Raw genomic sequence first — 57,252 nt, 5'->3', positions numbered from 1 at the left:
CGCCTGGAGCTCCGGTACCGGGGCCTGCGGTCGCCGCACAAGTTCAAGGTGGGCGTCTCCGGCTGCGCCCGCGAGTGCGCCGAGGCGCGCGGCAAGGACGTCGGCGTCATCGCGACCGAGAAGGGCTGGAACGTCTACGTCGGCGGCAACGGCGGGTTCACGCCGCGGCACGCCGACCTGCTGGCCGAGGACCTGGACGACGACCGGCTGGTCCAGGTGGTCGACCGGTTCCTGGCCCTCTACGTCCGGAGCGCGGACCGGCTGCAGCGCACGGCGCCGTGGGTCGCGGCCTACCCGGGCGGGCTCGAGGAGCTGCGCCGCGTGGTGGTCGAGGACTCGCTCGGCATCGGCGCGGAGCTCGACGCGGAGGTCGAGCGGCACGTGTCGGGCTACGTCGACGAGTGGCGCGCGACCCTCGACGACCCGGAGAAGCTGCGCCGGTTCACCCCGTACCTGAACGACCCCGACGCCGCCGACCCCGACCTGGCCTACGTGCCGCAGCGGGGCCAGGCGCGCCCGGCCCGACCCGGCGAGCACGGCCACCACGACCTGCGCGTCGCCCGCACCCTCGAGGAGGCCCCGCTGTGACCAGCGACGTCGTGGCGGACGAGGTCCGCGTCTGCCGGCTGAACGACCTGCTGCCCGAGCGCGGCTCCGGCGCGTTGGTCGGCGAGCACCGGATCGCGGTGTTCCGGCTCGCCGACGACCGGGTGCTGGCCGTGCAGCAGCGCGACCCGTACTCCGGGGCCAATGTGCTCAGCCGCGGCATCGTCGGCGACGTCGGCGGCGCGCCCACGGTCACGTCGCCGATGTTCAAGCAGGTCTGGGACCTGGCGACGGGCGCCTGCCTGGACCCGGTCGGCAAGGAGCCGGTGGACCTGCGCACCTACCCGGTGCGGCTGGTCGGCGACGAGGTGCGCGTGGCGGTGACCCCGTGAGCCTGCTGCTGGGCCTGGACCTGACCGACCGCGCGGTGCTCGTGGCCGGCGGCGGGCCGGTGGCGGCGCGCCGGGCCCGGGCCGCGGTCGACGCCGGCGCCGAGGTGCGGGTCGTCGCGCCCGACGTGGTGGACGACCTGGTGGCGCTCGCGGTCCAGGGCGCCGCGACCGTGCACCGGCGGCCCGTGGCCGAGGCCGACGTCGCGGGGGTGTGGCTGGTGCACGCGTGCACGGGCGACGCCGTCGTGGACGGCGCGCTCGCCCGGTGGGCCGAGGAGCGGCGCGTGTTCTGCGTCGTCGCGTCGGACGCCGACCGCGGCACCGCGCGCACCCCGGCGACGGTCACGGCGGCCGGCGTGCACGTGGGGGTGCTGTCGGCGGGGCGGCCCGACCCGGCGCGGGCGGCGGCGGTCCGGGACCACGTGGCGGCCGAGCTGCTGCGCGGCCGCGCGGACCTGCGCCCGTCCCGGCCGACGTCCGGCGGGCCGGACCTGCTGCTGCCGGGCGAGGTCGCCCTGGTCGGCGGCGGCACCGGCGACCCGGCGCTGATGACGGTCCGGTCCCGGACGCTGCTGGCGCAGGCCGACGTGGTGGTCACCGACCGGCTCGGCCCGACGGCCGTGCTCGCCGACCTGCGGGACGACGTCGAGGTGATCGCGGTGGGCAAGGCGCCCGGCGTGCACCAGGTCGCGCAGGACGAGATCAACGCGGTGCTCGTGGCGCAGGCCCGCCTCGGCCGCCGGGTCGTCCGGCTCAAGGGCGGGGACCCGTTCCTGTTCGGCCGCGGCGGCGAGGAGGTGCTGGCGTGCCGCGCCGCGGGCGTGCCGGTGCGGGTGGTGCCCGGGGTGACCTCGGCGGTCGCGGCGGCGGAGGCGGCCGGGATCCCCGTGACCCACCGCGGCACGGCGGACCGGGTGCACGTCGTGAACGGGCACGGCGCGCTCACGGAGGTCGACCTCGCAGCGCTGCGGGCGCCGGGCGTCACCGCGGTGGTGCTGATGGGGATGGCGGGCCTGGGCCGGTTGACGGCGCAGGCGCTGGACGCCGGGGTCGACCCGGAGACGCCGGTGGCCGTGGTGCACGCCGCGACGCTCCCCGGCGAGCGGGTGGTGCGCGGACCGCTCTGGGAGGTGGCGGCCCGGTGCGCCGAGCAGGGGGTCGGTTCCCCCGCGGTGGTCGTCGTCGGCGAGGTGGCGCGGGAGGGGTTCCTCGAGCCGGGCCACCCCGGGGTCGCGCGGGCGGTGCCGGGACGGCGGCCGTCCGCGGCGACCGCGCCGGCCGCGCCCGGGCTGGTGCCGGCGTGAGCGCGGCGCCGGTGCTGGTCGCCTGCGCGCACGGGACGCGGAGCGCCGCGGGGCGCGCGGTGGTGCGGGCGCTAGTCGAGGACGTGCGCCGGCTGCGGCCGGGGCTGGACGTGCGCGAGGCGTTCGTCGACGTGCAGGAGCCCGCGGTGGGGGACGTGGTGGGCGAGGCGGCGGGGGCCGCCGGGACGCCGGCCGGGCAGGACGGCGTGCCCGCAGCCGTCGTCACGCCGCTGCTGCTGTCCACCGGCGTGCACGTCCGGCACGACATCGGTGCGGCGGTCGCGGACCGGCCCGCGGTGGCCGCCGAGCCGCTCGGGCCGGACGACCGGCTGGCGGGGGTCCTGGTCGACCGTCTGGTCGAGGCGGGCGCGACGGTGGACGACGCCGTGGTGCTCGCGGCCGCGGGCTCGAGCGACCCGGCGGCGGTGGTCGCCGTCGGGGCGGTGCTGGACGCGCTGCGGGCCCGGTGGCCCGGGCCGGTGACGGTGGGCTACGGCGCCGCGGCGCGGCCGGACGTCGCCACGGCGGTCGCGGACGCCCGGGCCACGGGCGCCCGGCGCGTGGTGGTCGCGGCGTACCTGCTGGCGCCCGGGCACTTCCACGGCGCGCTCGCGGCGGCGGGCGCGGACGTCGTGACGGCGCCGCTCGCGCCGCACCCGGACCTGGCCCGGATCGTGCTCGACCGGTACGACGCGGCGCTGCGCTGACGGCCGTGGCGATCGCGGGGGCCCGCGGGGCGGCAGGAGGGGAGCAGGATGGCCGGGTGACCGTCGACGCCGCGACCCGGCACCGGGCCCTGTCCTCCCCGAGCCGCACGGCGATCCTCGCCGTGCTCCGGGCCGAGGGTGCGGCCCTGGCGGTCGAGCGGGTCGCCGAGCGGGTCGGGCTGCACGTGAACACCACCCGGGAGCACCTGGAGGTCCTGGTCGCCGCGGGCCTGGCGTCCCGGACCGCCGAGGCGCGCGCGACCCGGGGCCGGCCGCGGACCCTGTACGCCGCGCGCGGACCGGCGGCGCCGGACGGGGAGCCGTGGCTGCGCGACCAGCTGAGCCGGGTGCTGCTGTCCGGGTACGGGCGGCCGATCGCCGAGCCCGGCGCGGAGGCCGAGCGGACGGCGGAGGGGCTGGCGGCCGAGCTGGTCGCCCTCGGGCCGACCCCGCACGCCGACCGCGGAGCGGCCACCGACCCCGCCGACCCCGCCTCGCCCGTCGTCGTCGCCCCGCCGGCCGAGCCCGCCTCGCCCGCCCCGCCCGCCGACCCCGTCGGGCCGACCGACCCCGCGGACGCGCGCGACCGGCAGCTCGCCGCGCTGCACGAGCACTTCGCCCGCCTGGGCTTCGACCCCGAGCTCCGCGGCGCCGAGGTGCGGCTGCGGCGGTGCCCGGTGCTGGACCTGGCGCACGAGCGCACCGACGTCGTCTGCGGTGTCCACCTCGGGCTGGCCCGCGGCGTGCTCGCGCGGGTCGGGGGGCCGGTGCGGGCGGCGGGCATCGTGCCGTTCGCGGGGCCCGGCTACTGCGTGCTGCGGCTCGGGGAGGCCGAGCCCGCACCGGGACCTACGTCCGAGGCCGCACCCCTCCCGGGATAAATACGCTCCATTCCGTGAATAAGCCTCCGCGCGTCGGCCTGCGGCTCACGGTCCTCGTGCCGGCCGGCGTGGCGGTGCTCGCGGGCCTGGACGGCGCGCTGCTGCTGCTCGGCCTGCCGGCGCCGGTGCGGTCCGCCCGGCTGGAGCAGGTGCACGGACCGCTGATGGTGCTCGGCTTCGTCGGCACCGTGGTCGCGCTGGAGCGGGCCGTGGCCGTCGGCGGCCGCCGGGCCCTGCTCGCTCCCGCCTGTCTCGCGGCGGGCGCGCTGCTGCTGCTCAGCCCGGCGCCGGTCGTCGCCGGCGCGGTCGCACTGCTCGGAGGGACCGTCGGGCTGTGCGCGATCTACGCCGTGGTGTGGCGGCGGCAGCCGTCGACCGCGCTGGCGGTGCAGGCGCTCGGGGCCGGGCTCGCGGTCGTCGCCGCCGGGCTGTGGGCGCGCGGCGTCGCGGTGCCGCACCTGGCGCCGGCGCTCGCCGGGTTCCTGGTCCTGACCGTCGCCGGCGAGCGTCTCGAGCTCGGCCGGGTCGGCGGCCTGCCGCGTCGGGCGGAGGACGCGGTGCTGGGCTGCGCGGTCGCCTGGTGGGTCGCCGCCGTCGCCGGGCTGCTCTGGCCGGGGCCGGCCCACGTGGCGCTGGGCGCCGTGCTGCTCGTCCTGGTCGCGGTCCTCGTGCGGCACGACGTCGCGCGCCGGACGGTCCGGGGCGCCCGCCTGCCGCGGTTCATGGCGGTCGCGATGCTCGGCGGGTACGCGTGGCTCGCGGTCGCCGGCGCGATCTGGCTCGCCGCCGGGCGGGTGCTCTCCGGGCCGGCGTACGACGCGGTGCTGCACGCGGTGTTCCTCGGCTTCGTGGTGTCGATGCTGATGGCGCACGCCCCGGTGGTGCTGCCGGCCGTGGTGCGGCGGCCGCTGCCGTACCGGCCGGTGATGTACGCACCGCTGGTGCTCCTGCACGTCACGCTCGCGCTGCGGCTGCTGGTGGGCGACGCGCACGGGCAGGCGTGGGCCGTCCGGGCCGGTGGCGTCGGGAACGTGGTGGCGCTGCTGTCGTTCCTGGCGCTCGCGGCCGGGAGCGTGCTCCTCGGCCCGGCGACGCGGGAGCGCGCCGCCGGGCCGGCCCCTGCGGCTGCGAACGTCGCGACGCCCGCGGGGGCGGCGTCGTGAGGCGCGCGGACTGGCACCTGCGCGCGCACGTCCTCGTGCTCGCGTGGGGCGTCGCCGCGGCCGTGGTCGCGCTCGCGCACCGCTGGGCGCCCGCGTCCGGCTGGCTGATGGTGCACCTGCTGCTGCTCGGCGCGGCGAGCACCGCGATCCTCGTCTGGAGCCAGCACTTCGCCGACACCCTGATCCGCCGGGCGGCACCCCGGCGGGCGCTGCTGGTCCGGCTGGCCGTGCACACCGCCGGGTCGCTGCTCGTCGTGGCGGGCGTGGTCGGGCGGTGGACCCCCGTCGTCGTGCTCGGCGGGACGCTGGTCGCCGGTGTCGCCGCGGACCAGGCGGTGCGGATCGCCCGGCAGGGCCGCGGCGGGCTGCCGACGCGGTTCGGCCACCTCGCGCGGTACTACGTCGCGGCCGGCGCGCTGCTCGTGCCCGGCGTCGCGTGCGGGGTGCTGATGGCGCGGTTCCCGGTCGGCCCGGAGCTGCACGGCCGGCTCGCCGTCGCGCACGTGGCGCTGTCCGTGCTCGGCTGGATCGGCGTCACGGTGGCGGGCACGCTCGTCGTGCTGTGGCCGACCGTGCTGCACGTCCGGATCGACGACCCCGCGGAGCGCGCCGCCCGGCGGACGCTGCCGGTGCTGGTGGCCGGGGTGGTCGTGCTCGCCGCGGGGGCGCTCGCGGGCGTGCCCGCCGCCGCCGGGCTCGGCGCCGCGGTCGTGGTCGCCGGGATCGCGCTGCTCGCGGTGCCGCTCGCGCGCCTGGTGCGCGGGGCGCGGGCCGGGACGTTCGCGGTGCTGTCGCTCGCCGCCGCGGTGGCGTGGTGGGCCGGGGCCGCGGCGGTGCTCGGGGTCCGGGTCGTCGTCGCGCCGTCGTGGGAGGCGGCCGCGGCCGGGGTGTCGGCGCTGACGCCCGCGCTGGTGGTGGGGTTCGCCGCGCAGGTGCTGGTCGGCTCGCTCTCGCAGCTGCTGCCGGTGGTGCTCGGCGGCGGGCCCGCGGTGTCGAAGGAGACGTCGGCGCTGCTGAACCGCGGCGCGGAGACGCGGTTCGTGCTGCTCAACGGCGCGCTCGCGCTGTTCCTCGCGCCCGCACCGAGCCTGGTCCGCGTCGGGGTGTCGGTCGTCGGCCTGGGCGCGCTGGTGGCGTTCCTGGTGCTCGCGGCGCGGGCGGTGCTCACCGCCCGCCGGCTCCGCGCCGACTCGGGTCGGGGCGCGGTGCCGCTGCCCGCACCGGCCCGCCGCGACGCCGCGGGCGGCCCGGCCGACCCGGTCGCGGGGGCGCGCCGCCGGGGTGCCGCGGGCGTGGCGGTGGCGGGGCTGCTCGGTGTCGTCGTGCTCGGTGTCGGGCTCGACCCGGCCGCGGCGGGGCTCACCTCCGGTGCCGCCGCCGCAGCGGCGGACGGGGCGCCCGTCGCCGCCACCGGCCGCACCACGACCGTCGAGGTGGAGGCGCAGGACATGCGGTTCGTGCCCGACACGGTCGAGGTGCCCGCGGGCGACCGCCTGGTGATCCGGGTGACCAACGCCGACGCCGCGGTGCACGACCTGGTGCTCGCGAACGGCGCCACCTCCGGGCGGCTCGGCCCGGGCGAGTCGGCGGACGTCGACGCGGGCGTGGTCGGGGCCGACCTGGACGGGTGGTGCTCGGTCGCCGGGCACCGGCTGATGGGGATGACGCTGGACGTGGTGGTCACCGGCGGGGCCGGGGCGGCGGAGCAGGCCGACGGCGGCGCCGGCGCGCCGGACCACACCGCGATGGGCCACGGCGGGACGCCGACGGGCGACGGCGCGCCGTCGGCGGCCGAGGACGTGGACCTGTCGGGCACCGCGGGCACCGCGGCCGGCGCCCGCGACGCCGTGCTGCCGCCCCTCGCGGAGTCCGGCCCGACGACCCGCCGCGTCACGCTGCGCGTGCAGGAGCGGGAGCAGGAGGTCGCGCCGGGCGTCGTCCAGACGGTGTGGACGTTCGGCGGCACCGCGCCCGGGCCGGTGCTGCACGGCCGGGTCGGCGACACCTTCGTCGTCACGCTCGAGAACGACGGCAGCATCGGGCACTCGGTGGACTTCCACGCCGGCTCGCTCGCGCCCGACGACGTCATGCGCACCATCGCGCCCGGCGAGACGCTGACGTACACGTTCACCGCGACCCGGTCGGGCATCTGGATGTACCACTGCTCGACGATGCCGATGAGCCTGCACATCGCGAACGGCATGGTCGGCGCCGTCGTGATCGAGCCCGCGGGGGCTGCCCGAGGTCGACCGGCAGTACGTGCTGGTGCAGTCCGAGCTGTACCTCGGGCCGCAGGGCGGGACCGACGAGCAGAAGCTCCTCGACGGCGCCGCGGACCTGGTCGTGTTCAACGGGGTCGCCGACCAGTACCGGCACGACCCGCTGCCGGCGGCCGTCGGCGAGCGGGTGCGGGTCTGGGTCCTCGACACCGGCCCGTCCCGGGCGAGTGCGTTCCACGTCGTCGGCGGGCAGTTCGACTCCGTGTTCCGGGAGGGCGACTACACGCTGCGGGACGGCGGCAGCACCGGGACCGGCGGCGCGCAGGTGCTGGCGCTGCAGCCCGCGGAGGGCGGCTTCGTGGAGCTCACGTTCCCCGAGGCGGGGCACTACCCGTTCGTCTCGCACGTCATGACCGACGCCGAGCGCGGGGCCCGCGGGGTGTTCGAGGTGGCGGCGGCGCCCTGACCGGGGCCCGCCGGCTGTCGCGGGGCGCGCGCCGGGTTACCGTCGTGCGGTCCGCCTCGACGATCCGCCGCAGGAGCACCGCCGCATGAAGCGAGTCACCCACCCGGACGCCCAGGCGTTCCGGATCGCCGCGTTCCTCGAGGCCGCGACCTGGGCCGGGCTGCTCGTCGGCATGGTCCTCAAGTACGTGACGAAGACGACCGAGGTCGGCGTCCAGGTGTTCGGGCAGGCCCACGGCCTGGTGTTCCTGGCCTACGCGGCGCTGACCGTGGTCGCCGGGATCCGGCTGCGCTGGGGCTGGTGGCCGACGCTGGTGGCGCTCGCGGCCTCGGTGCCGCCGATGTTCACGCTGCTCGCCGAGCGCTGGCTGCACCGGACGGGCCGGCTGGAGGCGCCCGCGGAGCGCACGCCCGCGGAGCGCACGCCCGCGGAGCGCACGCCCGCGGAGCGCTGACGCCCGGTCCCCACCCGGTTGTCGCGCTGCCCGCCGATCGATCGGGTGGTGACGCGGCGATCGACAGGGCTCTGGCGCGCGGAAAGCGCGTGAGCCCGCCTGGCCGAGGCCCGACAATGGACCCATGAGCGCGACCGTGCAGGCCAAGGGCGTGGGGGCCGCGTTCGGCGACCGCGAGCTGTTCTCCGGCGTCGACCTGGTGGTGGCGCCGGGTGACGTCGTCGGTCTCGTCGGGCCCAACGGCGCGGGGAAGTCCACCCTGCTGCGGATCCTCGCGGGAAGCCGCGCGCCCGACGACGGCGCGGTCGCGGTGTCCCCGCCGACGGCGCAGCTCGGCTACCTCGCGCAGGAGATCGAGCGCCGCGCGGACGAGTCGGTGCGGGCGCACCTGGAGCGGCGCACCGGCGTCGGCCCCGCGCAGGCGGCGATGGACGCGGCGGCCGAGCGGCTGGGCGCGGGCGAGCCCGGCGCGGACGACGAGTTCGCCGAGGCGCTGGAGCGCTGGATGGGCCTCGGCGGCGCGGACCTGGAGGCCCGCACGGGCTCGGTGCTCGCGGACCTCGGCCTCGACGTGGACCCGGAGCTGCCCATGACCGCCCTGTCCGGCGGCCAGGCGGCGCGCGTCGGCCTGGCGGCCCTGCTGCTGTCCCGGTACGACCTGTACCTGCTGGACGAGCCGACCAACGACCTCGACCTGGAGGGGCTGGCGCTGCTGGAGGACTTCGTCGACCGGTCGACCGCGCCGGTCGTCGTCGTCAGCCACGACCGGGAGTTCCTCAGCCGCACGGTCACGTCGGTCGTCGAGATCGACCGCAGCCTGCAGCGGGTGGCCGTGTACGGCGGCTCGTACGACGCGTACCTGGAGGAGCGGTCGACGGCGCGGCGCCAGGCCCGCGAGGCCTACGAGGACTACGCCGCCCGCCGGGACGCGCTGTCCGCCCGCGCCCGGATGCAGCGCGCGTGGATGGACAAGGGCGTGAAGAACGCCCGGCGCAAGGCCTCCGACAACGACAAGATCGGCCGGAAGTTCCGGGCGGACGCCTCGGAGAAGCAGGCGGCGAAGGCCCGGCAGACCGAGCGGCTGATGGAGCGGCTGGAGGTGGTCGCGGAGCCGCGCAAGGAGTGGCAGCTCCAGATGAGCATCGCCGCCGCGCCCCGGTCCGGCGCCGTGGTCGCGGCGGCGCGGGCGGCGGTCGTCCACCGGGGCGGGTTCACGCTCGGCCCGGTCGACGTGCAGCTGGACTGGCAGGACCGGGTGGCCGTCACCGGACCGAACGGCGCCGGCAAGACGACGCTGCTCGCGCTGCTGCTCGGCCGGCTCGCCCCCGACGAGGGCCGGGTCGACCTCGGCTCGGGCGTGCTGGTGGGCGAGGTCGACCAGGCGCGCGCCGCGTTCGAGGGCGAGGCCCCGCTCGCCGACGCGTTCTCCCGGGAGGTCCCGGACTGGACGACCGCCGACGTGCGGACGCTGCTCGCCAAGTTCGGCCTCGGCGGCCACCACGTCCACCGGCCCGCGGCGTCGCTGTCGCCGGGGGAGCGGACCCGCGCGGCCCTCGCGCTGCTGCAGGCGCGCGGGGTCAACCTGCTGGTCCTCGACGAGCCGACCAACCACCTCGACCTCCCGGCGATCGAGCAGCTGGAGCAGGCGCTCGAGTCGTTCGACGGCACCGTGCTGCTGGTGACCCACGACCGCCGGATGCTCGACAGCGTCCGGCTGACGCGACGGTGGCACGTCGAGGACGGGCGGGTCACGGAGGTCACGGCGGACTGACCGGCCGCCGGTCCGGGCCGGCGCGGGTGCCGGCGTCAGGTCGTCGCGGCCGAGTCGGTGGCGGACGACCCGTCGTCGGTCGTACCGGAGTCGGCGCCGCCCGAGCCCTGGTCGGACCCGCTGCCGGAGCCGTCGTCCTGGCGGTCCGAGGGCGGCTGCGGCATCTCGCCGCTGCCCCCGCCGGGCACCTGGCCGCCGGGGCCGCCGCCCTCGAAGGTGGGGAACGTCGGGTCGGGCGCCGTGGCCCGGCCGATCGCGAAGCCGCCCCCGCCGCCGACGAGCAGCACGCCCGCGAGCACGAGCGACGCGACCGCGCGGCGGCCGAGCCGGCGCCGGGGCCGCGCGGGTGGGGCAGGCGGCGCGCTCGGGTCGGGCGGCGCGGCGGGGTACCCGTCCGGCACGGCGGCGGCCGGGGCCGGGGTGGGCGCGGTCGGGGTCGTCGCCCCGGCGGGCGCCGGGGGCGCGGGGGGCCGCGGCCCCTCGGCCGGCGGGCGGGTGGTGTCCGGGTTCTCGGTCATGGGCACGACCCTCGCGCCCGATCCCGTGCCCCGCTCCGGTCCCCGCTGTGCGGACCCTGAGCGTGCGGCGGCGTCCCCGACCTCGGCAGGCGCTGCGGCTCCTGCGGCGGGACGTCGGGGACGCGTCGTCCGTCCGGGCCCGGAACAGGCTCCGGCCATGGTCCCCACCCGATCCTCACGCTGTCGCCCGATCGAGCGGGGTACGGCGCGAGAATCGGGTGGGGATCCCGTCAGGCGGCCCGGGTGGCCCGGCCGCGGTGCCGGCGCGCCAGCACCAGGGCCCCGCCCGCCGCGAGCAGCAGCGCCGACAGCAGCACCGCTCCGGCCGGGTCGGCGCCCGTGGCCGCCAGCGAGCCGTCGCCCAGGACGACGATCCGCACCTGCGCGAGCACCGCGCCGTCGAGCGACCGGACCTGGACGTGGTGCACGCCCGGCGCCAGGTCGGTCGGCAGCGTGACCGTCGCGGTGACCGAGCCGTCCGTGACCGCGGCGCGGGCCAGGGCGCGGTAGGTGCTGGCGACGCCGATCTCGACCTCGCCGACCGTCAGACCGCTCGCGGTCACCGTGACCGGGTCGCCGGGGCGGAGTGTCCGGTCGCTGACGGTGACGGTCGGGCCCGTCGGCGTGCCCGGCGAGGGCGTGGTGCCCGGCCCGGTGCCGGGCGTGCCCGGGTCGGCCCCCGGGTCGGTCCCCGGGTCGCCCGGGTCCGTCCCGGGGTCCGTCGGCTGCTGCGCGTCCCGCACCAGCCGCACCTCGTCGACCGTGCCCCACGCCCCGCCGGACAGCGTCGCGGTGACCGACACGGTCGCCGCCCCGTCCGCCCCGACCGTGACCGGCACCGAGGGCGTCGACCAGGCCTTCCAGCCGGTGAGCGCGAACGGAGCGGAGGTCGAGCCCGCGGCGGTCGCGGCGCCGAGCAGCAGCTGGTCGCCGGCCGAGGTGCCACCGCCCTGCCCGGTCGCCGTCAGCGTGTACGCCCCGGGCTCGAGCCCGGTGACCTGCTGGGTGAGGGTGAAGCGGAACGCGGCGGCGTCCCAGAACGACAGCGCCCGCGCGCCCGCGGCGGCGTCCCCGGTCGCCGTGATCTGCGCGCCGGAGCCCGTCAGCGCCCACATCGACGTGTCGGCGTCCTCGAAGCCGGGGTTCCGCACGTGGTTGACGGCCTCGACGACGACGGTCGCGGCCGCGGCGACGCCCTCGGCGGTGACGCCCGGCACCGGGTACGTCCCCGGTCCGTCGACCGCCGCCAGCGCCGTGGCGTCCCAGGTGACCGCCTGGGCCTCGACCGATCCGTCGTTGTACGTGACCTGGACCGTGGGCGGCAGGACCACCGGCGCGCCGTCGGTCACCGTGACCCGCACCTGCTCGACGGACGACACCGCCCGGGGCGCGGTCGCGCCCGTGCGGACGTACGAGAACACCCGCAGCGACTCGAGCGCGGTGCCGTCGTCGGCGAACAGCGCCTGGTTGTCCCAGGCGGAGCCGCCGTAGTACTGCCCGGCGTCGTCGGGGTCGTACTCGCCCGCGTACGAGGAGGCCCAGCCGGAGCCGTGCGCCTCCCACAGCGCCTTGTTGGCGTCGAGCGCCGACGGCGGGCCGACCGGGGTCCAGGCCGGCTCCCAGTAGAAGACGCCGATGCCCGCGTCGCCGACCGCCGCCACCGCCGCGACGACGTCGCGCACCGCCGTGGCCTGGCCCTGCACCGAGATCGGGTACTGGTGGGTGGTCGTGTCGGCGGTGATGACGTTCGGGTGCCCGTCGCCGTCGTCCAGCGTCCGTGCCCACGACGTCTCGGCCACCATGACCTGCTTGTCGTAGTCGTCGGCGACCTGCTTCAGCACCGACGTGAGGTTGCCCGGGGTGCCGTGCCAGTACGGGTAGTACGAGCTCGCGAACACGTCGTAGTCGACGCCCCGGGAGTCGAGCGCCGCGGCGGCGGTGGCGTACCGGCCGGCCGTCTCGGGGTTGGTGAGGTGCACCGCGACCAGCGCGTCCGGCAGCACCGCGCGCACCGCGGAGCTGCCCGCCGAGAACAGCTGCGCCATGCCGTCCCAGCCGGAGACGCCGGCGACCGCGTTGTTGGTCTCGTTGCCGACCTGCACCATGCCGACGTCCACGCCCGCGTCCCGGAACTCGGTGAGCGCGGCGGCGGTCCAGTCGTGCAGCGCCACCGCCTTGTCGGCGACGGACAGCCCCTCCCAGGCCTTGGGCACGTGCTGCTTGGCCGGGTCGGCCCAGAAGTCGGAGTAGTGGAAGTCGACCAGCACCCGCAGGCCGTGCGCGGTGGCGCGCTCGCCGATCTCGACGGCGCGCGCCACGTCGACGGTGCCGCCGCCGTAGCCCCGGCCCTGCGCGTCGTACGGGTCGTTCCAGACCCGGACCCGCACGTAGTTCACGCCGGAGTCGGCGAGCACCTCGAACAGGTCGGTCGGCACGCCGTCGGCGTCGCGGTACACGACGCCGCTGGCCTCCTGGGACAGCACGGACGACACGTCCACGCCGGTGATGAAGTCCTCGGCGAGGCCGTCGACCTTCGTCACGACGACGCCGGCGTCGACCGGTCCGTCGTCGGGCGCGGCCGCGGTGGCGGGTGGGGCGGTGGTCAGCAGCACGGCCGCGGCGGCGAGCGCCGCCAGCCGTCCGGTGCCTCGGGGGAGTGCGTGCACGGGCGGTCCCTCTCCGTGATCGTCGTCGTTCGCGGGGTGCGGCGACTGTAAACGATCACAGTCGGGGATGACCAGGACTGTGCGACAAGTGGGGCACCGACTGCGTCAAGAGCGATCCTCGTGCTGTGACCGTGCACAGTCGAGGACCGCGAAAGCGCCCCGAGGCGGCCACCGTGGGGCCGCTCCGGGGCGCCGGGTCAGCGCTGCGCGGGGAAGGTCGCCCAGACGTGCTTGGTCGCGTCGGTGGTGTACCAGCCGACCTCCTGCGACAGCCGGTGCGCGATCAGCAGGCCGAAGCCGCCGGCGCCGGACGGCCGCTCGCCGGCGATCACCGGCGTGGTCTCCAGGTCCGCGTCGCAGACGTCCAGGAGGTAGTCGAGGTCGTCCGCCAGCAGCGACAGCACCGTCGGCGGGCGGCCGTGCTGGAGGGCGTTGGTGGCGAGCTCCGACGCGACGAGGACCATGTTCTCCGGCACCCGGCCGAGCACGACCTGCGGGGCCGCGTGCGGGGCGGTGATCTCCTCGAGCAGCTCGCGGCGCACCCGCGCCAGGTCGGTCACCGAGTCCAGGCTCCACGACCGCACGGGGCGGAACCTCTCGGGAGGGCGCGACGTCACGATGCCGGCATCCTCCTGCGGCCGCGCGGCCGCCTCGTCAGGAGAGTGCGCCACGGTGTCCTCCATGGTCGGTGCGGGTCGGGGCCGTGCTAGACGTTAGGTGGCCCTTCCCGGTGCCGCCACCGGAGCGCGCCGACCCTGGTCGGGCGCACGGCAGGATGGTGCGGGCCGCCCGGCACGCGGGCGGCGACGCCGACGAAGGGGTGGCGATGGACGACCGCGAGCGCGAGGTGCGCCGCCGCATGGCCGCGCACGAGCCGTACACCGACTACGGGCCGGGGCTGGCGGGGCTCGAGGAGGAGCGCACCCGCGGCAAGGAGCTCGTGCACGAGTTCAACGCCTCGCACCCGCGGGACGTGCAGGGCCGGGATAAGACCCTCCGGGAGCTGTTCGGCTCGATGGGCGAGCGGGTGTGGGTCGAGCCGCCGCTCCGCGTCATGTACGGCAGCCGGGTGCACCTCGGCGACGACGTGTACGTGAACGTCGGCCTGACGCTGGTCGACGACGTCGAGGTGCACGTCGGCAGCCGGGTCATGGTCGCGCCGAACGTCACCGTCATCACCACCGGCCACCCGGTGCACCCGGACCTGCGCCGGGACGGCACGCAGTTCTCGGCGCCGGTGCGGATCGAGGACGACGTGTGGATCGGCGCCGGGGCGACGATCCTGCCGGGCGTGACGGTCGGCGAGGGCTCGGTCGTCGCCGCGGGCGCGGTCGTCACGGGGAACGTGCCGCCGCGCACCGTCGTCGGGGGCGTCCCGGCGCGGGTCCTCCGGGAGATCACGGACGCGGACCGGGACTTCCGCTACCGCCCGCCGCGCGACCTGGCCTGAGGCCGGGGCCCGGCCGAGGTCGCCGGTTGCGCCGCGACACGCGGCACGACACGCCGCGCCCGTGCGCGGAACCGACGACCTCGGCAGGCCCGCGCCGCGATCAGCGCCCGGCGGCCAGGTCGAGGGTCAGGAACGTCGAGGCGGCGCTCGGGGCGTAGGCGGCGAACGGCTCGCACTCCGCGAAGCCCGCGCGGGTGTAGAGCGCGCGGGCGGCGGCGAAGTGCTCGTCGCTGCCGGTCTCCAGGCTGACCCGCGCGTAGCCCCGGTCGACCGCGAGGCCCACCAGGTGCGCGAGCAGCGAGCCCGCCACCCCCCGGCGGCGGGCGGCCTCCGCGGTGTGCATGGACTTGATCTCGCCGTGCCCGGGGGCGATCTCGGCGAGCGCCCCCACGCCCAGCAGCACCCCGCCGGCCCCGTCGCGGGCACTCACGAACGTGACGTGCGGCGCCGTGAGCGCGGCCACGTCGAGGGCGTGCACGTCCTCCGGGGCGCTCTGGGCGTGCATGAGCTCCAGGTGCCGGGTGAGCAGGGCGTGCACGTCGGCGGAGCGCGGGTCGTCGGGGGCGATGGCGGGCGGGGTCGCCGGGGTCGTGGTCATCGGGCGGGACGCTACCGCCGGCGCGGGCGGCGCGGGTCAGGCGTCCGCCTCCGGGTCGCCCGCCAGGCGCGCCGCGTGGTCCGGCACCGAGGTGAACAGCTCGCGCGGCGGCCGCTGGTAGTCGTCGGCGGGCGGCCGCTTGGGCAGCTTCACCTTCTGCTGCTTCACCTCGCGGTACGGGATCGTCGAGAGCAGGTGGGCGATCATGTTGAGCCGGGCGTTCCGCTTGATGTCGGACTCCACGACGTACCAGGGGCTGTCCGGGGTGTCGGTGTGCGCGAACATCTCGTCCTTCGCCCGGGAGTAGTCCTCCCAGCGGGCGATCGACTCCAGGTCCATCGGGCTCAGCTTCCACCGCCGGACCGGGTCGTCCAGCCGCGACCGGAACCGCCGGAGCTGCTCCTTGTCCGACACCGAGAACCAGTACTTGCGCAGCAGGACGCCGTCGTCGATGAGCATCCGCTCGAACACCGGGGCCTGGCGGAGGAACAGCGCGTGCTCCTCGTCGGTGCAGAACCCCATGACCTTCTCGACGCCCGCGCGGTTGTACCAGGACCGGTCGAACAGCACGATCTCGCCGCCCGCGGGCAGGTGCGCGGCGTACCGCTGGAAGTACCACTCGGTGCGCTCGCGCTCGGTGGGCGCCGGCAGCGCGGCGATGCGCGCGACGCGGGGGCTGAGGTACTCGGAGATCCGCTTGATCGTGCCGCCCTTGCCGGCCGCGTCCCGGCCCTCGAAGACCACGGCCACCCGGGTCCCCGTCGACCGCACCCACTCCTGGAGGGTGACGAGCTCGGACTGCAGGCGGAACAGCTCGGCCTCGTACACGTCCTTGGGCACCTTCGGCGTCGTCATCCCCGGACCGTACGCCCCTGACCTGCCCGGGCGGGAGACCCACCGCGGGTCAGCCCCCGCCCAGCCTCCGCGCCCCCGCCACCGCGGCCAGCAGCGCCTCGGGCTCCGGCGCCAGCCCCAGCACCAGGTCGTCGACCCCGCGCAGCCCGGCCCGGTCCAGCAGCCGCTTCTCGTTGGTGGCCCACTCGCCGCGCCCCGCGAGCACCGCGTGCGCGCGCTGCGTGACGGCCACGGCGACCAGCCCCGCGCACTGCGCGACCCGCCCGGCGCGCGCGTGCTGCTCGGCGCCGTCGAGCGTGAAGTCGGCCCGCGCGCCCCACACCTCCGGTGCGGTCCGGCGCAGCGCCGCGGGGAACCCGGGCCGGGGGAGCGTGCCGCGCAGCACCCGGTGCCCGGCCAGCTCGGCGACCACGACGTAGGTGGGGAACCCGGCGAGGTGGAACAGCAGCGGCTCGACGTCGAACTCCCCGCGCCCCGCCCGGTCGACCTCCCGCTCGACGACGTCGAGGTCCCGGTAGTGCACGTCGACCCGCCGGCCCTCGACGGTCAGCCACGCCCCGCCGTTGAAGACGCCGCCGCCCCAGCCCCCGACCTCGAACACGTGGCCGTCCCAGCCGACGTCCCGGAGGTGCTGCGGGTCGAACGTGCCCCGGTAGTACACGGCGAGGTCCCAGTCGCTGTCCGGCCGCGCGGTGCCGTGCGCGCGAGAACCGCCCAGGGACACCGCCTCCACCCCGGGCAGGGCTGCCAGGGTGCCGGCGACGCGGTCGAGGAACGTCACGTCGGACATGCGTCGTCAGCCTGCCAGCGCGGAGTCGTCCGCGTCGACCCTCCCCACCACCAGCCGGTTCACCACGTACAGCACCACGCCGATCGCCAGCAGGACCGCGGCCCGCAGGTACACCGACCCCTCCCGCCCGGTCAGCGGGGACGCCAGGACCAGCGACACCACCGCGCCGACCACCGGCGCCCAGGTCGGGGCCCGGAACGACCGCGCGGAGTCGCCCTCGACCCGCTCGGGCTCGTCGTCGTCGCCGTCGGGGCCCGAGACGGGGCGGCGGCGCAGCACCAGCACCGCCACGTTCACCACCGCGAACACCAGCAGCAGGAGCAGGACGGTGGTGTCCGCGAGGTCCCCGAGGTCGCCGGTCGCGGTGAGCGTCAGGGCCAGCACCACGGTGAACGCGATCGCGACCACCGGGGTCCGGCGCCGCGCCTGCACCCGCCCGAACAGGGCGGGGATGATCCGCTCCCGGGCCATCCCGTAGACCAGGCGCGAGGCCATCATCATGTTGATCAGCGCGGTGTTCATCACGGCCAGCAGCGCGATGAGCGCGAACAGCCACGCGGGGAAGACCAGCCCGGCGACCTTCACCACCTCGAGCAGCGGCCCCGTCGACCCGACGAGCACGTCCGTCTCCACCAGCATCGACGCGGTGAACGCCACGGCCAGGTAGATGGCGCCGGCGATCGCGAGCCCGCCGAACAGCGCCCGCGGGTAGTCGCGCCGCGGGTGCTTCGCCTCCTCCGCGAGGTTGACCGAGTCCTCGAACCCGAGCAGCGCGTAGAACGCCAGCGCCGCGCCGCCCAGGACGCCCATCCACGCGGCGCCCTCCGTGTTCAGCTCCAGCGCGCGACCCGGGTCGCCCTCGCCGCGGACCAGCGCGACCACGCCGATGCCGATGATGACCAGCAGCCCGGTCGCCTCGATCAGCGTGAGCACGACGTTGACCCGGACCGACTCCGAGACGCCCAGGACGTTCACGAGCGTGATGAGCCCGAGGAACACCCACGCGGCGACCACGGTCGGCACGCCGAACGGCAGCAGCTCGGCGAGGTAGTCCCCGCCGAACGCGCGGGCGGCGGCCGACGCGCTGGTGATGCCGGACATCATCACGGCGAACGCGACCAGGAAGGTGAGGAACGGCCGGCGGAAGGCGCGGTTCGCGTACAGCGCGGCACCGGCCGCCCGCGGGTACCGCGCGACCAGCTCGGCGTAGGCGGTCGCGGTGAGCGCGGCCAGCACGAACGCGAGCAGGAACGGCAGCCAGATCGCCCCGCCGACCTCGGCGGCGACGGTCCCGGTGAGCGCGTAGATCCCGGCGCCGAGGATGTCCCCGACGACGAACAGCAGCAGCACGGTCCGGCCGATCGAGCGCTTGAGCGCGGGCTGCTGGTCCCGGCTCACCTGCGTGGACTCCGCCACGGGGCACCACCCCCTCCGCGGCACACTGTGCTCCCGCGCGGGCGGTCGCGCGCGGCGAGCGCCTCGCCGGGCGCGCGACGACCCCCGCCCCTAGGCTCGATCGGACCACCAGGACATCTCGGGAGGTCAGGCATGAAGGGCAAGCTGGCATTCGTCCTCGGCGCGGGCGTGGGCTACGTGCTCGGGACCCGCGCGGGTCGCGCGCAGTTCGAGAAGATCAAGGGCTGGGCGTCCGACGCGTGGCACGACCCGCGGGTCCAGTCGACGGTCGACGACCTCGAGTCGAAGGCCACCGGGTTCGCGAAGGACCAGGGCGCCGCGCTGAAGGACAAGGCCGTCGACGCGGTGAAGAGCGCCGTGTCGCGCACGTCCGACGACGACGCGACCGGGACGACCGGCGCGACGCGGACCACCCCGCCGGCCGGGACGACCCCGACCACGCCGGTCACCCCGCCCGGGGCGTAGCGGGCCCTGAGCGGGAGGGCGTCGTGGTCGCCCGGACGTCGCTGTGGTGGGACCGGCGCGAGCCCGCGTCCCACCCGCACCACCGCGCGCCGGGGGAGGTGCCGCACCCCGGCGACGAGCCTGCCGACGTGGTCGTGGTCGGCGCCGGGCTCACCGGGCTGACCACGGCCCTGCTGCTGACCCGCGCCGGCTGCCGGGTCCTCGTCCTCGAGGCCCGCGCGGTCGGCGCGGGCACCACCGGGCGCAGCACGGCGAAGGTGAGCCTGCTGCAGGGCGACCGGCTCGCCTCGCTGGCCGAGCGCCACGAGGACCGCGTGGTCGCCGCGTACGCCGAGGGCAGCGCCGAGGGCATGGACTGGCTGCTGCGCTACCTCGACGACCACGGGGTGCCCTACCAGCGGCGCGAGGCCCTGACCTTCGCGACCACCGCCGAGGGGCGTGCCCGGGTCGAGGCGGAGCTCGAGGCCGCCCGACGCGCCGGGGTGCCGGTCGGCTGGCGGCGGCGCACCGACCTGCCGCTGCCGGTGACCGGCGCGATCGGCCTCGCGGACCAGGCGCAGGTCGACCCGTTGGACGTGCTGGGCGCCCTCGCCGCCGACGTCGTCGGGCGCGGCGGTCGGATCGCCGAGGGGGTCCGGGTGCTCGGGATGCACCACGGCGCCGAGCTCGGCGGGCTGAGCCGGCGCACGGTGCTGCGGACCACGGCGGGTGACGTCGCCGCGGACGCGGTGGTGCTGGCGACGGGCACGCCGATCCTCGACCGCGGCGGGGCGTTCGCGCGGCTGCACGCCCTGCGGTCGTACCTGTGCGCGTTCCGGGTGCCGGAGCCGCCGCCGACGAGCATGGCGCTCTCCGTCGACGCCGACACCCGGTCGGTGCGCTCCGTGCCGGCCCTCGCGGGGGCGGGGCTGGTGCGGGGTCCGGCCGTCCCGGGCGGTTCCGCGACCCCGGTCGGCGCGGCGGTGCCGGACCTGCTGCTCGTCGGCGGCGCGGGGCACCCCGTGGGCCGGCGGCCCAAGACGGGGGAGTCGGTGCGCGCGCTCGTCGACTGGACCCGGGCGCACGTCCCCGGTGCCGAGCTGACCCACGTGTGGTCGGCGCAGGACTACGCGACGACCGACGGGCTGCCGCTGGTGGGCCGGCTGCTGCCGCTCGACCCGCGGTTGTACGTCGCCACGGGCTACGCGAAGTGGGGCATGACGACCGCCGTGGCCGCCGCGCTCGTGCTGGCGGCGGACATCCTCAACGACCGCGCCCCGCGCTGGGCGGAGTCCTGGCGGCCGTGGGGCCGGCACGAGCTCACCGGGCTCGGGGACGCCGCGCGGCTGAACGCCTCGGTCGCGCGGTGGCTCGCGGGCGGCTGGACCGCCCCGCGCGCCGGGGCCGGGACGCGCGCCGCCCCGCCGGAGGGGCAGGGCGGTGTCGAGCGCGCGGGGGTGCGCCCGGAGGCGGTGTGCACCGTCGGCGGCGTCACCCGGCGGGTGTCCGGCGTGTGCACGCACCTCGGCGGCGTCGTGACCTGGAACGAGGTCGAGCGGTCCTGGGACTGCCCGCTGCACGGCAGCCGGTTCGCCCCGGACGGCGCGCCCCTGGAGGGCCCCGCGACCACGCCGCTCGAGCCGCTGGGCCGAGCCCGTACCGGGTCCGTCGCCGGCCCCGGCGGACCCGGTACGGGCTAGCGGGCCAGTGCGCGGGCCCCGCGGGCGGTGAGCCGCTCCAGCGGCCCGCGCCCGAGCGTCAGGGCCCAGGCGGTGCAGCCCACGAGCGCCACGGCGACCGACCACAGGAAGGTCCCGTGGCCGGTGGGTCTCCCGTCGTCGGCCAGCAGGGGCATCCGCAGGCCGCCCGGTGCGATGAGCACGGCGAGCGAGACGACGTGCACGGCGTAGCAGGTCAGGGGCATCGAGCCCACGGCGGCGAGCGGGACGAGCACCGGCCGCAGCGGCCGCCCCAGGAGCAGGCAGGCGCCGACCACCGCCGCGGCGACGCCACCGCCGCCGACGATCTCGAGAGTGCCGCCGGAGTGCGGCGCCGAGGACAGGGCGGCTGCGGTGAGGGTGCCGAGGTCGGTGTCCTCGAGGAGGCGCTCGCGATAGCTCGGCAGCGCGCCGGGCGACTCCTCCTGGGCGTCGCCGTCCTCACCGACCACGCGTCCCTGCGCGTCCATCGCGAAGCTCTCCGACGCCGGGAGGTCCTCGCCCGCGCTCACGGCGCCGGTGCCGACCGCGGCGCCGAGACCGTGCCCGAGCACGGCCAGCAGCACGCCGCCGACGAGCAGCCCCGCCGCGAACCGGGGCGAGCCCAGCTCGCAGCGCCCGAGCGCCATGCCGGCGAGGAGCAGCGGCCACCACGTCGTCGCCTGGTACACGCCGACGACGAGCAGGCTGATCCCGGGGCCGCCCGCCCCGCCGAGAGCGAGCGTGGTCGCCCCGGTGACCAGCGCGGGCCCGACCAGGGCCACCGTCACCGCCGCCACCGCCAGCCGGCGCGGGGTCCAGCCGAGGACCGGGGTCAGCGCGACGAACAGCACGCCGTACACGGGCAGGATCACCGAGGCGGGCGACCCGAGCAGCTCGAGCACGAGCCCGATGGCGAGGACCACCAGCGCCCGGCCCACGAGCGCGAGCCGCGCGGTGCGGAGACGGTCACCGGCCGGGACGTCGCGTCGACCGGTCGACAGGGCGACGGAGATCCCGGCGACGAACGCGAACAGGAGCGCGGAGTGGCCGTGGGAGATCCCGCCCCAGGTGGCCGGCCGGGACCAGGTCAGCTCCGGCACGCGGCCGACGTGCACGGCGACCATGCCGACGACGGCGAGCGCGCGGGCGACGTCCAGGCCGATCAGCCGGGGTGGTCGGCCGAGGTCCCGCCAGCGGTCGGCGATCCCGCGCCGGACGGAGACGGGTCCTGCAGGGACGGGAACGGCAGTGCTGGCGCTGGGCACGGGTCCTCCTCGACCGCGGGGCGCTGCCGCGCGGGGCGGCGGCTGCTGGATCGCGGCTGAGGTGGCGCGGCCCGGGGTCGGCGTCCTCGCCGTCCCCGGGCCGTGCGGAATGCGCACCCCCAGGCTAGATGACCAGGCTCAGGAGCAGGACCACCACCAGGGCGGTCACCGACAGGACGCACTCCATGAGCGACCAGGTCTTGAACGTCTGGCCGACGGTCATCTTGAAGTACTCCTTGACCAGCCAGAACCCGGCGTCGTTCACGTGGCTCAGGAACACCGAGCCGGCGCCGATCGCCAGCACCATGAGCGCGACGTGCGTCGGGGAGAGGCCCTCGGCCAGCGGCGCGACGATGCCGGCCGCGGTGACGGTGGCGACGGTCGCGGAGCCCGTGGCGACGCGGATCAGCACGGCGACCAGCCACGCCGCGAGCAGCGGCGAGATCGGCGCGTTCGCCAGGCCCTTGGCGATGACGTCGCCGACGCCGGAGTCGACGAGGGTCTGCTTGAAGCCGCCGCCCGCGCCGACGATGAGCAGGATGCTCGCGATCGGGGCGAACGAGGAGTCGACGAGCTTGCTGACCATGCTGCGGTCGCGGCCCTGGCGGGTGCCGAGCAGGACCAGCGACACCAGCGCGGTGATGAGCAGCGCGACCAGGGGGGTGCCCACGAAGTCGAGCACCTGGCCGAACCCGGAGTCCTCGAACCCGACGGTCTCGGCGAGGGTGCGGGCCAGCATGAGGACGACCGGCAGCAGCACGACGGTCAGCGCGGTGGCGAACGACGGGCGGCGGGCGTCGTCCGCGCGCTCCGAGCCGCCGAGGATCTCGGTCGGCGGGTCGAGCGGGACCCAGCGGGCCATCGGCTTGGCGAGCAGCGGGCCGGCGACCGCGACGGTCGGGATCGCGACCAGCAGTCCGAGGCCGAGGGTCAGGCCGAGGTCCGCGCCGAGGGCGTCGATCGCGATCAGCGGGCCGGGGTGCGGCGGCACCAGGCCGTGCAGCGCGGACAGGCCGGCGAGGGCCGGGATGCCGACGACGATCATCGACACCTTGGACCGGCGCGCGACGAGCATGACGACCGGGATCAGCAGGACGACGCCGACCTCGAAGAACAGCGGGATGCCGATGATGAACGCGGCGAACGCCATCGCCCACGGGAGCCGCTGGACCGGCGTCCGCGCGAGGATCGAGTCGACGATCTGGTCGGCCCCTCCGGAGTCGATCAGCATCTTGCCGATGATCGCGCCGAGGGCGATGAGGATGCCGACGCCGGCGACGGTCTCGCCGAGCCCCTTCGTGAACGAGGTGAAGGCGTCGACGTAGGGCAGGCCGGCGGCCACGGCGAGCACGCCGGCGCCGAGCATGAGCGCGAGGAACGGGTGCAGCTTCACCCAGACGATCAGCGCGACGATCACCGCGATGCCGACGACGGCGGCGACGATCAGCCGGGTGTCGGAGACGGCGGGCGCCGCGTCCTCGGCCGCGGCGGCCAGCAGCAGCGGTGCTGCGGACGGGAGGGAGAGCATCAGGACTCCTGGGGGGAGGTCGCCGGCGCCGCGTCGGCGCGTGCGGTGGCGGGGTCGATGCCGAGCTCGCGCAGGGCGGCGTCGGCGACGGACTGGGGGGAGACCTCGACCGGCACGTGCACGCCGTCCTCGGCGTCGGTGAGCGGCTCGAGGGTCTGGAACTGCGAGGGCAGCAGGGAGGTCGGCATGAAGTGCCCGGCACGGCCGGACATCCGCTCGCCGATCGCCTCGATCGTGCCCTGCAGGTGCACGAACCGGACGCGGCCCTCGGCCTCGCGCAGCACGTCGCGGTAGGCGACGCGCAGCGCGGAGCAGGTGACGATGGTCGACCGGCCGGCGCGGGACTGCTCGGTGAGCCAGTCCCGCATGGCGCGCAGCCACGGCCAGCGGTCCTCGTCGGTCAGCGGGGTGCCCGCGGACATCTTGTCGATGTTGGCCTGGGGGTGGAACTCGTCGGCCTCGGCGTACGGCCAGGCGAGACGGTCGGCGAGGATCTGCGCGGTCGTGGTCTTCCCCGACCCCGAGACACCCATGATCACGAGGTGCTGGACCTCCGGCATACCTGTCCTCCTTGACGTCGTCGTCCGGGCGGCGGTGCTGCGTCCGGCAACCCCCGGGGCCGCCCCGAGGGTGTGGACACTGTGCCATAAAGATGCGACCTTTGAAACCCAAAGATCACACCTGTGTGAACGCGGGGCGAGCAGCGAGGCCGCTCCCGACCCGTGTGCGACCCTGGCACGGCCGACCGGGGGTCGCGCGTCGAGGGGACGCCCCCGTGGGTGGCAGGAGGAGAGCACGTTGGCGGTCGAGGTGCTGCACAGCACGGTGCTGGAGGCGATCGGCGCGGAGATCACCGGCGGGTTGCTGCCCGCCGGCACGGTGCTGACGCTGGAGCAGCTGCAGCAGCGGTTCGGGGTGTCCCGGACCGTGGCGCGGGAGACGATGCGCTCGCTCGAGCAGCTCGGGCTGCTGACGTCGCGGCGCCGGGTGGGGCTGGTCGTGCGGCCGTCGTCCGACTGGATGGTGTTCGACCCGCGCGTGATCCGGTGGCGGCTCGCCGGCCCCGGGAGGTTGGGTCAGCTGCGCTCGCTCACGGAGCTGCGCGCGGCCGTCGAGCCCGTCGCCGCGGCGGCCGCCGCCCGGCACGCCTCCCCCGAGGAGGTCGACGAGCTGCTGGCCCTGATGGCGCGGCTCCGCGAGCTCGGCGAGGCCGGCCGGCTGGACGAGTTCCTCGAGGTCGACCAGCGGTTCCACGCGCTGCTGCTGCGCGCCGGGCGCAACGAGATGTTCGGCGCGCTCACCGGGGTGGTCGCCGAGGTCCTCGCGGGTCGGACCCGGCACGGCCTCATGCCCTCCCGCCCGCGCGCGGAGGCGCTCGACGCGCACGCCGCCGTGGCCGAGGCGGTCCGCCGCCGCGACCCCGAGGCCGCCGAGCGCGCGATGACCGTCATCACGAGCGAGATCCGCGCCGCCCTCGGCGACCTGCACTGACCACGATCTCGGCGCAGGGTCAGGGGCGCGGGACGTTGCGGAGGTTCGAGCGGGCCATCGCCATGACCTCGCCCATGCCGCCGCCGAGGATCTCCTTGCTCATCGCCGCCGTGAACCCGCTGACCTGCTGGCGGGTGATCTTCGGCGGGATCGACAGCGCGCGCGGGTCCGTGACCAGGTCGACCAGCGCCGGGCCGTCGTGCGCGAACGCCTGGCGCAGCGCCGCCCGGATCTGGGTCGGGTCCTCGACGCGCACCGACGGGATGCCGAGCGCGGTACCCAGCGCCGCGTAGTCGATCGCCGGGGAGTCGGTGCCGTAGCTCGGCAGGCCGTCGACCAGCATCTCCAGCCGGACCATGCCGAGCGTCGCGTTGTCGAACAGGATCACCTTCACCGGCAGGTCGTAGTGCACGAGGGTGATGAGCTCGCCGAGCAGCATCGACAGGCCGCCGTCGCCCGCGATCGCCACGACGTGCTTCTGCTCGGCGCCGGAGTCCCGGGCGGCCAGCGCCGCGCCGATCGCGTGCGGCACCGCGTTGGCCATCGACCCGTGCAGGAACGACCCGATGACCCGGCGGCGGCCGTTCGGCGTGAGGTACCGCGCGGCCCAGACGTTGCCCATGCCGGTGTCGACCGTGAACACGGCGTCGTCGGCGGCCTCCTCGTCGAGGACGACCGCGGCGTACTCGGGGTGGATCGGGCGGTGGTGCTCGACGTCCTTGGTGTAGGCGCCGACGACCCCGCCCATCGCCTTCTCGTGCTTCTTGACCATCTGGTCGAGGAACCGGCGGGACTTCTTCCGCTCGACGAGCGGCAGCAGCGCGCGCACGGTCTCGCCCACGTCGCCGACGACCGCCAGGTCGTTCCGGGTCCGGCGGCCGAGGCGGGTCGGCTCGATGTCGACCTGGACGGTGCGGACGTCGGAGGGGAGGAACTGGTCGTACGGGAAGTCGGTGCCGAGCAGGATCAGCAGGTCGGCCTCGTCCATCGACGCCTGGAGCGCGCCGTACCCGAGCAGGCCGGTCATCCCGACGTCGAACGGGTTGTCGTACTGGATGTGCTCCTTGCCGCGCAGGCTGTGCCCGACGGGCGCGGCGATCTTGTCGGCCAGGGCGAGGACGTCGTCGTGCGCCCCGCGGACGCCCGCGCCGGCCAGGATCGTGACCTTCTTGGCGCCGTCGATCGCGGCGGCCAGCGCGGCGACGTCGGCCTCGGCGGGGACGACGCGCGGCTTGCGCGGGCGGGCCAGGGTGTCGGTGCCGGCGGGCGGTGCCTCGAGGTCCGCGACGTCGCCGGGGAGCGTCAGCACGGCGACGCCCGGGGCGCCGTAGGCGTGGTGGATCGCGCTGCGGATGACCCGCGGCGCCTGCGCGGCGGACGAGATCATCTCGGAGAACACCGAGCACTCGACGAACAGCCGGTCCGGGTGCGTCTCCTGGAAGTACTGGGTGCCGATCTGCGCGCTCGGGATGTGCGACGCGATCGCGAGGACGGGGACCCGGCTGCGGTTCGCGTCGTACAGGCCGTTGATGAGGTGCAGGTTGCCCGGGCCGCAGGAGCCGGCGCAGACGGCGAGGTCGCCGGTGATCTCCGCCTCAGCGGCCGCGGCGAACGCGGCGGCCTCCTCGTGCCGGACGTGCACCCACTGGATGTCCTCGCCCGCGGCCCGCGCGCGGCGGACCGCGTCCACCACCGGGTTCAGGCTGTCGCCGACGATGCCGTAGATGTGCTTGGCCCCGGCCGCCACCACCTGGGCGACGAGCTGGTCGGCCACCGTGCTGCTGCGCGCCACGGGATCACTCCTGTCGTTGTCGTCAGGCCATATTCATCCCATGACTTGCCCGCGTGCCACCCGGGGGCGGTGTCTCGTCGGTCACGGGGGACGGCTCCACCCTGTCGCGGACGCGGTCCGTCGGCACGTCGAACGGGCGGGGGTCGCGGGCCGTCGCGGGCGTCCGACGTGGTGAAACCCTGGGTAGGAACTGTGGACGAGCCGCCCCGTGGCCCCCCGACCTGGCACGCTCGGCTCGTGGAACCGACCCCCCTCGACGCGCTGCGGCGCCAGCTGCTCGACTTCACGCGGTGCGCCGCCTGCGGTGCCCCGCTCGCGGCGACGCGGTGCGGGCGGTGCGGGCTGGAGATGGCCGGCGACGACGGCGTGCGCATCGCGGACGCGTCGCGTGCCGCCGCCCGGGCGCTCGACGCGCGTCGGGACGTCATCGACGCGGCGCGGTCGCGGCAGGGCGCAGGGGCCGGGGCGCGGCAGGGCGCGCACGCCGGCGCACCGCGGCCCGGGGCGCCAGGGGCGCGGCCGACCGCGGCAGAGGCGCCGGCCGCCGCTCCGGTCGACCCCGGGTTCGCCCGGCCGACGACGTGGCGCCCCGGGCACGAGCGTCCCGCCGGCCCCGGTCCGGTGGCTCCGGCGACGTGGGGGCTCGCCCAGGGCGCCCCCGTCGCGCCGAGCGGGCCGCGCCCGCCCGCGTCGCCCCGGCCCGGGTCGGCGCCGGCGGTCGGCCTGCCGCCGCGCGGTCCCGTCGGTCCGGTCGGTCCGGTCGGACCCGCTCGCCCCGGCGATGCCGTCCCGCCCGGCGCGGGTGCGCCGTTCCCGCCCGCGCCCGGCGCCCCGGTGCCGCCCGAGCGGCCCTTCGACGTCGCCCGGCTGTTCGTGCTCGCGGGCGCCGGCCTCGTCGCCGCGGCGGCGCTCGTGTTCGCGTTCTTCTTCCTCGCCGACGCCCCGGGCCCGCGCGTCGCCGTGATGCTCGTCGCCACGGCCGCCGCCGTCGCGGGCACGCTCGCGCTGCGCAGGAGCGGGCTGGGGTCGTCGGCGGAGGCGGTCGGTGGGCTGGTCGCGGCGCTCGCGGTCGTCGACGCCTGGATGATCGCCCTCCTCGCCGACGGACCGGTCCGGTGGCTCGCCCTCGCGTCGCTGCTGCTCGCCGTCGGCCTCGGGCTGCCCGCGGCGGGTCTCGCCGTCCGGGTGCGCGCGTGGACCGTCGCCGTGCTCGTGCTGCCCGCGGTGCCGCTGTGCGTCGGCGCCGCGGTGGCGAGCGCCTGGGGCTGGCACCTCGCCCTGCTCGCCGCCGCCCTCGTGACGCTGGTGGTGCGCGCCGGGTACCGCCGCGCCGTCGCCGCGCGGTTCGGGACCGACGGCGCCATGGTCGACGCGCTGCTCGCCCTCGGTGCGCTGCTGCTGGTCGGCGCCGCGCTGCTCGCCGCGGTCGCGCTGCCGGAGCCGGTGCCCGGCTGGGAGACGGGCGGGTTCGCGCTGGCCCTGCTGCTGTCGGCCGTCGTCACCCGTCTGCAGGCCGCCGCCGAGCGGCCGGCGTGGGGCGCGGCCGCCGCGTGGGAGTGGGGCGCCGGGGGGCTGGTCGTGCTGTCCGCCGGCGTCGCCGTCGCGTCCGTGCTGCCCGCGCCGCTGGGCACCGTCCCGCTCGCAGCCGCCGCCGCGTGGGCGCTCCTGGTGCTGGTCCCGCGCCTGCTGCCGGGCGACCGCGCCGCCGACCGGTCGTACCGCGCCCAGGTGGCCGGCGGCTGGACGGCCCTCGTGCTCGCCACCGGGCCCGGGACCGCGGTGGGCGTGCTCGAGGTGCTGGGGCTGCTCGGCGCGGTCGGGGCCGACGGCGCCGGAGCGCCCGCCCGCGGGCAGCGCCGGCTGGGCGCTCGACCCCGCCGCGTTCGCGACGACCTCGTTCGGGGTGGGCGCCGGTCCGGTGCTCGCCGCGGTCGTGCTCGCGGGTGCGCTCGCGGCGGTCGGACGGGTGCCGCTCGCGCCGGTCGCCGAGTCGGTGCCGGTCGCGGTGCCGCGCGCGCCGGGCTCGGTCCCCGGCATCGCCGCACCGGCGACCCGGCCCCTGCCGCCCGCCCACCCCCGGCGCCCCGCCGCCCCGGCCCGCGCCACGGTGCTGCGGCAGCACGCCGCGGTGGTCGTCGGCCGGGCGTGCCTGCCCGTCGGGGTCGTGCTCGCCGCCTGGGTCGCGGTCGCGCTGCTGCGGCCGTGGTCGGTCCCGCTGCTGCTCGCCGAGCTGGCGCTCGCGGCCGCGCTCGTCGAGGTGGCGCGGCGCGTGCCCGCGGCGGCGCGGGTCGAGGCGCTGGCCGGCGCCGCCTCGGGGACGGTCGGCGGCGCGGGTCGGCCCGCGGGCGTCCCGGACGCCGCGGGCGCACCCCTCGTGCGCCCCGCCCCGCGACCCCCGTGGCGGGGCACCCTCGCCACGGCCGCGTTCGTCCAGCTCGCCTTCCTCGCCCTGCTGACCTGGGTGTCCCGCCCGACGACGGCGGTCGGCGCGGTCGCCGTCGTCGTCTTGCTGCTCCGGGCGCGCGCCCTGCTGCCGCGGGACGTCCGCGCGGTCCTGGTGGGGATCGTCACGGCCTACGCCGGCGCGGTGCTCGCCGCCGTGCTCGCGTGGTCGGGCTGGGACGGGCCCGGCGTGCTCGGCGGGGTCGCGGTCGCGCTGCTCGTCGTCGAGGCGGCGCTCGCCGTGCTGCCGCGGGTGGCCGACGACACCTGGCTCGGGGTGCTGGTCGTCGCGCTGGTCCCCGCGGTGCTCGCGATCGCGGCCGTCGCCGTCGACCGCACCTGGTGGGGAGCCGGCGCGGCGGCCGCGCTGCTGCTGGTCGAGGTGCTGCTGCTCGACACCCGCACACGACCGGTACCGGCGTGGGCGCGGGTCACCGCCGCCGCCCTCGTGCTGCCGACGGTCTCGGTGGTCGTCATCTGCGCCGGTGCCGTGCTCCTGCCCGGATCCGGGTCGCCCGTCCTGCTGCCCGTCGTCGCGGTGCTGGCCTCGGCGGCCGCGGTGGCCGCCCCCGCGATCGGCGACCGCCTGCGACGGCGCGCACCCGGGACCCCCGGCGACCACGCGCGGCTCGCGGTCGAGCTCGCCGCCGCCGGCACGGGCGCGGTCGCGCTGCTGCTCGGCATCACCCGCACGGCCACCGGCGCGGACACCGTGCTCGTGCTCTGCGCGCTGCTCGGCGCGGGGGCGACGGCCGTGGCGCTGCGGCCGGAGCGGCGGCTCGCGTGGTGGCCGGCCGCGGTGCTGTGGTGCGGCGTCGTCTGGTCCGCCCTGGTCTGGTGGGGCGTCGGGCTCGTCGAGGCGTACACCGCACCGCCGGCGCTGGCCGCGGTCGTGGTCGGCACGCTGCTCGCCCGCCGGGGCGACCGCTGGCGGCCGCTCGTCGCCGCCGGGGTCGCGCTGCTCGTGGCGCCGACGCTGCTGCTCGCCGTCGCGGGCCGGGACGTCGGGGTGCGGGCGGCCGTGCTGCTCGGCGTCGCCGCGCTCGCGGTGCTGGCGGGCGTCCTCCGTCGGCGTCCGGGCGCCGCGGGCTCGCGTGCCTGGGCGGCGCTCACCGAGCCGCTGCTCGTCGGCGGCGCGGCGGCGGCGCTCGCGGGCGCGGTCCGGGCGGCGCACCTCGCGGCGGGCACGCCCGTCGGCGGCGGCGTCGCCAACGCGCGGCTGTTCGGCGCGGCCCTGCTGTGGTCGCTCGTCGGCGCGGTGCTGCTCGGCGCGCTGGGGCGGCTGCTCGTCGAGCGCCTCCCGGCGGTGCGGCGCTGGGCGCTCGCCCCGGCGAGCGCGGCGTTCACGGTCGGTGCGCTCGTCGCCGTGCGGCCGTCCTGGGCGCTGACCTGGACCGGCTGGGTCGTCGAGCTCGGCCTGCTCGCGCTCGCGGTCGCCGCGGTGCGGTCCGAGGCGTCGCGGGAGCGCGGGCCGCTCGCCACCGACGTCCCGCCCGGCTGGGTGCTCTGGCTGGCGGCGCTCGCGTGGGCGATCGGCGCGTGGAGCCCCCGCGAGCTGCGCGTCGAGGTCTTCGCGCTGCCGCTCGGCCTCGCGCTGACGGCGATGGGCTGGGTGGCGCTGCGCGCGGCGCTCGCGGCCCGGGGCCCGGGCGGGCGCGGGCCGCTCGGTGCGCCGGGGGCACCCGCCGGCTGGGCCCCGGCGTCGTCGGCCGTCCCCGCCGGCCCGCGTCCTGCGTGGCCCGTCGGCCGGACGACCTCCGTCGCGACCCTGGCCCCCGGGATCCTGGCGACCCTCGGGCCGTCGATGCTCGCGATCTGGACCGACCCGATGACCTGGCGCGCGATCCTCGTCGTCGTCCTGGCGCTCGGGTTCATGCTCGAGGGGGCGCGGGAGATGCTGCGCGCGCCGCTCGTCCTCGGCGCGGGCGCGTTGCCGGTCGCGGTGCTCAGCGTGTTCGCCGCGCAGCTCGGCCGGACGATCTCCGCCGGGCCGTGGCTGCTGACCCTGCTGGCGGCGGGCGGGCTGCTGCTCGTGCTCGGCGTGTTCGCGGAGCGCCGCCGGACGGCGGTGGCGGAGGGCCGGTCGACGGCGGGCGGCGTGCTGCGCTGACGCGCGAGCGGCGCTGACGCGCGAGCGGCACCGAGGGGTTGCGTGCGGCTCCCGGGCAGCGCGCTGCCGAGACGAGCCACCCGCCCGCGTCGCGCGCACGTGTGTCTGATGCTCACTCGCGGTGGCGCGGTGGCGCGGTGGCGCGGTGGCGCGGTGGCGCGGAGGCGCGGAGGCCGCGGGGCTGCGACCGCCGCCGCGGGTGGCGTGGGCTCAGCGCCGGGCGTCGCCCTGGGGCGCGGCGTCGGCGTCGAGTGTCGCCGCCCCGTCGGCCCCGGCGTCGGCGTCGCCGAGGCGCGTCGTCGCGGCGCCGGCCTCGGGCCCACCGGCCACGGTGCCCGCTCCCGCACCGGGCGCGCCGTCGAGGGTCGCACCCGAATCCGCCTCGCCAACGACCCCCGCACCCGCCCCGGCACCGTGCCCACCGGTACCCGGGGTCCCCGCGCGCAGCACCCGCAGCGACCCGAGCACGGCCACGACGGCGAGCACGGCCGCGCCCACGACGACGAGGTACCCGCCGTGCGACCCCTGCCGGTCGATGAGCAGCCCCGCGATCCACGACCCGACCGACACCCCCACGCCGAGCGAGGTGCCGACCCAGGTCAGCCCCTCGGTGAGCCGCTCGCGGGGCACCAGGTCCTGCACGAGCCCGTTCCCGTTGATCAGCGTCGGCGCGATCGCGAACCCGGCGACGAACATGACGACCGCGAGCATCGCCATCGAGTCGACCAGGACGAACAGGGACGCGCCCAGGGCGAGCGCGACCATGCCGATCGCGAACCGGCGCCACAGCGGCGTCGTCCAGTGCCGGGCGCCGTAGAGCAGGCCCGAGATCATCGACCCGCAGGCGAACACCGCGAGGATGACTCCCGCGAGCCCGGGGCGGCCGGACTCCTCGGCGAACGCCACCGTGCTGACATCGGTGCCGCCGAAGATCGCGCCCATCGCGACGAACACGACCGCGAGCACGATCATCCCGCCGGACCGCATGACGGAGCGGCGGCGCACGGGGGTGCCGTCGGGGGCGGTGACGACCTCGCGCGGGTGCGGCGGCGGCTGGGTCGCGCGCTGCCCGAGGAACCAGAACCCGCCCAGCACCATCCCGACCACCGGCACGATCAGGCCGGCCGACGGCGTGACGGCGGTGGCGAGGGTCGTCGCGAGGATCGGGCCGACGACGAACACCAGCTCGTCCAGCGCCGACTCCAGCGAGTACGCGGTGTGCAGGGCGCGCGGGTCGTCGACCACGTGCGACCAGCGGGCGCGGACCAGCGCGCCGAACGACCCGACGGTCGCGCCGACGACCACCGCGGTCGCGTAGAGCGACCACACCGGCGCGTCCGCGAGGGCGCACGCCACCAGCCCGACGAGCGCGGTGGCGGACACCGCGACCGCCGGCCGCATGACCCGCGCCTGCCCGTGCAGGTCGACGAGGCGCGCGAGCTGCGGCGAGCAGATCGCCTGCGCCAGCACGTACGCCGCGGACACGCTGCCGGCGAGGCCGTACGAGTGGTACAGCGCCTCGATCATCAGCACGATGCCGATGCCGACCATGGACATCGGGAGCCGGGCGATCACCCCGGCGGAGGAGAACGCCAGCGCCCCCGGACGGGAGAGCACGTCGCGGTAGGGCCCCAGCACGCGGTCAGTGTCGCACCCCGCACCGACACGTCGCTCGCGCATTCCGGCGCCCCGTGCGGATACTCGGGGCATGACGACGCGCGTGACGGACGTGACCGACCAGCAGCGGTTCGAGATCACCGACGCCGAGGGCACCGTCCTCGGCGTCGCGGAGTACCAGCGGCGCCCCGGCGTCGTCGTGTTCACGCACACCGAGGTCGACCCCCGGCAGGAGGGTCACGGCATCGGGTCGACGCTGGTCCGCGAGGCGCTCGACGCCGTGCGTGCCGCCGGGGACCGGATCGAGCCGCGCTGCCCCTTCGTGCGCGCCTACGTCGAGGAGCACCCCGAGTACCGCGACCTGGTGGTCGACCCGGTCGGCTGAGCGGGGCGGCGACTCCGCGGCGGCGCGGTCAGCCCCGCAGCAGCGCCCCCACCGGCGTCGCGTCGAGGTCCCGCAGCAGCGCCGCGACGTCCTCGACCACGTCGGCCGCCCCGGCGTCGCGCAGCTCGGCCTCCGAGGTGCCGCCGGACAGCACGCCGACGCACGGCACACCCGCCCGCACCGCCGCCTCGACGTCCCACACCGAGTCGCCCACGAACACCGCGCGCTCGGCCGGCACCCCGGCCAGGTCGAGCGCGGCGTGCACCAGGTCGGGCTCGGGCTTCGCCTCGTCGACGTCCTCGGCGCCGGTGATCTGCACGAGGTCGTCGACGTCGAGCGCCGCCCGGAGCTTCTCGAGCTCTTCCGGCGCCGCGGACGTCGACAGCACGACGCGGACGCCGCGGTCGGCCAGGGCCTGCACGAGGTCGCGGGCGCCGTCGAACGGCCGCAGCAGGCCCTCGAGCTCGGCGTACCGCGCGGTGTGCCGTTCCTTCGCCTCGTCCCCGAGCCGGTCGGCGTCGTCCTCGAGCAGCTCGCCGATCAGCCGGCCGGACCCCATCCCGATCCGCCGGTGCACGCGCCAGGCGTCGACCGGGTGGCCGACCTCCCCGAAGGCGCGGACCCAGGCGTGCACGTGCAGGAAGTTGGAGTCGACGAGCGTGCCGTCGATGTCGAGCAGGACGGCGGTCGGTGCGTCGGTGCCGGTCATGCCTCCGGTCTAGCGGCTGGTCGTCCGGCCCGCGACCGGGGAGCGCCCGGCGCGCGTCCGCCCGCGGCGCGGGCTAGCGTGCGGCGGTGCCCCGCCCGAGCCGCCCCGCCCCCGCCCCGCGCTCCTGGGTGCTGGTCCCGGCGGTCGCCGCACCCGTCGCGATGATCGGCGGGTGGCTGCTCGCCGAGGCGCTGGCGCCCGGGTTCGACCCGGTGTCCCGCACGATCAGCGAGCTCGCCACCGCCGACGTGCCGCGCCCGGGCGTGATGACCGCCGGCCTCCTGGTCACCGGGCTCGCCCACGTCGGGACGGCAGCCGGGCTGCGCGGGGTGCCGCGGGCAGGCCGCCTCGTGCTCGCGCTCGGCGGCGTGGCGACGGCCGCCGTCGGCCTGCTGCCGCTGCACCGCGTCCCGTCGGCGCACGGGGTCGCCGCGGCCGTGGCGTTCGGGGCGCTGGCGCTGTGGCCCGCGGCGTCCGCGCGCCGGTCCGGACCGTGGCCGCTGCGGCCCGCGGCGGCAGTCCCGGCGACGGCCGCGCTGCTGGCGCTGCTGGCCTGGTTCGTCGCCGAGCAGTCCCGGGGCGGGGGCGTCGAGGGCCTGGCCGAGCGCGCCGTGGCGGGCGCTGAGTCGCTGGCGCCCCTGGCCCTGGTGCTCGCGCTGCGGGTGTCGCGCCGCCGCGCCGGGTCGTTGGTGAGGCCCGGCGCGGCGGGCGGTCTCAGGGGTTGAGGTACGAGCCCGGGTCCTGGTCGGACGGGCTGGCGTCCGGCATCGACCGGGCGACCTCCTCGTCCGAGACCTCCTCGTCGCGGATCTCGTCCACGTCCGGCTCGGTCAGGGCGTCGGGGGAGTCCTCGGGGAACGGCGTGACGTCCTCGCTCATCACTGCTCCTTCGCTGCGGGTGAGCCGCCCACGCTAGGCGCGCCGCGGCCGGCCCGCGCGTCGAACGCGGGCGGGCCGGGGCTGGACCCTCACACGGTGGCAGGGTGTGCAGTCGTGGACATGTCCGACACCCGGCTCCTCACGATCGGCGAGTTCTCCCGCCTGTCGTTGCTCAGCGTCCGCATGCTGCGCCACTACGACGAGCACGGCGTCCTGCCGCCCACCCGGGTCGACCCGTTCAGCGGGTACCGGAGCTACCACCCCGCGCTGCTGCGCACGGCCGGACGCATCCGGGCGCTGCGCGACGCCGGGGTGGGGATCGCCGACCTGACGGCCTGCGCCCCGTTCGACGACGTGGCGCGGCTGCGGGCGGTGCTGCTCGAGCGGCGTCGCGCGGCGGAGGCGGAGATCGCCCTCGCCGAGGGCCGGCTGTCGGACATCGACCGATTCCTCACCGATCTGGAAGGACCCGTCATGTCCACCCACCCTGTCCGCACCACCCTGCCCGCCCGACGCGTCGCGTCCCTGCGGGCCGTGATCCCGGCGTACGGCGACGAGGGGCTGCTGTGGCAGCGCCTCGGGGCCGCGCTCGAGTCGTCCGGGGCGGTCCCGGCGCCGGACGCGTCCGCGGTTGCCGTGTTCCACGACGAGGGCTTCGTCGACCACGACCCGGACGTCGAGGTCCAGCTCGACGTGACCGGGGAGTTCACCGGCCGGGACGGCGTGCGCTACGTCGAGGAGCCGCCGGTCGACGCCGTGGTCGCCGAGCTCCGGGGCCCGTACGACGGGGTCTCCGGGGTGATGGCCGACCTCGGCGAGTGGATCGCCACCCACGGCCTGCGGGTCGCCGGGCCAATGCGCAACGTGTACGTGGTGGGACCGGTCACCGAGTCCGACCCGGCGGCCTGGGTGACCCGGGTCTGCCTGCCGGTCGCCGAGGCGTGAGACCCGCGCCGGCCCGGCTCGTAGGAGCCGGGCCGGCGCGTCGCCCTCAGCCGCCGAGCGCGTCCGACACGACGTCCTTCGCGGCCTCCTGGACCTGCGTCAGGTGCTCGGGGCCCACGAACGACTCGGCGTAGATCTTGTAGACGTTCTCCGTGCCGGACGGCCGCGCGGCGAACCACGCGTTCTCGGTCGTCACCTTGAGGCCGCCGATCGCCGCGTCGTTGCCCGGCGCGGAGGTGAGCTTGGCGGTGATGTCCTCGCCCGCGAGCGTCGTGGCGGTCACCTGCTCCGGCGACAGCTTCCCGAGGGTGGCCTTCTGCTCGAGGGTCGCCGGCGCGTCCACCCGGGCGTACCAGGACTCGCCGAACCGGCCGACTAGCTCGGCGTGGTGCTGCGACGGGGACTTGCCGGTCGTCGCGAGGATCTCCGAGGCGAGCAGCGCCAGGATGATCCCGTCCTTGTCCGTGGTCCACACGGTGCCGTCCTTGCGCAGGAACGACGCCCCGGCCGACTCCTCGCCGCCGAAGCCGACCGACCCGTCGAGCAGGCCGGGGACGAACCACTTGAAGCCGACCGGCACCTCCAGCAGCCGGCGGCCGAGGTCGGACGCGACCCGGTCGATCAGCGACGACGACACCAGGGTCTTGCCGACGGCGGCGTCCGCCGGCCAGCCCGGGCGCGCGCCGGAGTACAGGTACCGGATCGCCACCGCGAGGTAGTGGTTCGGGTTCATCAGCCCGGCGTCCGGCGTGACGATGCCGTGCCGGTCGGAGTCCGCGTCGTTGCCCGTCGCGATGTCGAACGGCGAGTCGCCCTGCATGGCGTTCACCAGGGACGCCATCGCCGACGGGGACGAGCAGTCCATCCGGATCTTGCCGTCCCAGTCGAGGGTCATGAACGACCACTGCGGGTCGACCCGCGGGTTCACGACCGTGAGGTCCAGGCCGTACCGCTCCGCGATCGCGCCCCAGTACTCGACGGACGCGCCGCCGAGCGGGTCCGCGCCGATCCGCACGCCGGCCGACCGGATCGCGTCCAGGTCGAGCACGTGCGTCAGGTCGTCGACGTACGCGCCGAGGAAGTCGTGCTTGCGGGTGGTGTCGGCCGCGAGCGCGGCGTCCACGCTCACGCGCGCCACCCGGTCGACGCCGCTCGCGAGGAGCTCGTTGGCGCGGTCCGCGATCCACTTCGTGGCCTCGGATCCCGCCGGCCCGCCGTGCGGCGGGTTGTACTTGAACCCGCCGTCCCGGGGCGGGTTGTGCGACGGGGTGACGACGATGCCGTCGGCCAGGCCGGGGCCGGACGCGCGCACGCCCTCGGAGGTCGCGGCGCCGTTGTGCAGCAGGATCGCGTGCGACACGGCGGGGGTCGGGGTCCAGGAGTCGCGGGCGTCGACGCGCACCTCGACGCCGGCCGCCGCCAGCACCTCCAGCGCGGTCCGCCACGCCGGCTCCGACAGGCCGTGGGTGTCCCGGCCGATGAACAGCGGGCCGTCGGTGCCCTGTCCGCGGCGGTACTCGACGATCGCCGCGGTGATCGCGACGATGTGCGCCTCGTTGAAGGCGCCGTCGAGGCTCGAGCCGCGGTGGCCGCTGGTGCCGAACACCACGCGCTGCGCGGGATCCTCCAGGTCGGGGCGGCGGTCGTGGTACGCGGCGAGCATCGCGTCGACGTCCACGAGGTCGGAGGGCTGGGCAGGGGTTCCGGCGCGCGGGTCCATGGCCCGATCCTGCCACCGACGACCCCCGCGCGGCTGGTCGAGCGCGCGACGCGTCGAGCCCGTCCGGGGAGCCGACCGGCCCGGTAGCCTGGTGCGCATGGCCTCTTCCTCCGTCGACTTCGTGCTGCGCCCCTTCGAGGGCCTCCCCGGCGAGCCCGACTGGGTCGCCCTGCGCGAGCTCGTGCCCGCCGCCACCGCGACCGCCCGCACGAACGCCGAGCACGGCGCGCGCGACATCACGGTCACGACCGTGCTGCCCGACGGCTGGGCCGCGCTGCACCGCGCGGACGGCGTCGTGCTGCTCGCCCTGCAGGTCGTGGGCGGCTCCGGCGACGCGAGCCGCGACCTCGCCGCCGCGCTGCTGGAGGCGCTCGACTCCGAGCCCGGCACCGCCGTGCAGAGCTCCGGTCTGGCCGGCCCCGGCCCGCGCCTGCAGGACGTGCTCGACCTCACCGTGCCCTTCGAGGTGACGGTCGAGGAGAGCTTCGCCTACTGGGTGGCCGCCGACACCGAGATGACGCCCGACCTGAAGGCCGCCATCGAGGAGGCCGACGCGGGCGTCGTCGACACCAAGAAGCTCGCTGCCGTGGACGCCGCCTACTGGGTCCGCATGGGCGCCCGCGAGTACCTGCGCTGGGCGCAGCCGCACGACGAGCAGCAGGTCATCGACGGCCTCGCCCGCCTGCACGGCCGCCGGGAGTCCGGCTTCGACGGCGCCAAGTTCATCGGCTACTTCCGGTCCAACGGCCTGGTCGTCCCGGTGTGGGAGCTGGCCCGCGGCAGCGAGGCCGAGGACATCGAGCCGGCCGTGACCGCGTTCGCGCCGAAGTTCACCGCCGCGCTCGCCGACACCGAGCCGCTCGACGCGAACGCCCGCCGCGCCCGCGCCGGCATCGTCGCCCGGCAGGTCACGCTCCGCTGAGCCACCCGCAGGCCGCCCCGACGCACCCCTCGGTGCGCGGGGGCGGCCTGCGGCGTCCCCGGGACCGGGCGCCACGGCGGACCCGCTGGTGACGGCCCCGCGCCGCCCGTGTGACCGTCGTGTGCAGCGTCCGCGTGTCCGGGGCCCGACGGCGCGCGCGGCCCGGCCGGATCGATAGGCTGACCCGCGTGACGGGCGAGGCGGAGGACAGGACCGAGGAGCGATCGGTCGCCGACCGCCCTGCCCGGGCGGAGGAGCCGGCCCCGCGCAAGCCCCGGCGGTCACAGCCGCAGCAGCCGGCGCCGCTCGAGACGCCCACGACGACCGCCCGCACCGGCCGGTCCCGCCAGCGCGTCGCGGTGGTCATCCCCGCCAAGGACGAGTCCCGCCGCATCGCCGCCACCGTCCGCTCGGCCCGGGCGATCCCGAACGTCGACCTGGTCCTCGTCGTCGACGACGGCTCCGAGGACAACACCCAGCACGTCGCCCGCGAGGCCGGTGCCGTCGTCGTGCGGCACTCGCACAACCGCGGCAAGGCCGCCGCGATGGAGACCGGCGCCGCCGTGGTCGCCATGCGCGACGCCCCGGACCGCCCGCCGCGCCTGCTCCTGTTCATCGACGGCGACCTCGGCGACACCGCGGTCAACACCGCCCCGCTCGTCCCGCCGGTGCTCGAGGGCACCGCGGACGTCTCGATCGCGCTGCTGCCGCCCCAGCCGGGCGCCGGCGGGCGGGGCATCGTCGTCGGCGCGGCCCGACGCGCGATCCAGTCGCTGACCGGCTGGACCCCGACGCAGCCGCTGTCCGGCATGCGGTGCCTGACCCGCGAGGCCTTCGAGGCCGCGACGCCGCTCGCCCGCGGCTGGGGCGTCGAGACCGGCATGACGATCGACCTGCTGCGCAAGGGGTTCGTCGCCGTCGAGGTCCCGTGCGACCTGCGGCACCGCCCTTCGGGCAGCGACCTGCGCGGCCAGATGCACCGCGCCGCGCAGTACCGCGACGTGCAGCTCGCGGTGGCGGCGCGCCGGCTGCGCTCGATCGGGGCGGCGCCGCGCAAGAAGGGCTGACGCCCCACCCGCCCGGCCCCGGACCGCGTGCCGGGGGCCGGTCGTACGCTGGGCGCAGCCGATCCCGCAGCGGCGCGGGGTCGCCGGTCTCGGGGGTGTGGGCATGGCACACGGCGACATCACGCACATCGACATCCCGGTCGACGACGTCGACCGGGCGAAGGGCTTCTACGGCGCCCTGTTCGGGTGGCAGATCCAGGAGTACCCGGGCTACGAGGGCTACCCGATGTGGCAGGCCCCGAACAAGATCAGCGGCGGGGGGCTCGCGCCGCGGGACGAGAACTTCGACCGGCCGCGCTCCTACGTCGAGGTCGACTCGATCGACGACACGCTGCGCCAGGTGACCGAGCTCGGCGGGCGGGTCGTGCGCCCGAAGGCGGAGATCAGCGAGACGAGCTGGTGGGCGGTGTTCATCGACACCGAGGGCAACGAGATCGGGCTCTACGAGGGGACGACGGACACCGACGGGACGGAGTGACCGGCCAGCGCCGGGCATGACGAAGGGCCCGCCACCTGCGCTGACGCGGTGACGGGCCCTTCGACCTGCGGAGGATGGGGGATTCGAACCCCCGAGGGCGTGAACCCAACACGCTTTCCAAGCGTGCGCCATAGGCCACTAGGCGAATCCTCCCGGCCGTAAGAGGGTACCCGAGCCGGGGCCGTGCTCGGTAACCGGGCCGGTCGCGCCACGCCGGCGCCGTCCCGGCGCGGCTGTCGGCCCCGTGTGGTGGGCTGTCCCGCGTGCGCCTGACCGGTCCCGCCCTGCCCGTGCGCCGCGTGCGCGCCGACGACCGCGAGCCCGTCGACGCGGGCGCGTGGTTCACCCGCGTGCCCGCCGTGGCGCAGGTGCTGCGCGACGGCTGGGACCTCGGCCCGGCGACGGTGCTGGTGGGGGAGAACGGCGCGGGGAAGTCGACGCTCGTCGAGGCGCTGGCGATGGCCTTCGGCACGGGCGCCGAGGGCGGGTCGACGGGTGCGCGGAGCGAGACGCGGCCGTCGGAGTCGGGGCTGTGGCGGCACCTGCTGCTCGAGCGCGGGCCGGGAGGGTCGCGGCGCGGCTTCTTCCTGCGCGCCGAGACGATGCACGGCTTCTACACGTACCTCGAGGAGAACCCGCGGTTCGGCGGGCCCCCCGAGCCGGTGTTCCACGAGATGTCCCACGGGGAGTCGTTCCTGGAGATCGCCGTGTCGCGGATGCGTGGGCGCGGGCTGTACCTGCTGGACGAGCCGGAGTCGGCGCTGTCGTTCACCGGCTGCCTGGCGCTGCTCGCGCACCTGCGCGGGCTGCTGGCGGACGGCGCGCAGGTGGTGCTCTCGACGCACTCGCCGCTGCTCGCGGCTCTCCCCGGGGCGCGCGTGCTCGAGGTCGGGGAGTGGGGGCTGCGGGAGACGGCGTGGGAGGACGCGGACCTCGTGCGGTCCTGGCGCGGGTTCCTGGCGGCGCCGGAGCGCTACCTGCGCCGCCTGGACGACTGACGGACGGCCCGTCGCCGGCCCGCCCGCCGCCGAGCGCGGTGGCTCCCGCCGAGCGCGGTACCTCCTGCTGCCGCGCTCGGCGCGGACGACCGCGCTCGGCGGGGGTCAGGCGCCGCCGTCGAGCGCCAGCAGGTGCTCGACCTGCGGCACCAGGACCCGCTGCAGCAGCACGAGGTTGACCGTCGGCTCGGTGACGACGGCCAGGGCGAACCGGTCGCCCACGGGCGTGGCGACCACGGCCCCGTCGTCGGTCCGGACGGTGCAGGTCGCCAGGCCGGTGAGCGACGCCCCCGCGGCGGTGTGGTGCGCCATCTCGACGCAGGCGACGACGAGGGCGGCGAGCCGGTCGCGGTCCTCCTCCGGGCCGTCGTCGCTGAACGGCGTCCCGTCCCGCTGCACGAGGAGGACGCGACGGATCCCGTCGACGGCGTGCCGCAGCGTGGCGGCGACCTGCAGGCCGTTCTGGCGGATGATCATGCCGCGGTGTCCTCCTCGTGCGGTCGGTCGGTGGTGCTCAGAGGTCCAGGTCGCGCTCGAGGTTGAGCAGCTGCCGGCGGGCCATCGCGAGGTTCGCGCGGCTGCGGTCGAGCACGAGGTACAGGAACAGGCCCTGGCCGTGCGCGCTCTGCAGCAGGCGGACCAGGTGCAGCTGGCTCGTCAGCGTGATGAGGATGTCCTCGATGCCGTCGGACAGGCCGAGCGACGCCAGCGTGCGGAACTTGGCGCGCACCACGTCGGTGTTGCCGGCCGCCGCCAGGTCGAGGTCGATGCCGCCGCCGGCGGAGCCGAGGAGCATCCCGGAGTCGAAGTCGACGAGCGCGGCCGCGGTCGCGCCCTCGATGGACATGGCGGTGGTGAGGGTCTGGTCGACGGTGGCCACGCAGGTGCCTTTCGCAGGGGCGGACGGGGCCGCCGGGAGGTCGGGGGGCGCGGACACGAGTCGTGGGACGTCTGGCCGCACTCAGCCGTATCGACAGGTCAGCGGGCTCCCTGCACCCCGGGCGCGGGTGATCCGGTGGCTCGACCGGGCGTCGACCGGGGGTCGGGCGGGACGCGACGCGTCGGGATCCGGGGCCCGGCTGCGTTAGGCTGGGGTCAGACCCCTCGTGCGGCGTCATCTCGCTGAACCCCCCCAGGGCCGGAAGGCAGCAAGGGCAGGTGAGCTCTGGCGGGTGTGCGGGGGGTCCTTGCATGCCCGGACGCGGCAGGGCGCCGCCCGCGGGTCGCCCGGAGGTCGTCCGTCCCGGGTCGGACCCGGCACCCGGCCTCCGCCCCCGGTCGCAGCCGACGCCCCCCGAGGACGCGACCGCGGTCCGACGCGACCGGCCCCGGCGCGGCGGGACGCTGGCGGCATGAGCACGACGACCCCCGGCCCCCGGCTGTCCGCCCGCGGCCTCGTGAAGCAGTTCGGCGCGACGACCGCGCTCGCCGGCGTCGACCTGGACGTCGCCCCCGGCGAGTCGGTCGCGGTGATGGGCCCGTCCGGATCGGGCAAGTCCACCCTGCTGCACTGCCTCGCCGGCATCCTCGTCCCCGACGCCGGCACGGTGGCGCTGTCGGGGCGCGGGCTGCACGACCTCGACGAGCGCGAGCGCTCGCTGGTGCGTCGGCGGCAGTACGGGTTCGTCTTCCAGTTCGGCCAGCTGCTCGCGGAGCTTCCGGCGATCGAGAACGTGGCCCTGGCGCCGATGCTGCTCGGCACGCACCGCCGGGAGGCCACGGAGCTGGCGGGCCGGTGGCTCGCGTCGTTGGGCCTCGCGGGGATGGAGGGCCGGCGTCCCGGGGAGCTGTCCGGCGGCCAGGCGCAGCGCGTGGCGGTCGCCCGCGCCCTGATCACGGGCCCGGAGGTGGTGTTCGCGGACGAGCCGACCGGCGCGCTCGACCAGGCCACCGGCCAGGAGGTGATGCGGGTGCTCACGGAGACCACCCGGCTCGCGGGCGCGTCGTTGGTCGTGGTGACGCACGACGCGGGCGTGGCGGCGTGGTGCGGGCGGCGCGTCGAGGTGCGCGACGGCCGCGTGGTGGCGGACGAGCGTCGTGCCCCGCAGGGGAGCACCCGGTGAGCGCCGTGCTCGCCCTCGCGCCGCGGCTGCGCCGAGCGGGCGGCCGGGACGGGCGGCTCACGACGGCGCTCGCGGTGGCGGCGTTCGCCGTGATGACGGCCCTGACCCTGTCCGTGGTCGGCGGGCTGCTCGGCTTCGCGGGCCGCGCCGCCGACCCCGCCGACGCCTTCCAGCGCGAGTACGGCGACTCGTACGTCGTCTTCGCGTGGACGGCCGTCGTGCTGCTGGTCGTGCCGCTGCTCACGCTCGGCGGGTCGGCGGCCCGGCTGGGGGTCGCGCGGCGGGACGCGCGGCTGGCGACGCTGCGGCTGCTCGGCGTCACGCCCCGCGAGGTGGTCGCGCTGACCGTCGTCGAGACCGCCTGGCAGGGGCTGGCGGGTGCGGTCGCGGGTGCGCTCGGGTACGTCGCGCTGCTGCCGGTGTGGACGCGGGTGCCGTTCCAGGGGTCGACGTTCTCCGCGGGGGAGCTGTGGGTGGGCTGGGTCGTGCTCGCGGCCGCGTGCCTCGTGGTGCCGGTGCTGGCCGTCGTGAGCGGCGTCGTCTCGCTGCGCCGGGTCGTCGTGTCGCCGCTCGGGGTCGCCCGGCGCCAGACCCCGCCGGGGATGCGGGCCGTGCGCGCGGTGCTGGCGCTGGCCGCGATGGGTCTGTTCATGGTCGTGACCCTGGTGCTCGGGCAGCTCGGCGCCTTCGCGGTGGCGTTCGCCATCGGGTCGCTGGCGCTCGGGTTCGCCGCGCTCAACCTCGTCGGGCCGTGGGCGCTCGGGCTGGTCGGCCGGCTGCGGGTGCGCCGGGCCCGGACGCCCGCGCAGCTGCTCGCGGCGCGCCGGCTGGTCGACGACCCGCGGGCGACCTGGCGGGTGGTGGGCGGGCTCGGGCTGGCGGGCTTCGTCGCGGGCGCGCTGGCCGTGGTGCCGCTGCTGGCGTCGGGGTCGGCGGGCGACGGCGCGTCCGCCGCCGAGGTCGCCGAGATGCAGACCTTCACGGGTGACCTCATGCGCGGGGCGCTGCTCACGCTGGCGATCACGTTCCTGGTGGCGGCGGCCTCGGCGGGGATCACCCAGGCCGCGACGGTGCTGGACCGGCGCCGGGAGTACGCGCTCCAGGTCCTGGCGGGCACGCCGGTGGCGCTGCTCGACTCGGTGCGGCGCCGCGAGGTGCTGGTGCCGATGCTGCTCGTGGCCGTGGGGTCGGCGGCGGCGGCCGTGGTCATGCTGTCGCCGCTGTTCGGGGTGGCGGGCGTGACGGACCCGAGCGGGCTGCTGCTGCTCGTGACGTGCCTCACGGCCGGGTGCCTGCTGGTGCTCGGCGCGACGGAGACCAGCCGCCCGCTGCTGCGCTCCGTCCTGGCGGAGACGCAGGTCAGGCCGGACTGAGCCGGCTCCCCGGCGCGGTACCGGCGCCCGGGCGCCGTCGCCCGTGCAGGTGACGTCACCCGTCTCGACGCGCGCGTGCGAGGGTCCCCGGTGATCCTGGTACTCCACGTCGAGGAGGTTCGTCGATGGGTGACCATCCCGAGCAGGCGACCGCGCCTGCCCTCGGCGTCGCGCCCGGAGCCGGGCTGCGCCCCCGGGAGCAGGCGCTCCCCGTGGGGGCCGTGCTCGGCGGCCGGTACACGCTCGGCGAGCGCCTCGGGCGCGGCGGCATGGCCGAGGTCTACCTCGCGCACGACCGGGTGCTGGCCCGGGACGTGGCCGTGAAGGTGTTCCACCCGTCGGCCGGCGGCCCGGACGACGAGGAGCGGCACGGCACCGAGATGCGGCTGCTCGCCCGGCTCGGACACCCCGGCCTCGTGATGATGCTCGACGCGGGCACCACCGAGCTGCCGGGCGGCGAGGTGCAGGACTTCCTCGTCATGGAGCTGGTGCGCGGGCCGTCGCTGGCCGCCCGGCTCGCGGAGGGCCCGCTGTCCGCGGAGGACGCGGCCCTGGTGGGCGTGCACGTGGCCGAGGCGCTCGCGTACATCCACGACGAGGGCGTCGTGCACCGGGACGTGAAGCCCGGCAACATCCTGCTGCCCCCGGCCGGCCGGTCCGGCGCGGGCGGCTCGTGGACCAAGCTGACGGATTTCGGCATCGCCCGCGTGCGCGCCGACGAGACCGCGACCGCGACCCAGGAGCTCCTCGGCACCCCGTCCTACCTCAGCCCGGAGCAGGCGACCGGCGGTCGCCTCACCGCGGCGTCCGACGTGTACGCGCTCGGGCTGGTGCTGGTCGAGTGCCTCACCGCCGAGCGGGCGTTCCCCGGGGACGCGCTGACGTCCGCGGTGGCGCGGCTGCACCGGCCGGTGCCGCTGCCCGAGCGGTTCGGGCCGCGGTGGGCGGAGCTGATCGGCTCGATGACCGCGCTCGACCCGCTGGACCGGCTCACCGCGGCGGGCGCGGCCGAGGAGCTGCGGGCGCTGCTCCGCCCGGGCGCGCTCGGCCTCGGGCCGGTGACGGGGGACATCGGCGCCGCGGCGGTGCCGCTGGGCACCGTCTCGCTGCCCGGTGCGGGCGGGCCGGCCGAGCCCGGGGCGCTCGAGGAGCACCCGAGCGGGCCGCTGCCCGACGGGCCCCTCGACGCGGGGCTCGACGCCCGGCTCGACGCGGACCTCGACGCGCCCACGCTCGGCGTCGACCCCCGGCTGCTCGTCGGGCTGCGGCCGGAGCCGGCGGCGGGCGGCGCGGCGGACCCGGCGGAGCGCGGCGCGGCGGACCCGGCCGGCCCGGCGGACGCCGAGGACGCCGGCGCCACCGCGCGCCGGCGGCGACGCGGCGCGGTCGTCGGGACCGCGGTGCTCGGCGTGGCGGCCGCGCTGGTGGTCGCAGGAAGCGTTCTCGCGCCCGACGCGCCCGCCGCGGACCCGGCGGCGACGACGCAGGAGCCCGCCGGGGTGTCGCAGCGTCCGTCGGCAGGGCCGGACGGCGCCACGACGACACCGGCGGGCGAGGGGCAGGCGGCGGACGTGCGCGGCTCGGAGGCCGGCACCGTGACCGTCGCGACGGGTGCGGGCGCGGCGTCGACGACCGCGGACGGCGCGGCGGGCGGCGCGGGCGCGCGCGCGACGGCGGGACCGGCGGACGGCGTGGTGGTGACCGAAGGCGTGCTGACCGAGGTGCCGACCGGCCCCGGCGCGACGGACCCGGGCGCGGTCGAGCCCGGCCCCGCGGACCCCGGCTCCGCTGACGGCCCGGCCGCCGGCGAGGCCCCCGGGGTGACGGAGGGCGGGCCCGGCCCGGCGGCGAGCGCGAACGAGCAGGCGCACCGGAACGCGGCCGAGCGGGCCGAGCGGGAGCGGGCCGCCGCGGGCGGCTGACCCGCGAGCGGCGCGTGGACGACGGCCGGTGCGGCACCGCCCGTCGCACGCTGAGACGCGTCCGCGCCCGTCGCGCCCGCGGGGCTACCGTGCCCGGGCGGGGCCCGGAGCCGCCGGGCCCACCGGCGAGGAGGCGACACGTGCGGCGACGGCTGCAGACCTGGTCCGAGCTCAGGCCCCTGCTGCGGATGCGTCCGCTCGAGCTGGACCCGGTGGCCCGCCGGTTGTCCCGGGCGTACACGGTGCGGGACCTGCGGACGATCGCGCGGGCCCGGACCCCGCGGTCGATCTTCGACTACGTGGACGGCGCCGCCGAGGCCGAGGTGTCGCTGCGCCGCGCCCGCCGCACGCTCCGGGACGTGGAGTTCCGGCCGTCGGTGCTCCGCGACGTCGGCGAGGTCGACCTGTCGACGACGGTCCTGGGCCGGCCCGCCGCGGCGCCGTTCCTGTACGCCCCGACCGGCTTCACGCGGATGATGCAGCACGAGGGCGAGCGGGCCGTGGCCCGGTCCGCGGCGCGCACCGGCATCCCGTACACGCTGTCGACGATGGGCACGACGTCGATCGAGGACCTCGCGGCCGCCGCGCCGGACGGGCGGAACTGGTTCGGCCTGTACGTGTGGAAGGACCGCGGCGCCTCGACCGAGCTCATGGCGCGCGCGAAGGCCGCGGGCTACGAGGCGCTGGTCATCACCGTCGACGTCCCGGTGGGCGGCGCGCGGCTGCGCGACAACCGGAACGGGTTCAGCATCCCGCCGGCGCTGTCGGTGAAGACCGTCGTCGACGGCGCGCTGCACCCGTCGTGGTGGCTGAACTTCCTCACCACCGAGCCGCTGCGGTTCGCGACGCTCGACTCCTGGCAGGGGACGATCGAGGAGCTCGCGGGGCACATGTTCGACCCGACCGTCGAGCTCGCCGACCTGGCGTGGGTGCGGGAGCAGTGGGACGGGCCGCTCGTGGTGAAGGGCGTGCAGACCGTCGCCGACGCCGAGCGCGTGGTCGGCGCGGGCGCCGACGCCGTCGTGCTGTCGAACCACGGCGGGCGGCAGCTCGACCGGGCGCCGGTGCCGCTGACCCTCGTCCCCGGCACGGTGCAGGCGGTCGGCGACCGGGCCGAGGTCTACGTCGACACCGGCTTCTCGAGCGGCGCCGACGTGGTCGCCGCGGTGGCGCACGGTGCGCGCGCCGTCATGCTCGGCCGCGCCTACCTGTACGGCCTCATGGCCGGCGGCGAGCGCGGCGTCGACCGCGTCGGCGAGATCCTGACCACCGAGATCGCCCGGACCCTGCGCCTGCTCGGCGTGCGGTCCCTCGCCGAGCTCACCCCCGAGCACGTGGGGTTGCCGTGACCGAGACCCGCACGCCCGTCGACCCCGGCCCCGCCGGCCCGGGTCCGTCCGCCCCCGCCGCCGCGCCGGACGCCGCCGCGCTCGCGGCCGTCGTCGCGGACCTGCGCGCCGCGCTGCCCGCCGGGTCGCTGGTCACGGACCCCGACGCACTGCGCGACCGGTCCCAGGACGGCTCGGCGACCCCGCCCACGGGGGACCCGGTCGCCCTGGTGCAGCCGTCGACCACCGCCGAGGTGTCCGCCGTGCTCCGCGCCGCGCACGCCCACGGGGTCCCCGTCGTGCCGCAGGGCGCGCTCAGCGGGCTCGCCGGTGGTGCCAACGCCGTCCCGGGCGCGATCCTGCTGTCGACGGCTCGGATGACGGAGATCCGTCGCATCGACCCGGTCGACCAGGTCGCGGTCGTCCAGCCGGGGGTCGTCACCAAGGACCTGGTCGACGCCGTCGCCGCCCGCGGGCTCTTCTACCCGCCGGACCCGGCGTCGTACGCGCAGAGCACCGTCGGCGGGAACATCGCGACCAACGCGGGCGGGATGCGCTGCGTGAAGTACGGGGTCACCCGGGACTTCGTGCGCTCGCTCGAGGTCGTGCTGGCCGACGGGGAGGTCGTCCGGACGTCGCCGGAGACCGTGAAGGCCGTGGCGGGGCTCGACCTCACGGGGCTGGTCGTCGGGTCGGAGGGGACGCTCGCGGTCGTCACCGAGGCGACGCTCGGGCTGCTGCCGGCGCCCGGCCCGGACCGCGGCGTGTGCGCGACCTTCGCCACCGTCGCCGACGCGCTGGAGGCGGCGAACGCGATCATCGCGAGCCCGCACCGCCCGTCGACGCTGGAGCTGCTGGACGGCGTCGTGCTGGCGTCGCTCGTCGCGTACGACCCGGAGGCGGGGCTGCCCGCGGGCGCCGAGGCGATGCTGCTGGCGATCACCGACGAGGCGATCGGCGGCGTCGAGGACGTCGCGGCCTACGAGGCGATCGCCCGGGAGCACGGCGCCCTGACGGTGGACGTCGCGCACGACGAGCAGCGGCTGCACGCGCTGCTGCGCGCCCGGCGGGCGTTCAACCCGGCGATGCGAGCGGTCCGCGGCGGCAGCATCAACGGGGACGTCGCGGTGCCGCGCACCCGGCTGCCGGAGCTGCTGGAGCGGCTGGGCGACATCTCCGCGCAGGTCGGGCTGCCCATCGGCACCGGCGGCCACGTCGGCGACGGCAACCTGCACCCGGTCATCGCGTTCGACCCGGCCGACCCGGCGCAGGTCGCCGCGGCGGCGGAGGCGCACGCGCGGATCCTCGGCCTGGCGGTCGAGCTCGGCGGCACCGTCACGGGCGAGCACGGCATCGGCACCGAGAAGCGGGCCGCCCTGCCGGCCGAGCTGGGCGACCGGGTCCTGGCGATCCAGCGCGGCATCAAGCAGGTCCTGGACCCGCGGAACATCCTCAACCCGGGCAAGAAGCTCTAGAACCCGACGAGGTCGAGGGTTTCCCCGAGATCGCCGGGCGGAAACCCTCGACCTCGCCGGAAACCCTCGACCTCGCGGACCGGGGTGCGAGGCGCGTCAGCGGCGCAGGACCTTGCGGGCCAGGAAGTTGCCCAGGAACTGGGCGAGCTGGACCATCACCACGATCACCGCGACGGCGGTCCACGTGACCACGTCGTTGAACCGCTGGTACCCGTAGACGATCGCGAAGTCGCCGAGGCCGCCGGCGCCGATCGCGCCTGCGACCGCCGTCATGTCGACGATGCCGACGAACAGGAATGTGAAGCCCAGGATGAGCGGGCCGAGCGTCTCGGGGACGATCACGGTCGCGATGATCCGCAGCGGGCCGGCGCCCATCGCGCGCGCCGCCTCGACGACGCCCGGGTCGAGCGCGACGAGGTTCTGCTCGACGATGCGGGAGGTCGCGAACGTCGCCATGATCGCGAGCGCCGGGATCGCGGCCTCGACGCCGTAGGACGCCCCGGTGAGCGCCTGGGTCAGCGGCCGGACCGCGGTGATGAAGATGATGAACGGGATCGGCCGGACGATGTTGACCAGCACGTTGAGCACGACGAACACCGGGCGGTTGGCCAGGATGTTGCCGGCCCGGGTCACGTAGAGCGCGATGCCGAGCACGAGGCCGGCGAGCCCGCCGATCGCCAGGGCGGCGATCGCCATCTGCAGGGTCTCGCCGAGCGCCTGCCAGAGCTCGGGCCACAGGGAGACGCCGTTGGAGTTCACGCGCCCACCTCCTTGCTCGCGGGGCCGGCATGGTCGCCGTCGGGGGCGTGCTCGATGACCTCGGTGTGCGCGCGCAGGTCGGCGAGGAACGCGTCGATCGCGGCGTGCGGACCCTCCAGCGCGAACGTGAGGGAGCCGAGCGGGCGGGAGTTCACCTCGGTGATGCCGCCGAACACCACGTGCCCGTCGATCCCGTGGGCGCGCAGGCGCTCGGTGACGATGATCCCGGCGGTCGCCTCGCTCTCCCGGATCGCGATCGTGACGATCCGGCCGGCGTGCCGCTCGCGCAGCCGGGCGACGACGTCGGGCCGCGGCCGGTCGTGCAGGGCGGCGCCGATGAACCGGCGGGTGATCGGCTGCGTGGGCTCCGCGAACACGCGGTAGACGTCGCCCTCCTCGACCACCTTGCCGTGCTCCATGACCGCGACCTTGTTGCACAGGTAGGAGACGACCGACATCTCGTGCGTGATGACCACGATCGTGACGCCGAGCTCGCGGTTGACCCGGCGGAGCAGGTCGAGCACGTCCTTGGTCGTCTCGGGGTCGAGGGCGCTGGTGGCCTCGTCGGCGAGCAGCAGGGCCGGCGACGTCGCGAGCGCCCGGGCGATGCCCACGCGCTGCTTCTGCCCGCCGGACAGCTGGTCGGGGTACTGCTTGGCCTTGTCGGACAGCCCGACGAACTCGAGCAGCTCGGCCACGCGGGCCTCGCGCTTGGCCTTCGGCCACTTCGCGACCCGCAGCGGGTACGCCACGTTCGCGGCCACCGTGCGGGACTTCAGCAGGTTGAACTGCTGGAAGATGAAGCCGATCCCGGCGCGGGCGGGGCGCAGGCCCCGCTCCTTGAGCCCCGTGAGCTCGGTGCCGTCGACCACCACCTGCCCCGAGGTCGGGGCCTCGAGCGCGTTGATCAGCCGGACCAGCGTGCTCTTGCCGGCGCCGGAGTAGCCGATCACGCCGAACACGTCGCCGCGCTCGATGTCGAGCGTGACGCCGTCGACGGCGCGCACGGGTCCTGAGGACCCGTCGAACACCTTCGTCACGTCACGCAGGGAGACCATCGCGGTCATCGGGTCACCGTCCTGGGTGGGGGTCGCCCGCGGGGTGCGGGTGGCGGGTGCCGGCGTCGCGCCGGCGGGCGGTCGTGCGCCGGGCGACCCGCGGGCCGCCCGGCGCACCGTGTGCGTCAGCCCGCGGCGCGGACCTGGTCCTCGAGCTCCGTGAGGCTGGCCTGCAGCTCCTCGGGGCTGAGGTCCTGCTCGACGGCGGTGCCCTGGTTCTCGTCCAGGAGCTGGCCGATGACCTCGTCGCGGTGGTAGATCTCGATCAGGTCCGCGTACACCGGGTTGTCGGCGTCCTCGGCTCGGGCGACCCAGATGTTCACGTACGGGCGGGCCGTGTCCGTGTCCTCGAGGTCGGAGTAGATCGCCGTGGTCGGGTCGATGCCCGCGTCGGCGGCGAAGTTGTTGTTGACGACGGCGGCGTCCAGGTCCTGCAGCTGGATCGCGGTCTGGTTGGCGTCGACGGGGACGACCTTCACGCGGGACGCCGCCTGGTCGATCTCGGCGGGGGTCGACAGCGCGTTGCCGCCGTCCTTCAGCGAGATGAGGCCGGCCGACTGCAGCACGAGCAGCGCGCGCGCCTGGTTGGTCGGGTCGTTCGGGATGGCGACCTCGCCGCCGTCCGGGATCTCGTCCGGCGACGCGTAGCCCTGGGTCGTGTACAGGCCGAGCTGGTAGATGACCGTCGCGCCGATGGGCGCGAGGTCGTCGTCCGCGCTGACGTTGTAGTTCGCGAGGAACAGCAGGTGCTGGAACTGGTTGAGCTCCAGCTGGCCCTCGCTGAGCACCGTGTTCGGCTGCTGGTAGTCGGTGAAGTTCACCAGCTCGACGTCGATGCCCTCCTCGGCCGCCAGGTCGGTGAACGTGGTCCAGTAGGCCTTCGACTTGTCGGTCACGCCGACGCGCACGGTCACCGGGTTGTCCGGGTCGGCCGTGGTCGGTGCGGCCGCGGGCTCGCCGCCGGAGCAGGCGGCCAGGGCGCCCACGGCGAGGGCGGCGAGGGCGGCGGTCAGTCTGCGCTTCATGGTGGTGCTGCCTTCCGGTGGATCTGAGCGTGGGGCTCGGCTCGGGGCGAGCCCCGTGCGGGCCGGTGGCCGGGCCCGCAGGGCGGTGGCGTGCGGTCAGGCCGCGGCGCCGGGGTCTCGGCCGTCCGGCGGGGCCCCGGGCCGGACGGCGGGCCGTCGGGGATCGGGGCCGGGAGGAGGTGTCCGGTCGGGCCGGTCGGCTCGCTCAGGAGCGTCGGGCCGGGCGGGACGTCCGCCGCGGGAGGGCCGTGCTGCGAGGGTGCAGCGTCAGCACATTCGCTGGCGACAGCACATGAGCCCGCAGGACGCCCCGGCCGTGGCGCGCATCGGCTGCGCGCGGCGCTCGGAAGCGGCGTGGGTGCTCACGTGCTCGACTCCTGTCCCTGGGCGGGGGCGGACGCGGGCGACCCTAGCACCCGCCGGGAGCGCCGCGTCCGCGGGTCTCACGGCACCCGGGTGCCGCGCGATCACGGTGCCACCGGGGTCGTGGTCCCGCCACCGAGCGGGGTCGCGGCGCCCTCCCGAGCGCGCCGACGGCGCCGACCCCGTCGCGGGGGTCGGCGCCGTCCACCGGGTGCTCAGGCGTTCTCGCGGACCAGGTCCTCGAGGTCGGCGAGGTCGGACTGGAGCTCCTCGGCCGGCACGTCCTCGACCACGGCGGTGCCGCCGTTCTCCTCCACCAGCTGGTCGGTGACCTCGGGCGAGTGGTAGATGTCGATGAGCTGCTGGAACACCGGGTTGTCGGCGTCTTCGGCCCGGGCGACCCAGAGGTTGAGGTACGGCCGCGCGGTGTCGGTGTCCTCGAGGTCGGAGTAGATCGCCGTCGTCGGGTCGATGCCCGCGTCCGTCGCGAAGTTGTTGTTGATGATCGCGCCGTCCAGGCTCTGCAGCTGCACCGCGGTCTGGTTGGCGTCGACCGGGACGACCTTGACCTTCGACGCGGCCTCGTCGACCTCGGCGGGCGTCGAGAACGCGTTGCCGCCGTCGACCAGCGAGATCAGGCCGGCCGACTGGAGGACCAGCAGCGCGCGGGCCTGGTTCACCACGTCGTTCGGGATGGCGATCTCGGCGCCCTCCGGGACGTCCTCCGGGGAGGCGTAGCCCTTGGTCGTGTAGAGGCCGAGCTGGTAGATCGCCGTCGAGCCGATCGGCTGCAGGTCGTCGTCGGAGTTCACGTTGTAGTTCGCCAGGTACAGCAGGTGCTGGAACTGGTTGAGCTCCAGGTCGCCCGAGCTGAGGATCGGGTTGGGCTGCGTGTAGTCGGTGAAGTTCACCAGCTCGACGTCGATGCCCTCGTCCGCGGCGAGGTCGGTGAACGTCGTCCAGTACTCCTGGGCCTTGTCGGTGACGCCGACGCGGACCGTGACGCGGTTGTCCGCGTCGGCGGTCGCGGTGGCACCGGCCGAGCTCTCGCCGCCCGCCGGACGCGCACGCGGCGAGCGACGCGGTGGCGGCGATCGCGGCGATCCAGGCGGTCAGTCTGCGCTTCATGGGGGTGTGCCTCTCGGGTGGGCCCGGCGGGGACGTGCCGGGTCGGGGTGCTGCGGGGGTCGGGGGTGGTGCGGGGTGCGGGTCGCCGGGCCAGCAGATCGGCGGCCTCGGGGGGAGGGGCCGGGGGCGGCGTGGGGGCGACGGGGCGCGGGCGCCGGGCGCCGGGGCGGCGTGGGTCGTGGCCCGGGTGGCGGCTCGGGCGGCCGCCGGTACCGCTCGCGGTCAGGCCGCGGTGGTACAGCGACAGGCGCAGGCCCGTGCTGCGGCGCACATCGAGGGGCGGCAGGTGGTCGTGGCGTGCTGGCGCATCGGGCTGCCTCCTCCTCGGGCGTCGGGCGGGCCGACGTGGCCCGCGATGACGGCGAAACTTAGCCGTGCGTCTCGCGGGATGGAACATCATGTCCGGAATGTGGGACGCGGTGACGCATGGATGACACGTCAGGGGCCCTGGCGGCCGCGGCGTGGCCGGTTCCTCACGCGTCTCGATCCCGCGACGGGCTCGGTCCCCAGGTCTCCCCGGCGGGGTCCCGGGATGTCGGCCGTCCCCTCTAGAGTTCTGGGGTGACGACAGCCCTGTACCGCCGCTACCGGCCCGAGACCTTCGCGGAGGTCGTCGGCCAGGACCACGTCACCGCGCCGCTCCGGCAGGCGCTGCGCTCGGGGCAGACCAACCACGCGTACCTGTTCTCCGGCCCGCGCGGCTGCGGCAAGACGACGTCCGCCCGCATCCTGGCCCGCTGCCTCAACTGCGCGCAGGGCCCGACCGAAACCCCGTGCGGCGTGTGCGAGTCCTGCGTCGAGCTGGCCCGCGGCGGCCCCGGCAGCCTCGACGTCGTGGAGATCGACGCGGCCAGCCACGGCGGCGTCGACGACGCGCGGGACCTGCGGGAGCGCGCCACGTTCGCCCCGGCCCGCGACCGGTACAAGGTGTTCATCCTCGACGAGGCGCACATGGTGTCGCCGCAGGGCTTCAACGCGCTGCTCAAGATCGTCGAGGAGCCGCCGGAGCACGTGAAGTTCATCTTCGCGACGACGGAGCCCGACAAGGTCATCGGCACCATCCGGTCCCGCACGCACCACTACCCGTTCCGGCTCGTGCCGCCGGACGTCATGGTCGGCTACCTGGACCAGCTGTGCACCACCGAGGGCGTGACCGTCGGCTCCGGCGTGCTGCCGCTCGTGGTGCGCGCGGGCGGCGGCTCGGTCCGCGACTCGCTCTCCGTGCTCGACCAGCTCATCGCCGGCTCCGGCCCGGACGGGCTCGTCTACGAGGACGCGGTCGCCCTGCTCGGCTACACCCACGCGTCGCTCCTGGACGACCTGGTGGCGGCGGTCGCCGCCCGGGACGGCGCGAGCGCGTTCCGCGTGGTCGAGCGCGTGATCTCGACCGGCCACGAGCCGCGGCGGTTCGTGGAGGACCTGCTCGAGCGGCTGCGCGACCTCATCGTGCTGGCCGCCTCCGGCGACGCCGCGGCGGCGGTGCTGCGCGACGTGCCCGGCGACCAGATGGCGCGGATGCAGCAGCAGGCCGCGCACCTCGGTGCGGCCGAGCTGTCCCGGTCCGCCGACCTCGTCAACGCCGCGCTGTCCGAGATGACGGGCGCCACCTCGCCCCGGCTGCACCTCGAGCTGCTCATGGCTCGCCTGCTCCTGCCCGCGCTCGACGACTCCGCCTCGGGGCTGGGCGCGCGGGTCGACCGGCTGGAGCGCGAGGGCGTGCGCGTCGCGTCGGGTCCCGGGGGCGCACCGACGGCCCCCGCCGCACCGCCCGCCGCTGTCGCCGCCCCCGCGTTCGCGCCTGCCGCGCCCGTCGAGCGGGTGGCCGTCGTGACGCCGCCGCCGGCCCCGCTGCCCGAGGCGTCGACCGCTGCGTCGACGCCGCGGGGTGCTGCCGACGAGGACCGGGCACCGGTGTCCCCGGACGCGGCGCACGGAGCCGGTGCGGTCGACGACGTCGCGGAGTCGACCTCGTCAGCTCCCGGTGCCGAGGTGGGTGCCGTCGACGGCCCGACCGGGGACGAGGACGCCCCGGCGGACGAGCGCCGACCCGCCGCCCCCGTGCCGGCCGACGAGCGAGGCCCGGCGGAGGGTCCCGCGCCGACAGGCGAGCGGCGTCCGGCGGACGCTCCCGCGTCGGCCGAGGGGGCCGATCGGCCGGCCCCGGCCGTCGCCCCCACGGCCGAGCGCGCGCCGGTCCCGCACGACGTCCCGACCGCCGAGCCGGTGGCCCCGCCGGAGCGCCAGGCCGGCGCCCCCGGGGGCGGCGACACCGAGATGCTCCGCCGGCGCTGGCCCGAGGTCCTGGACACCCTGGCCCGGCTCAAGAAGACCACATGGGTGCTGATCAGCCAGAACGCTCAGGTCGTCGAGCTCGACGCCACGACCCTCAAGCTCGGTTTCGGCGCCCCCGGGCTCGCGTCGGCGTTCCGGTCCGGCCCGCACGCCGACCTGGTCCAGCAGGCCGTGCGCGAGACGCTCGGGTTCACGGTCAAGGTCGAGCCGGTGCTCTCCGGCGACGGCGCCCCCGCCGTGGGGCGGCCCGGTCCCGCGACGCCCTCGCCCACGGGTCGGGGAGGCGGCGCGCCGTCGGCGGCCGAGGCCGCGGCGTCCTGGGACGCCGGTCGACCGGCGCCCGTCCCCGCTCCGGTGCCGAGCCCGGTGGAGGCGGCGCGCGCGCCGCACGACGCCGCTGCGCCGGGTCCGTCCGGCGTCGACACGCCCGCGGACGACGACCCCGACGCGGCGGATCCCTGGTCCTCCGCCACCGTGACGCCCGCGGCCGGTGATCGATCCGTGGGCGAGGGCGAGGCGGAGGCCGACGACGCGTCCGGCGACGGCTCCGAGGCCGGCACGGGGCGGGCCGACCGCCCCGATGCGGGTGCGGGTCAGGCCGACCGTCCCGGAGGGGACGCGGGCCTCGCCGACGAGCCCGGTGCGTTTGCGCGCCTGGCCGACCAGCCCGGTGGGGACGCGGGTCAGGCCGACCGGCACGGTGCGGGCGAGGGTCAGGCCGACCGGCACGGTGCGGGCGAGGGTCAGGCCGACCTCCCCGGCGACCAGCGGGAGCAGCAGGCGCCGGGACCCGACGCCTCCGTGGTGCCCGGCGGCCCGGCGATCGCCCCTACCGGGGTGGCGCGTGAGCAGGCGCCGGCCGTCGCGGTGTCCGACGACGGGTGGCCGGTGGTGGCTCCGCTCGGAGGCGCCCGCGCCGCGTCCGGCACCACGAGCGCCCCCGTCGGCGCGCGACCCGAGGGCGGCGCCGACCGCGAGACCCCCGCCGGACCGCGTGCGCACGGCGACCAGCGGCCGCGCCGCGACGGCGGCCCGGGCGGTCGCGACGCCGTCCAGGGTGTCCCGTCCGCCGCTCGCGGGCGCGACGGTGCCGAGAGCCGGGCGGGAGCAGCGGACGAGACCGGCGCCGACCCGAGGGCGGCGGCGTCTGCTCGCGGAGGCGTCGAGGACCCCGCCGGATCGGGTGGCGCCGCCGCCCGGGAGGAGCGCTCGACCGCGCGCGGTGCCGGGAACGGCCGCCCCGCAGCCCGCCCCGCGCCGACCGACCCGGGTGCGCCGCCGCCGTGGGACCCGCACCCCGACGACCCGGGCGCTCCCGAGCCCCCGGACGACGACTGGGCGCGCGACGTCCCACTTCCCCCCGACCCGGGCCCGGACCCGTACGCGGCGGGGTCCTCCGCACGCCCGGCTGCGGCCGTCTCGCCGTCGTCGTCGGCGCCGACGAGCGGCGCGGACCAGGTGCGCGCCGCAGCCCGAGCCGCCGCAGCCGGCGGAGGCGCTGTCGCGACCGCGCCCCGAGTGACCTGGGCCGACGACGAGCCGTCCATGGACGACCCCGACATCGGCTCCAGCAGCCTGTCCGGCATCCCGCTCCTGGCCCAGGCGCTGGGTGCGACGGTCATCGACGAGCCGGTCGACGAGGGCTACTGACCCGCGGTCGGCGAGCCGATCGAGGGGACGCCGAGCCGTCCACAGGTGCCGTCGTCGTGCCTCGTCCCCAGGGCGGGGGTCGGTCGCCGGGGTCGTGTCGGTGGGCGTCGGTAGTGTCGTTCCATGGC

The 57,252-nt window shown here is 76.8% G+C and carries 48 protein-coding genes, 1 tRNA gene, 1 other RNA gene and 1 pseudogene (2 of these 51 only partly in view); 29 read left to right on the top strand and 22 right to left on the bottom strand.

Annotated elements, in window-relative coordinates:
- From nirB to FKM96_RS09030, 9 genes are all read left to right on the top strand, one after another.
- Positions 1-588: the 3' end of a nitrite reductase large subunit NirB gene (gene nirB, locus FKM96_RS09070; RefSeq protein ID WP_147794951.1), read on the top strand. The gene continues 2,004 nt to the left of window position 1, outside the view; the window shows 588 of its 2,592 coding nt (coding positions 2,005-2,592); its start codon lies beyond the left edge, outside the window; the stop codon is at positions 586-588.
- Positions 585-938, top strand: coding sequence for a nitrite reductase small subunit NirD (gene nirD / locus FKM96_RS09065; protein ID WP_147794950.1), 354 nt, complete (start codon positions 585-587; stop codon positions 936-938). Before nirB ends, nirD begins: the two co-directional genes overlap by 4 nt.
- Positions 935-2,242, top strand: a complete 1,308-nt coding sequence (cobA, locus tag FKM96_RS09060) for a uroporphyrinogen-III C-methyltransferase (protein ID WP_147794949.1) — start codon at positions 935-937, stop codon at positions 2,240-2,242. The genes nirD and cobA overlap by 4 nt, the downstream gene beginning before the upstream one ends.
- The gene (locus tag FKM96_RS09055; RefSeq protein WP_246855279.1) at positions 2,239-2,949 is read left to right on the top strand and encodes a sirohydrochlorin chelatase; all 711 of its coding nucleotides are present in this window, start codon (positions 2,239-2,241) and stop codon (positions 2,947-2,949) included. Before cobA ends, FKM96_RS09055 begins: the two co-directional genes overlap by 4 nt.
- Positions 2,950-3,005: 56 nt before the next feature.
- On the top strand, positions 3,006-3,830 hold the full coding sequence (locus FKM96_RS09050; RefSeq protein ID WP_147794948.1) for a metalloregulator ArsR/SmtB family transcription factor: 825 nt from the start codon (positions 3,006-3,008) through the stop codon (positions 3,828-3,830).
- Between the two features lie 14 nt (positions 3,831-3,844).
- Complete coding sequence (locus FKM96_RS09045) at positions 3,845-4,993, top strand: hypothetical protein (RefSeq protein ID WP_246855278.1); 1,149 nt, start codon at positions 3,845-3,847, stop codon at positions 4,991-4,993.
- Complete coding sequence (locus tag FKM96_RS09040; protein ID WP_246855277.1) at positions 4,990-7,767, top strand: multicopper oxidase domain-containing protein; 2,778 nt, start codon at positions 4,990-4,992, stop codon at positions 7,765-7,767. Before FKM96_RS09045 ends, FKM96_RS09040 begins: the two co-directional genes overlap by 4 nt.
- Positions 7,764-8,132, top strand: coding sequence for a DUF3817 domain-containing protein (locus tag FKM96_RS09035; RefSeq protein WP_147794947.1), 369 nt, complete (start codon positions 7,764-7,766; stop codon positions 8,130-8,132). Before FKM96_RS09040 ends, FKM96_RS09035 begins: the two co-directional genes overlap by 4 nt.
- 124 nt (positions 8,133-8,256) lie before the next feature.
- Positions 8,257-9,903 carry an ABC-F family ATP-binding cassette domain-containing protein gene (locus tag FKM96_RS09030; RefSeq protein WP_147794946.1) on the top strand — a complete coding sequence of 549 codons (1,647 nt, stop codon included), beginning with the start codon at positions 8,257-8,259 and terminating at the stop codon, positions 9,901-9,903.
- Between the two features lie 35 nt (positions 9,904-9,938).
- On the opposite strand, the gene FKM96_RS09025 is transcribed toward FKM96_RS09030, so the two are convergent.
- The 3 genes from FKM96_RS09025 to FKM96_RS09015 form a co-directional block, all read right to left on the bottom strand.
- A complete protein-coding gene (locus tag FKM96_RS09025; protein WP_147794945.1) occupies positions 9,939-10,421 on the bottom strand; it encodes a hypothetical protein in 483 nt (160 codons plus the stop codon).
- Positions 10,422-10,651: 230 nt separating this feature from the next.
- Entirely contained in the window at positions 10,652-13,087 is a 2,436-nt protein-coding gene (locus FKM96_RS21940) for a glycosyl hydrolase 53 family protein (protein ID WP_147794944.1), read from the bottom strand.
- A gap of 197 nt (positions 13,088-13,284) precedes the next feature.
- Positions 13,285-13,647 (bottom strand): ATP-binding protein, encoded by a 363-nt coding sequence (locus FKM96_RS09015; protein ID WP_210417400.1) that lies wholly within the window; start codon positions 13,645-13,647, stop codon positions 13,285-13,287.
- 266 nt (positions 13,648-13,913) lie between these two features.
- On the opposite strand from FKM96_RS09015, the gene FKM96_RS09010 reads away from it, so the two are divergent.
- On the top strand, positions 13,914-14,537 hold the full coding sequence (locus FKM96_RS09010; protein ID WP_210417399.1) for a sugar O-acetyltransferase: 624 nt from the start codon (positions 13,914-13,916) through the stop codon (positions 14,535-14,537).
- 100 nt (positions 14,538-14,637) lie between these two features.
- On the opposite strand, the gene FKM96_RS09005 is transcribed toward FKM96_RS09010, so the two are convergent.
- Genes FKM96_RS09005 through FKM96_RS08990 form a run of 4 tightly spaced genes read right to left on the bottom strand, consistent with a single transcriptional unit; the run spans position 14,638 to position 18,196 of the window.
- A complete protein-coding gene (locus tag FKM96_RS09005) occupies positions 14,638-15,135 on the bottom strand; it encodes an N-acetyltransferase (RefSeq protein ID WP_147794943.1) in 498 nt (165 codons plus the stop codon).
- A gap of 36 nt (positions 15,136-15,171) precedes the next feature.
- A complete protein-coding gene (ppk2, locus tag FKM96_RS09000; protein WP_147794942.1) occupies positions 15,172-15,990 on the bottom strand; it encodes a polyphosphate kinase 2 in 819 nt (272 codons plus the stop codon).
- A gap of 49 nt (positions 15,991-16,039) precedes the next feature.
- The gene (locus tag FKM96_RS08995) at positions 16,040-16,780 is read right to left on the bottom strand and encodes a nucleotidyltransferase domain-containing protein (RefSeq protein WP_147794941.1); all 741 of its coding nucleotides are present in this window, start codon (positions 16,778-16,780) and stop codon (positions 16,040-16,042) included.
- A gap of 6 nt (positions 16,781-16,786) precedes the next feature.
- On the bottom strand, positions 16,787-18,196 hold the full coding sequence (locus FKM96_RS08990) for an APC family permease (protein ID WP_147794940.1): 1,410 nt from the start codon (positions 18,194-18,196) through the stop codon (positions 16,787-16,789).
- Between the two features lie 132 nt (positions 18,197-18,328).
- Here FKM96_RS08990 and FKM96_RS21490 point away from each other — a divergent pair, with 132 nt between their 5' ends.
- Both FKM96_RS21490 and FKM96_RS08980 read left to right on the top strand, forming a co-directional pair.
- The gene (locus FKM96_RS21490) at positions 18,329-18,661 is read left to right on the top strand and encodes a YtxH domain-containing protein (RefSeq protein WP_246855276.1); all 333 of its coding nucleotides are present in this window, start codon (positions 18,329-18,331) and stop codon (positions 18,659-18,661) included.
- Between the two features lie 23 nt (positions 18,662-18,684).
- Positions 18,685-20,340, top strand: coding sequence for an FAD-dependent oxidoreductase (locus FKM96_RS08980; protein WP_147794939.1), 1,656 nt, complete (start codon positions 18,685-18,687; stop codon positions 20,338-20,340).
- Here FKM96_RS08980 and FKM96_RS08975 read toward each other — a convergent pair.
- From FKM96_RS08975 to FKM96_RS08965, 3 genes are all read right to left on the bottom strand, one after another.
- On the bottom strand, positions 20,337-21,605 hold the full coding sequence (locus tag FKM96_RS08975) for a DUF418 domain-containing protein (RefSeq protein ID WP_147794938.1): 1,269 nt from the start codon (positions 21,603-21,605) through the stop codon (positions 20,337-20,339). The genes FKM96_RS08980 and FKM96_RS08975 overlap by 4 nt on opposite strands.
- Positions 21,606-21,729: 124 nt before the next feature.
- Complete coding sequence (locus FKM96_RS08970; RefSeq protein WP_147794937.1) at positions 21,730-23,133, bottom strand: GntP family permease; 1,404 nt, start codon at positions 23,131-23,133, stop codon at positions 21,730-21,732.
- Positions 23,133-23,693 carry a gluconokinase gene (locus FKM96_RS08965; RefSeq protein WP_147794936.1) on the bottom strand — a complete coding sequence of 187 codons (561 nt, stop codon included), beginning with the start codon at positions 23,691-23,693 and terminating at the stop codon, positions 23,133-23,135. The genes FKM96_RS08970 and FKM96_RS08965 overlap by 1 nt, the downstream gene beginning before the upstream one ends.
- A 238-nt stretch (positions 23,694-23,931) precedes the next feature.
- Between FKM96_RS08965 and FKM96_RS08960 the strand changes: the two genes are divergently transcribed.
- Entirely contained in the window at positions 23,932-24,624 is a 693-nt protein-coding gene (locus FKM96_RS08960; RefSeq protein ID WP_246855275.1) for a FadR/GntR family transcriptional regulator, read from the top strand.
- Between the two features lie 19 nt (positions 24,625-24,643).
- On the opposite strand, the gene FKM96_RS08955 is transcribed toward FKM96_RS08960, so the two are convergent.
- Positions 24,644-26,416 carry a pyruvate dehydrogenase gene (locus tag FKM96_RS08955; RefSeq protein ID WP_147794935.1) on the bottom strand — a complete coding sequence of 591 codons (1,773 nt, stop codon included), beginning with the start codon at positions 26,414-26,416 and terminating at the stop codon, positions 24,644-24,646.
- 1,903 nt (positions 26,417-28,319) lie between these two features.
- On the opposite strand from FKM96_RS08955, the gene FKM96_RS08950 reads away from it, so the two are divergent.
- A complete protein-coding gene (locus FKM96_RS08950; protein ID WP_147794934.1) occupies positions 28,320-30,968 on the top strand; it encodes an SCO7613 C-terminal domain-containing membrane protein in 2,649 nt (882 codons plus the stop codon).
- A 210-nt stretch (positions 30,969-31,178) separates the two neighbouring features.
- Here FKM96_RS08950 and FKM96_RS08945 read toward each other — a convergent pair whose 3' ends face one another.
- A complete protein-coding gene (locus tag FKM96_RS08945) occupies positions 31,179-32,606 on the bottom strand; it encodes an MFS transporter (RefSeq protein WP_147794933.1) in 1,428 nt (475 codons plus the stop codon).
- Positions 32,607-32,676: 70 nt separating this feature from the next.
- On the opposite strand from FKM96_RS08945, the gene FKM96_RS08940 reads away from it, so the two are divergent.
- A complete protein-coding gene (locus FKM96_RS08940; RefSeq protein WP_147794932.1) occupies positions 32,677-32,970 on the top strand; it encodes a GNAT family N-acetyltransferase in 294 nt (97 codons plus the stop codon).
- A 28-nt stretch (positions 32,971-32,998) separates the two neighbouring features.
- Here the strand turns inward: FKM96_RS08940 and FKM96_RS08935 are convergent, their stop codons facing one another.
- A complete protein-coding gene (locus FKM96_RS08935; RefSeq protein WP_147794931.1) occupies positions 32,999-33,679 on the bottom strand; it encodes an HAD family hydrolase in 681 nt (226 codons plus the stop codon).
- Between the two features lie 86 nt (positions 33,680-33,765).
- Between FKM96_RS08935 and FKM96_RS08930 the strand changes: the two genes are divergently transcribed.
- Positions 33,766-34,404 (top strand): DUF998 domain-containing protein, encoded by a 639-nt coding sequence (locus FKM96_RS08930; protein WP_147794930.1) that lies wholly within the window; start codon positions 33,766-33,768, stop codon positions 34,402-34,404.
- Here the strand turns inward: FKM96_RS08930 and FKM96_RS20625 are convergent.
- Positions 34,394-34,558 (bottom strand): hypothetical protein, encoded by a 165-nt coding sequence (locus FKM96_RS20625; protein WP_168216929.1) that lies wholly within the window; start codon positions 34,556-34,558, stop codon positions 34,394-34,396. The genes FKM96_RS08930 and FKM96_RS20625 overlap by 11 nt on opposite strands.
- Positions 34,559-34,678: 120 nt before the next feature.
- Between FKM96_RS20625 and FKM96_RS08925 the strand changes: the two genes are divergently transcribed.
- Positions 34,679-35,503, top strand: a complete 825-nt coding sequence (locus tag FKM96_RS08925) for a GyrI-like domain-containing protein (protein WP_147794929.1) — start codon at positions 34,679-34,681, stop codon at positions 35,501-35,503.
- Positions 35,504-35,549: 46 nt separating this feature from the next.
- Here the strand turns inward: FKM96_RS08925 and pgm are convergent, their stop codons facing one another.
- Positions 35,550-37,223 carry a phosphoglucomutase (alpha-D-glucose-1,6-bisphosphate-dependent) gene (pgm, locus tag FKM96_RS08920; protein ID WP_147794928.1) on the bottom strand — a complete coding sequence of 558 codons (1,674 nt, stop codon included), beginning with the start codon at positions 37,221-37,223 and terminating at the stop codon, positions 35,550-35,552.
- A 97-nt stretch (positions 37,224-37,320) separates the two neighbouring features.
- Here pgm and FKM96_RS08915 point away from each other — a divergent pair, with 97 nt between their 5' ends.
- The 3 genes from FKM96_RS08915 to FKM96_RS08905 all read left to right on the top strand — a co-directional run bounded on the left by FKM96_RS08915 (position 37,321) and on the right by FKM96_RS08905 (position 39,690).
- Complete coding sequence (locus FKM96_RS08915; RefSeq protein ID WP_147794927.1) at positions 37,321-38,145, top strand: DUF5926 family protein; 825 nt, start codon at positions 37,321-37,323, stop codon at positions 38,143-38,145.
- 359 nt (positions 38,146-38,504) lie between these two features.
- Positions 38,505-39,212 carry a glycosyltransferase gene (locus FKM96_RS08910; protein ID WP_147797011.1) on the top strand — a complete coding sequence of 236 codons (708 nt, stop codon included), beginning with the start codon at positions 38,505-38,507 and terminating at the stop codon, positions 39,210-39,212.
- A gap of 103 nt (positions 39,213-39,315) precedes the next feature.
- Complete coding sequence (locus tag FKM96_RS08905) at positions 39,316-39,690, top strand: VOC family protein (protein ID WP_147794926.1); 375 nt, start codon at positions 39,316-39,318, stop codon at positions 39,688-39,690.
- A gap of 68 nt (positions 39,691-39,758) precedes the next feature.
- Here the strand turns inward: FKM96_RS08905 and FKM96_RS08900 are convergent.
- Positions 39,759-39,843, bottom strand: a tRNA-Ser gene (locus tag FKM96_RS08900).
- Positions 39,844-39,953: 110 nt separating this feature from the next.
- Between FKM96_RS08900 and FKM96_RS08895 the strand changes: the two genes are divergently transcribed.
- Positions 39,954-40,688, top strand: a complete 735-nt coding sequence (locus FKM96_RS08895; RefSeq protein ID WP_147794925.1) for an AAA family ATPase — start codon at positions 39,954-39,956, stop codon at positions 40,686-40,688.
- A 105-nt stretch (positions 40,689-40,793) separates the two neighbouring features.
- Here the strand turns inward: FKM96_RS08895 and FKM96_RS08890 are convergent, their stop codons facing one another.
- A complete protein-coding gene (locus tag FKM96_RS08890; protein WP_147794924.1) occupies positions 40,794-41,165 on the bottom strand; it encodes a roadblock/LC7 domain-containing protein in 372 nt (123 codons plus the stop codon).
- A gap of 37 nt (positions 41,166-41,202) precedes the next feature.
- Complete coding sequence (locus tag FKM96_RS08885) at positions 41,203-41,568, bottom strand: hypothetical protein (protein WP_147794923.1); 366 nt, start codon at positions 41,566-41,568, stop codon at positions 41,203-41,205.
- Positions 41,569-41,783: 215 nt separating this feature from the next.
- Between FKM96_RS08885 and ffs the strand changes: the two genes are divergently transcribed.
- The 6 genes from ffs to FKM96_RS08855 all read left to right on the top strand — a co-directional run bounded on the left by ffs (position 41,784) and on the right by FKM96_RS08855 (position 48,849).
- An RNA gene (gene ffs, locus FKM96_RS08880) (signal recognition particle sRNA small type) lies at positions 41,784-41,880 on the top strand.
- A gap of 160 nt (positions 41,881-42,040) precedes the next feature.
- Positions 42,041-42,751, top strand: a complete 711-nt coding sequence (locus tag FKM96_RS08875) for an ABC transporter ATP-binding protein (RefSeq protein ID WP_147794922.1) — start codon at positions 42,041-42,043, stop codon at positions 42,749-42,751.
- Entirely contained in the window at positions 42,748-44,124 is a 1,377-nt protein-coding gene (locus tag FKM96_RS08870) for an FtsX-like permease family protein (RefSeq protein ID WP_168216928.1), read from the top strand. Before FKM96_RS08875 ends, FKM96_RS08870 begins: the two co-directional genes overlap by 4 nt.
- Before the next feature lie 125 nt (positions 44,125-44,249).
- Positions 44,250-46,046, top strand: a complete 1,797-nt coding sequence (locus tag FKM96_RS08865; protein WP_147794921.1) for a serine/threonine-protein kinase — start codon at positions 44,250-44,252, stop codon at positions 46,044-46,046.
- Positions 46,047-46,186: 140 nt separating this feature from the next.
- A complete protein-coding gene (locus tag FKM96_RS08860; RefSeq protein WP_246855274.1) occupies positions 46,187-47,395 on the top strand; it encodes an alpha-hydroxy acid oxidase in 1,209 nt (402 codons plus the stop codon).
- On the top strand, positions 47,392-48,849 hold the full coding sequence (locus FKM96_RS08855; RefSeq protein ID WP_147794920.1) for an FAD-binding oxidoreductase: 1,458 nt from the start codon (positions 47,392-47,394) through the stop codon (positions 48,847-48,849). The genes FKM96_RS08860 and FKM96_RS08855 overlap by 4 nt, the downstream gene beginning before the upstream one ends.
- A gap of 96 nt (positions 48,850-48,945) precedes the next feature.
- Here the strand turns inward: FKM96_RS08855 and FKM96_RS08850 are convergent, their stop codons facing one another.
- The 4 genes and pseudogenes from FKM96_RS08850 to FKM96_RS08835 all read right to left on the bottom strand — a co-directional run.
- Entirely contained in the window at positions 48,946-49,545 is a 600-nt protein-coding gene (locus tag FKM96_RS08850; RefSeq protein WP_210417435.1) for an ABC transporter permease subunit, read from the bottom strand.
- A gap of 59 nt (positions 49,546-49,604) precedes the next feature.
- Complete coding sequence (locus FKM96_RS08845) at positions 49,605-50,675, bottom strand: methionine ABC transporter ATP-binding protein (protein WP_147794918.1); 1,071 nt, start codon at positions 50,673-50,675, stop codon at positions 49,605-49,607.
- A 116-nt stretch (positions 50,676-50,791) separates the two neighbouring features.
- On the bottom strand, positions 50,792-51,691 hold the full coding sequence (locus tag FKM96_RS08840) for a MetQ/NlpA family ABC transporter substrate-binding protein (RefSeq protein WP_147794917.1): 900 nt from the start codon (positions 51,689-51,691) through the stop codon (positions 50,792-50,794).
- A gap of 578 nt (positions 51,692-52,269) precedes the next feature.
- Positions 52,270-52,992: pseudogene (locus FKM96_RS08835) on the bottom strand (MetQ/NlpA family ABC transporter substrate-binding protein); the annotation flags it as partial.
- A 751-nt stretch (positions 52,993-53,743) separates the two neighbouring features.
- On the opposite strand from FKM96_RS08835, the gene FKM96_RS21485 reads away from it, so the two are divergent.
- On the top strand, positions 53,744-57,124 hold the full coding sequence (locus FKM96_RS21485) for a DNA polymerase III subunit gamma and tau (RefSeq protein WP_147794916.1): 3,381 nt from the start codon (positions 53,744-53,746) through the stop codon (positions 57,122-57,124).
- Positions 57,125-57,247: 123 nt separating this feature from the next.
- Positions 57,248-57,252 carry the beginning of an HNH endonuclease signature motif containing protein gene (locus FKM96_RS08825; protein WP_147794915.1) on the top strand. It continues 1,909 nt past the right edge of the window, so only the first 5 of its 1,914 coding nucleotides appear in the window; the start codon lies at positions 57,248-57,250; the stop codon falls past the right edge of the window.

Origin of the sequence: Cellulomonas sp. Y8, assembly GCF_008033115.1 — a bacterium.
Classification (GTDB): Bacteria; Actinomycetota; Actinomycetes; order Actinomycetales; family Cellulomonadaceae; genus Cellulomonas.
Note: the sequence above shows the minus strand (reverse complement) of the source record. Positions and strands in the feature narration are given on the sequence as shown.

What these genes read in the sequence shown, in the direction of transcription:
- FKM96_RS09035 (WP_147794947.1), top strand. Translation starts at nt 7,764, where the DNA reads ATGAAGCGAGTCACCCACCCGGACGCCCAGGCGTTCCGGATCGCCGCG.
- FKM96_RS09030 (WP_147794946.1), top strand. Translation starts at nt 8,257, where the DNA reads ATGAGCGCGACCGTGCAGGCCAAGGGCGTGGGGGCCGCGTTCGGCGAC.
- FKM96_RS09025 (WP_147794945.1), bottom strand. Translation starts at nt 10,421, where the DNA reads ATGACCGAGAACCCGGACACCACCCGCCCGCCGGCCGAGGGGCCGCGG.
- FKM96_RS09010 (WP_210417399.1), top strand. Translation starts at nt 13,914, where the DNA reads ATGGACGACCGCGAGCGCGAGGTGCGCCGCCGCATGGCCGCGCACGAG.
- FKM96_RS09005 (WP_147794943.1), bottom strand. Translation starts at nt 15,135, where the DNA reads ATGACCACGACCCCGGCGACCCCGCCCGCCATCGCCCCCGACGACCCG.
- ppk2 (WP_147794942.1), bottom strand. Translation starts at nt 15,990, where the DNA reads ATGACGACGCCGAAGGTGCCCAAGGACGTGTACGAGGCCGAGCTGTTC.
- FKM96_RS08995 (WP_147794941.1), bottom strand. Translation starts at nt 16,780, where the DNA reads ATGTCCGACGTGACGTTCCTCGACCGCGTCGCCGGCACCCTGGCAGCC.
- FKM96_RS21490 (WP_246855276.1), top strand. Translation starts at nt 18,329, where the DNA reads ATGAAGGGCAAGCTGGCATTCGTCCTCGGCGCGGGCGTGGGCTACGTG.
- FKM96_RS08970 (WP_147794937.1), bottom strand. Translation starts at nt 23,133, where the DNA reads ATGCTCTCCCTCCCGTCCGCAGCACCGCTGCTGCTGGCCGCCGCGGCC.
- FKM96_RS08965 (WP_147794936.1), bottom strand. Translation starts at nt 23,693, where the DNA reads ATGCCGGAGGTCCAGCACCTCGTGATCATGGGTGTCTCGGGGTCGGGG.
- FKM96_RS08940 (WP_147794932.1), top strand. Translation starts at nt 32,677, where the DNA reads ATGACGACGCGCGTGACGGACGTGACCGACCAGCAGCGGTTCGAGATC.
- FKM96_RS08935 (WP_147794931.1), bottom strand. Translation starts at nt 33,679, where the DNA reads ATGACCGGCACCGACGCACCGACCGCCGTCCTGCTCGACATCGACGGC.
- FKM96_RS20625 (WP_168216929.1), bottom strand. Translation starts at nt 34,558, where the DNA reads ATGAGCGAGGACGTCACGCCGTTCCCCGAGGACTCCCCCGACGCCCTG.
- FKM96_RS08925 (WP_147794929.1), top strand. Translation starts at nt 34,679, where the DNA reads ATGTCCGACACCCGGCTCCTCACGATCGGCGAGTTCTCCCGCCTGTCG.
- pgm (WP_147794928.1), bottom strand. Translation starts at nt 37,223, where the DNA reads ATGGACCCGCGCGCCGGAACCCCTGCCCAGCCCTCCGACCTCGTGGAC.
- FKM96_RS08915 (WP_147794927.1), top strand. Translation starts at nt 37,321, where the DNA reads ATGGCCTCTTCCTCCGTCGACTTCGTGCTGCGCCCCTTCGAGGGCCTC.
- FKM96_RS08905 (WP_147794926.1), top strand. Translation starts at nt 39,316, where the DNA reads ATGGCACACGGCGACATCACGCACATCGACATCCCGGTCGACGACGTC.
- FKM96_RS08890 (WP_147794924.1), bottom strand. Translation starts at nt 41,165, where the DNA reads ATGATCATCCGCCAGAACGGCCTGCAGGTCGCCGCCACGCTGCGGCAC.
- FKM96_RS08875 (WP_147794922.1), top strand. Translation starts at nt 42,041, where the DNA reads ATGAGCACGACGACCCCCGGCCCCCGGCTGTCCGCCCGCGGCCTCGTG.
- FKM96_RS08865 (WP_147794921.1), top strand. Translation starts at nt 44,250, where the DNA reads ATGGGTGACCATCCCGAGCAGGCGACCGCGCCTGCCCTCGGCGTCGCG.
- FKM96_RS08850 (WP_210417435.1), bottom strand. Translation starts at nt 49,545, where the DNA reads ATGGCGATCGCCGCCCTGGCGATCGGCGGGCTCGCCGGCCTCGTGCTC.
- FKM96_RS08845 (WP_147794918.1), bottom strand. Translation starts at nt 50,675, where the DNA reads ATGACCGCGATGGTCTCCCTGCGTGACGTGACGAAGGTGTTCGACGGG.
- FKM96_RS08840 (WP_147794917.1), bottom strand. Translation starts at nt 51,691, where the DNA reads ATGAAGCGCAGACTGACCGCCGCCCTCGCCGCCCTCGCCGTGGGCGCC.